Here is a 49,746-nt window from a genome sequence, read left to right on the forward strand (position 1 = left end):
ATTCGGCAATCTGAAACCTCAAATCAGGGGAAATTGTTAAACAGAATCAAAGCATTCCGAGTTCTTCACGGACGACTAGCTATAGAGAGGACTTACGGCACGTAAAGATATCGGTCGTCGACGAGATCGTTGAACAGTTCTTCAATGCATACTTTGCTCCGTCGTCGCCGTAGCCGCAGCCATTCAGCGCTAGCTTGCCTTTACGACAATCGCCTGCCCCGTTGGGAGTTCGATGATGCCTTCAGGGCGGCTTTCGAAGAATTGATCAAAGGCCTTTCGGGCTCCAGGACAAAGCGCAGAGCCGTAGTCGTCACAAATGATCATGCCATTCGCGCACACCCGATCGTAGAAGAAGGCAAGCGCGTCACGTGTCGGCTCGTATAGATCGACGTCAATATGGACCAGGGCGAAACGCCGGTCGGATACGATGGAAAAAGTGTCTGGTATCCATCCCACATGAAAAGTGGTGTTGCTGAAGTCGGAAACATTCTCTCTGGCTACCTTCTCGTCGGTGCTGAGATTGCCGGACTTCCATGGCGTTCGGCCGTTTAGCTTGCGATCCTCTGCGGTTGGTTCGGAGAGGCCAGCGAACGAGTCGAAAAGGTGGTAGTGCCGTGGCCGAAGATCGCTCATCAGCATGAATATCGTCGACCGGCCTTGCCTTACGCCGCATTCGGCCACATCGCCATCGATACGCTCGATCGATCGCAAGCAGCTTTGCAGGACGAAAGCCCGGGGATCAGGAATCCCGCGGATGTTTTTGACCCGCTGCAGCGCCTTTCGGAAAAACGGCTGGTCCTTCCAGACCATATGACTGGAATAAACATAGAAGCCGTATTTGTCGGCCTTCTTCTGAGAGACCTTATACTAAGCCACGCCTCTGCGTTTTTTCGAAATAACAGCAAGCGCCGCGTCTCTCAATTTCATCGGTACCAGCATTTTCGGTATGATCATAAAAACGGGCGGAATCGAAAGCTCTGCCGGCATCAGACGCGGAATGAAGTCGAGTTCCGGCTGAAGGACATGGGCTTCTCGAGCGCCGCAAGAAAGCACTTTCCGGTGCCCGTAATAAGGCAACGTCGAGGTTGGAACTCGCATGGGGTGCGACTCAAGATCACGGGTCACGTGCCTGGGCCTAATCAGGAAATAGTCGATCCCTGCCGGGCTGTCGGAGTTAACTCACTGCCAGGCTCGCGCCGTGCGCGCAGTTGATGGCACCGGCGTCTCGTTATCACATGTTTGCATGCAGCCGGATCAACGCCCTGCGGCAGGTGCGCGTCGAAAAGCAGAGGCTCGTCATCGCGCTTGCGGCGGCGAGAGGTTTAGTCGACCGCACCGACCAGGACGTCGCGGTATTCAAGTATCGCGACCCAGCGCCCGGTATCTGTGGACGATTGCCTTTTTAAAAATCTATATCCAGTTTTCGACCAAAGCTTCACCTCGTCGTTGAGGTTGTCGAGCACATAGTCGCCTTTGTCGGTCTTGACCGTCAGCACTGCGTGCCCCTCGCCGTCCTTCTTTTTGACGACGGTGATCAGAAGGTTCGAGAGCGATATGCCCTCCAAATTGAGCATCCGGCGCTTAAGCAGGACGTAGTCCTCGCAGTCGCCGATCGCGCTGTCAGGATAGGACCAAAATTCCATCGTGCCGTGAACGGCAAAATCGCTCACGGGCTTGATCGATCTATTCACGAGTTTGGTGACGGACGCGAGCTGGTTTTCCATGCCTCTGCTCAAAAGGACTGGAGGGACCCTGCCCGTTCGTATCCTGCATTCTGAGGCATGCCTTCGGCAGAATTCAACGTGGCCGACCGGGATGGAACTCCGCTGCCCGGTGGCCATAGCACCAGACACCGCATCGGCCGAAGCTTTCTCCATCGGCGTCGCGGACATCATCAAGCCCAACAGTAGGCCGGCACATAGCCATGCCCGCGGTATCACCAATCCCATTCGCCCCGCCCAAGGTAACGACCCGAAACAAAATTTAATATCGCGTTACCATCTTTTCACGGGCACATCAACGCATCCGACACACAATTTACAGCTACGGTCGCGAACCATCACCAACGACTGAATGCTGGACGCCGCGCGGTCAGCGCCAGGGAATTTCCATGGCCACTGGAAGACCCTCGCGTGTTCTCGCATGACCGCATCGGCGCACCTGCGCTTATCGACGAGCCCAATCATGGGGGATTGTGCGCCTGTACGTCACCGAGGTTCTTCAGCAGCGCCGCTTACGGGACCAGATGACGACGCCGACACGTATTTGGCTGCCCAAACGTGGACAGACGGCCGAGAAAAAGTTGTAGCCAAATTTGTCGAAGCGACCGAAGGCCAAGAGCTACGGCGCTCTCGCGTAGATTTCGCATACATTCGGATACATTTCGATGGCACCCGGGCAAACCTCTGCGACAGGCGTAGCGTAAGTTCCAATCGTGAGCAGGAAGGCTCGTCATGGTGACGAGACAGAAGGCCGACAGCGGTTTCGCAAGCAGGAGTCGATAGCGCGCAAGGCGCCGATTGGCCGGTCTGCTCATTCGAAGAAAGGAAAATACGATGAACAAGCTTGTAACGGCTATCGCCCTCCTTGCCATGTCGACGGGAGTCTCGCTCGCTGCCAATCAAAACCCGGATCGCGACCCGACCCGCGGATTCGTTACTGGCGTCGACAACAGCGGAATGACCTTAGACACCAGTCACACGGCTTCCTTGCCTCCACCCGTGGTAGCCCCGAAGGAAGGACAGCCACAGCCCGGCAAGGTTCCTAGGGGTCGTGCACCATGGGCGGGCCGTTAATATACCGAGAACTTGCCTTCCCATGCAAAACTGTCCAATCACCCGCAATGCAACGAGGGTGGTTGGACAGGGGCGCAAGAAAATCCTGCCGCCATATCCGACGGGTCAGAACTCCCACGGAGAGAACGACTTGAGACCAGTCGTGCCGAAGACACCCAAATTCCGCGTCGCCAAGCGGCCGCTATTCACCCTTGAGATTGCAGCAATCATGCCGTCGGGCGCCGACATCCCGCGGCCCTGCCGCACGGCAGTATCCATGATTTCCCCATAGGTCATCGCGGCTTCCTCAGTCAGCCCGAAGATCCGATCGGCGAACCCGCGACGCCAATCCCGACAGTCCCTGCTCCAAACGCTCGGCACGCTGATCGGGTCGAATTTCCTGGATGCCGAAGGCGATCTCGGCGATCGTCACGGCTGGAAGCGCAAGTTCAGAGTCGTGGCGGACCAACCATGCGATCACGGCAGGATCGGGCGACTTCTTCAGCGTCTCGGAAATGACGTTGGTATCAAGGAAGATCAAAGCTCAGGTCCAGGATGAACCTGCCGATTACCCCGGATCACTGCTTCTTGCCATCCAACAGCTCCGTGATCGTCGGCCGGCGAAGATCGCGCATGAAGCAACCCCGGCAATAGCGCAGGATGTATAGACAACCGGCCGCAACTGGTGTTCGTTTCCAATCCGACCTTATGCAATTTCGAAAAATACAGGAGCCGTGACAGCATGGACGCCGCTCCCTTGTTCGACCTGACGGGAAAAAAAGCGCTGGTGACGGGCGCCAGCCGCGGCATCGGCCAGGCCATGGCGGAGGCGCTCTCCGCGGCTGGTGCGGACGTCGCTGTGACCGCCCGCGACGAAACATCCCTTCGTGAAACGGCGGAGCGAATTAGCGCTAACGGGCGAAGGTCGCTTTGCCGGTCTCTCGACGTGCTCGACACCGATCGTATCCGCGTGGTGGTCGATGAGGTGGCGGATGTCTTTGGTGGGCTCGACATCCTGGTCAACAACGCCGGCTATGAGCAAGTCCAGCCCTCGCTCGACGTCGACGAAGCAGTGTGGGACCGCATCGTATCGACCAATCTGAAGGGCGCCTTCTTCTGTGCGCAGGCCGCGGCGCGGCGGATGGCTGCCGGCAACAGCGGTGGCGCGATCATCAATCTTTGCTCGCTGACCTCCTATGTCGGCATTCCGACCGCGGTGCCTTACGGTTCATCCAAGTCTGGGCTCCTGGGCATGACGCGCGCGCTCGCCGCGGAATGGGCATCGCTCGGCATCCGCGTCAACGCCATCGCTCCGGGGTATTTCCATACGGCGATGACGGATGCTTTTTATCAGGATCCCGACTGGCAGACGGCGATGCTGGCCAAGATCCCGCAGCGGCGCTTCGGCACGATGCAGGATCTGGCCGGAGCCGTCGTGTTCCTGGCCAGCGGGGCATCCGCCTATGTCACCGGGCATTGCCTCCCAGTCGACGGCGGTTATCTCGCATCCATCTGAGCGACTGAGGTGTGGTGCAACAAGAACCGTGTAGACCCGACGGCTTGTATATGGTTGTATATACCACCTCGCAACGCCGAACGTTCTTGCATGCGGACGGCGACAAACAAGGGGAACCGCAATGCAGGAGCCTTTCCGGGCCGTAGCTTCACGCGAAGCGGAAGGCGGCAGGGAAATCGCAGTCACGGTCCGCAACGTCGGGATGGACTTCGATGGGGTTCATGCCGTCAAGAATGCATCCTTCGATCTGCCGAAGGGCCGGTTCCTCACCATTCTCGGGCCTTCTGGGTCCGGCAAGACAACCCTCCTGCGCATGATCGCCGGGTTCCAGACCCCGAGCAGCGGCGAGATCTTCATCAACGGCGAAGCGGTGAGCGCGGTGCCCCCGCACAAGCGGTCGATCGGCATGGTCTTTCAGAGGCTTGCATTGTTTCCACATATGACGGCGGCCGAGAATGTCGCCTTCCCGCTGAAGATGCGTCGGCGCGACGCACGCACCATTCCCGAACGCGTCGAGCGATATCTCGAGCTGGTCCGGCTCGGGGGCTACGGCGGCAGGCGCATTCACGAACTTTCCGGCGGACAGCAGCAGCGCGTCGCGATCGCGCGCGCGCTGGTGTTCGAGCCCGACCTGCTGCTTCTCGACGAGCCGCTCGCTGCACTCGACCGAAAGCTGCGCGAGGAAATGCAGCTCGAATTCCGCCGCATCCAGCGCGAGCTCGGCGTCACCACGATCAACGTCACCCATGACCAGCGCGAGGCGCTGGTGGTTTCCGACGACATCGTCGTTATGGATCAGGGCGAGATCCAGCAGAAGGCGCAGCCGATCCACACCTACCGCCAGCCCCGCAACGCCTTCGTCGCCAATTTCATCGGCGTCACCAACTTCATTGCCGGCACGGTACGGGCCGTCTCGGAAGCAGGCGACGTCTCCATCCTTCGAGGTGATCTGATGCTTGCCGGAAAGATCGGCGATCCGGTCAATCCACCTGCGGAGGGCGACAAGGCGTCGGGAGCGATCCGCGCCGAACAAATCCGTCTCGCCGGCGATGCTGCGCAGCTGTCGAAGCTCGATTGCATGCTGGCCGGGACTGTGGCCGACACCATCTTCGAAGGCGAGCGCATGGTCTACGAGGTAGCCTGCGCCGCGATTGGCGACGAGGTCATTCGCGTTTTTGACCATGATCCCGCCGCGCACACGCAGTTCGACATAGGCGAAAGCGTGTTCCTAGGGTGGAATGCCAGGGACATGCTTGTTTTTCGATAGAACCGGAAACCGGTCAAACCCAGAGGAGAATGCAGATGAAGCGCTTCAAGCCGACATTATCCCATCTTTCCCGCAGAACCTTCCTTCAGGCCACCGCCGCGCTCGGCGGCGCCTCAGCGCTCGGCCTGCGCGGCGCCTATGCGCAGGAACCGGAAAAGCCGGCGGAGATCATCGTGCGCGCCTGGGGCGGCAGTTGGGTGGATAGTTTGAAGGCCGGCGTGTCCGACAGATTCACCAAAATGACGGGGATTGCTGTTCGTCACGACCTGACCGAAGACAATGAGATCCAGCCCAAGGTCTGGGCGGCCGTAGCGCAGAACCGGGTCCCGCCGATCCACATCAACTGGGACACCACCACCAATGCTACGAAATCGGCACTGCGCGGCGTGACGGAAGACCTCTCCGACCTGCCGAACCTCGCCAATGTGACGGACCTTGCCAAGCCGGCCGGCCTGGAAGGCTTCCCGATCGTCAACACCTACGGCTATGTCTATGTGCTTGCCTATCGGCCTGCGGCATTCCCGGACGGACCGCCGAAGTCGTGGAAAGACCTGCTCGACCCGAAGTTCAAGGGGCGGCTTGCCTTCTACAATGACGGCATCGGCTTCCATTTCCCAGCCCAGGTCGCCGGTGGCGGCAAGCTGGAGGACATACCCGGCAACATGCAGCCGGCTTGGGATTTCATTACCAAGATGAAGGCGCAGCAACCGCTGCTGGGCGAAGATCCCGACTTCACCACCTGGTTCCAGAACGGCGAGATCGACGCCGCCTGCACCATCTCGACCAACGCCCGAGAGGCCCGCAAGAACGGCGTGAAAATCGAATGGGTCGTGCCGGAGGAGGGTGCGAAATTCGACACGGACGGTTTGTGGATTCCCAAGGGCCTGCCGGAAAACGAACTCTACTGGGCCAAGCAGTACATCAACCATGCGCTGACCAAGGAAGCCCAGCAGGTCTGGCTGGACGGCCTCGGCTTGCCGGGCGTGGTGCCGGGCCTCACACCGCCGAAGGATCTGGTGGGCGATCCGTCCTATCCGACCACCGAAGCGGATTTCCAGCGCCTCATCCGTATCTCCTCGAAGGTCCAGGTCGAGAACGAGAGCGAGTGGTTTTCCAAGTTCAAGGCGATCATGCAGGGCTGACGCCGGGTCGGCCGGTGCTGCGCTGGCGGCACCGGCTCCTTCACGACGTCGGATACGGATTTTTCATGCGGGCAGCCAGGACAGCCTATCCCCTGAAATGGCGCATCATGGATGCGCTGGAAGGCATTGCCGCCGCCATCTGGCCGGCTCGGTTAAGGCGCGCCACGCCCTATCTGATGCTGCTTCCGGCGGTGCTGCTGGTCGGACTGCTCGCGCTCGGACTCATCCAGATCGCGGACGCCAGCCTGCGCACGCTCGACACCACCACGTTCCAATTCTCGGACGACTATTCCATCACCAATTTCCGGCGGGCGCTGACAGAGCCACTGTTCCTCGTTGTCGCGCAGCGCAGCCTCATCGCCGCCCTGATCGTCACCACTGTGACACTCGTCTTCGCCTTTCCCTACGCCTATCTGATGGTGCGCACGCGTTCGCCAGGATTGCGCAAATTCCTGCTGATTGCGCTGTTTCTGCCGTTCTTCATCGGCCAGGTTGTGCGTGCCTATGGCTGGCTGATCATCTTAGGCAACCAGGGCATGGTGAACGAGGCACTCGGCCTTGTCGGGGTCGCCCCGATGCGGCTCATCTACAACTATCCCGCCGTGCTGTTCGGCCTCGTCCAGTACATGCTGCCGTTTGCCGTGCTGATGCTGGCGCCGGCACTCACCGCCATTCCCGAAGAGCTGGAGGCGGCCGCTGGATCGCTCGGCGCGAACTGGGTTCGCACGTTCATCCATGTCGTGTTGCCACTCGCTCGTCCGGGCTTCATCGGCGCCGGCGTGGTGGTGCTGACGCTTTCGCTCACCGATTTCGCAGTCCCCGCAATCCTTGGCGGCGGCTCGCAGGACTTTATCGCCAACGCCATCTACGACCAGTTCTTCCGAACGTCCGACCAGGGCCTTGGTGCGACGCTGGCGCTTATGCTGGTCGCGCTCGGGTCAATCCTCGTCGGCTTGGTGTTCGCGCTGTTCGGAGCCGGAACGCTTGCGATGGGGAGGTCACGGGCGTGAGCGGCTCGCGCAGCAAATCCGTTGTCTTGTGGACCCTGGTTACGATCGCCCTAGTGACGCTTTCGGCGCCGACGATCGTCGTGCTCGGCGCTTCCTTCACCGGCGGCAACATCATCACGTTTCCGCCGGACGGGCTGTCGCTGCGGTGGTATGCGCGCATTTCGCAGGCCTCCGACCTGCGCAACGCTTTCCTGCGCACCCTCCAAGTTGCGACGGTCTGTACGATCGTTGCGATTCCCGTGGGCACGCTGGCCGGCATCGCGCTGGCGAAATATGCGGTGCGTTTTGAGAAGACGATCCAGATCTATCTGCTGCTGCCCTTTACCATCCCGCTGATCGGATCGGGCATCGGCCTCATGCTGATTTTCGGCAACGCCGGCATTCTCGGCCAGCTCTGGCCGGTCGGCATCGCCTGCTGCGTCATCAACCTTCCCTTCATGATCTGGGCGGTGACGGCGAGTGCCACCGGGCTTGACCCGGACCTGGAACTGGCCGCCGCCAATTGCGGCGCGCCGCCGCTCCAGGTGTTCTTCTCCGTCACCCTGCCGGCGGTTATGCCGGGGGTGATCACCGGCTCGCTGCTGATGTTCATCCTTGCGCTCAACGAGTTCCTGGTCAGCCTGCTGCTCGTCGATGCCCGCATCGTGACGCTGCCGGTGCTGATCTACAACTCCATCCGCTCGATCATCACGCCGGATCTTGCCGCGATCTCCGTGGTCTTCATCGCCTGCTCGGCTGTCGCCGTCTTCCTGCTCGACAGGCTGGTCGGGCTCGACATCTTCCTGAAATCGAAATGAGGAATGCCGGCCCGCCGGGCCGAAAAGGAAATCCTATGCCAAACGTATCGTTCCACGACTTGAGCCAACTCGACGCCGCCGGTCGAGCGGCACTGATGCGGCGCTCAGAGACCGATCTCTCTGGCTTTATGGAGAAGGCCGCACCGATCATCGAGGCGGTCCGAACAGAAGGCGACGCCGCGCTCGTCCGCTTCGCCCGCGACTTGGACAAGGCAGATCTCGATGCGGCGCGGCTGAAGGTCAGCCCCGCCGAGTTCGATGCCGCCTTCGGCATGGTGGACGAGGACGTGGTCGCCGCCATTCGCTTCGGCATCGACAACATCCGGCATTTCCACGAAGAGCAGAAGCCGGAAGCGATGTGGCTTAAGGAAATGCGGCCCGGCGCCTATGCCGGGGACCGCTTCACGCCGATCCGCTCGGTGGCGCTCTATGTCCCGCGCGGCAAGGGGGCGTTCCCTTCGGTGACAATGATGACCGCAGTGCCCGCCGTCGTGGCGGGCGTCCCGGAGCTTGCTATCATGACGCCGCCAGCGGCCGATGGTTCAGTGGACGCAGCGACACTGGTTGCGGCGCGCCTCGCCGGCGTCGAAACGGTCTACAAATGCGGCGGCGCGCAGGCGGTCGCCGCGGTCGCCTACGGCACAGAGACGATCAGGCCCGCGCTCAAGATCGTCGGTCCAGGCAGCCCTTGGGTCGTTGCGGCCAAGCGGCTGCTTGCGGGAGTCGTCGATCCAGGCCTTCCCGCCGGTCCGTCGGAAGCGATTATCCTCGCCGACGACAGCGTACATGGCGGACTGGCCGCGCTCGACCTCCTCATCGAGGCGGAGCACGGGCCGGACTCGTCGGCCTATCTGGTGACCCACAGCCGCCGCGTGGCGGAGGAGGCACTGGCGGCGCTGCCCGAGCACTGGGCGCGCATGACCGATCAGCGGGTAGCATTCTCCACCGCGGTGCTGACCGGTGCCTGTGGCGGCATCGTGCTGACGGCATCGATCGAGGAGAGCTACCGTTTCATCAATGACTACGCACCTGAGCATCTGGAGATCCTCTCCACCGATCCCTTTGCGCACCTTGGCCACATCACCGAAGCCGCCGAGATCCTGATGGGGCCGCACACGCCGGTTTCGATCGGCAATTTCGGGCTGGGCCCCAACGCCGTGCTGCCGACCAGCCGCTGGGCGCGTACCTGTGGACCGCTCTCGGTCACGGATTTCGTCAAGCGCTCTTCCATCGGCTACGTGACGGCGACGGCCTATCCGGAATTCGCGCGTCATGCCCGCACGCTTGCCCGCTATGAAGGCTTTTCCTCGCACGAACACGCCGTTTCCGATGTGCGCGACCGATATTTGGTGCGGTAGCGGATGATGAAGGCGGCCAGACTCCATGCGGCGGGCGACTTGCGGGTCGAGGATGTGCCGTCTCCCGGCGAACCAGGGCCTGGCTGGGTGCGGCTCAGGGTGACGGCCGCCGGCATCTGCGGCTCCGACCTCCACAATTTCCGCACCGGTCAGTGGATCAGCCGCGCGCCGAGCGTCGTTGGACATGAGTTCGCCGGCGAAGTGACTGCCGTGGGGGCCGGCGTGTCCCAGGTGGCCCTCGGAGACCGGGTCGTCGCCGATTCGCGTTTCTGGTGCGGCGAATGTCCTGCTTGCCGGGCCGGCCTGCATAATGTCTGTGCCACACTGGGCTTTGTAGGCGAGGTCTGCGACGGCGGCTTCGCGGAAGAGACGGAGCTGCCGGCGCGGCTGCTCCTGCGCCATGACCCCGCGCTCGATCCCGCAATCGCCGCCATGGCGGAGCCGCTGGCGGTCACCCTGCACGCAGTGCGGCGGCTGTCGGCGCCGGCCGGGGCGCCAGTGCTTATCGCCGGTTGCGGCCCGATCGGCGGGCTGGCGGCGCTGCTCCTGTCGCGGCGCAGCGAGAGACCGGTCCTCGTCGCCGACCGCAATGCGGCACGTGCGGATCTCGTGGCCGAGGTGAGCGGCGCGACCGTCGTCGACCTGGACATCCTGTCCCACGATCCCAACTTGCGCCATGCCATCGACGCGACGGGAAATGTGACGGTGATGGCGCGGCTGCTCGATCGTTTGGCCGGCGGCGGCACGCTGGCGCTGGTCGGCATTTCGCATGGCCGCCTCGACCTCGACCCCAACTTCCTGGTCGAGCGCGAGATCGCGCTTGTCGGCTGCCACGCCTTCGCCGACGAGCTTGCGCCGGCCGTAGCCATGCTTGGCGATCTCGCCCCCGCGTTGTCGCGTTTCGTGGCCGAGGAGATCGCGATCGGCGAAATTCCCGCCGCCTACCACCGCCTGATCGCAGGTGCGAGCGGCGGCCTGAAGACCATCGTCCGAATGGAGAGAGGGCGATGATCAAGCTTCCCGAAACTGCCGGACCGCTCTACGAAAAGGTCAAGGACTACGTGCTTGGCAACATCGGCAGCGGCAAATGGCCGAAGGACCGCAGGCTGCCTTCCGAAAACGAGCTGGTCAGCACGCTCGGCGTCTCGCGCATGACCGTGCACCGGGCGCTGAGGGAACTGACATCGGAAGGCCACCTCCTGCGCATCCAGGGCGTAGGCACCTTCGTGGCGCCGCCGAAACCGCAATCTGCTCTCATCGAAATCAGGAACATCGCCGGCGAGATCGCCGCGCGCGGCGGACGCCACAGGGCCGAGGTCATCGTGCTCGAGAAGATCCGCGACCCGGCGCTGGACCTCATTGTCGCCTTCGAGTTCATGCGCCGCAGGCCGGTCGCCCATTCGATCATCGTGCATTTCGAGGACGATGTGCCCGTCCAGCTTGAGGAACGCTTCGTCAATTCGGCGCTCGCACCGGACTACCACCGGCAAAATTTTGTTGCGACCACCACCTACGACTATCTGCAGCGGGCGACGCCGCTGACGGAAGTGGAGCACGTGATCTCGGCCGTCGCCGCCGACGAGGTGGCCGCCGGCCGTTTGATGATCCGGCCAGGCGACCCCTGCCTGCTCCTGCATCGGCGGACCTGGTCAGGCGCGGCGGTCGCCACCGTCAACAAGCTCACCTATGTCGGCAGCCGCTATTCGCTGGGCAGCCGCTACGCGCCCTCGCCCGCCTGAGCGGGGTCACGTAGCCAAACCGGGCGGGGCACCCTATCGGCCCAACGGCTGCTTTGATAGGGAATCAGTTCTGCCTGCGCCGGCGTTTTTCTTGTTGACGCCGACCAGATCAGGTTCGGGGTCAAGCCTGGCCGCCGGTCAAATTGCACCGGAGCGGCCAGACTGATTGGGAATGTCCTGGAAGCGGCCGACCGTTCAAACTAACCGGGGACCACGAAAACCAGCCAGGCGATGACAGGGCCGATGATGGCGATAAGCGCGCTGTAGATCAGCAACGTCTTCAGCACGCTCTCGCGCTCTGCTTCCCGGGCATTGGCGACGACCAGCGCGCCGTTGGTCGAAAACGGACTGGTGTCAACGATGGTGGTGGAGATCGCGATCGCGGCAACCACACCTATGGCACTGATCTGTCCCTGCAGGAGGAAGGGCACGGCCAGTGGAATGATGGCTCCCAGCAATGCCGTGGACGAGGCGAATGCCGATACAATGGCGCCGGTGAAGCAGAGGAGGAGTGCAACCAGCAGCGGCATGCCCAGGCTTGAAATGCCGTGGGCGACGTAGTCGATCGTGCCGATCTTCTCCATGACGCCGACATAGGTGATGATGCCGGCGATCAGGAGCACCGTCGACCAGCTGACCTTGTCGATCGCTGCCTTTTGGGTCTTCGGCGAGAGGAGTGCGAGCGCGACCGCAACAGTGATCGCCACCAGGCCGACATTGAACTTGAAGACAAGTGCGCCGACCGCGAGCGCGGTTAGGCCGATTAATGTCGTCAACCTTTCCGTAGTCAGGCCGGAAAGCGCCGACACATTTTTTGTCTGCTCCTCAAAGACGTGATGGCTGATCGGAGTAGCCGGCGTGCCGCCGTGGCCGACGATTGACTGCGTCACGCCCTCGGGGTGGAGGTCAGGCAGCGGTCCCGACGCCATCGAATACTTACGCAGCACCTTCGAGCCGCCGAAGAGGAAGAATACGAGGACGGCGATGGCCAGGTTGAAGAAGAAGCTGGAGAGAAACAGTGATGTCGGCGCGAACGGCAACCCCGCCTTTTCGACGATCTGGTTGGTGATGCCACCATAGACGCTGATCGGCGAAAAGCCGCCCGCCTGTGCACCGTGAATAACCATCAATCCCATCATGACCGGATTGATGCGGTACTGGAACGCAAAACCCAGCGCCACCGGGGCCAGGATGGCGACCGCCGCAGGTCCGAGCGCACCGAAGCCGGTGATGACGGCGGCGACCAGGAACATGACCCAGGGAATCCACGCCACATGTCCGCGCACCAGTTTGACCGCGCCCTCGACCAGCCAATCGATAGTACCGTTGATCTGGGCGATGGCGAACAGGTAGGTAATGCCGACCAGTGTCAGGAAGAGGTCGCTCGGGAAGCCAGCAAATATTTCCGCCGGCTTCATGGCCATGATGAGCGAGCCGACCAGAAAGGCGCATGCGAAGGCGAGTGCGCCCATATTGATCGGCTGGATGGTGGCGATCACGAACATGCCGACCAGCAGCGCGATCGACAGAATCTGGATGTTCATAGCTTCCTCCCTCGGGAAACGCCTTCAGGCGCCCGTTCTCATTTCCATCGGTTAGTAGATCAGCCTGCGTTGGTCTCGCTCCCAAGCACCAACGCAGGGTAGTCAGCGCCTCCTAGGAGGCGGGCATGTAAAGGTTGCTGAACCGGTCGCGCAGAAGATTCTTCTGCACCTTTCCCATGGTGTTGCGCGGAAGGTCCTCGGCGAAAATCACCCGTTTCGGCTGCTTGTAGCGCGCGAGGCGGTCGCGCAGCGCGTTGAGCACGGCCTTTTCGTCCATTGTGGCACCGGGCTTGAGCACCACGATGGCCGTCACCCCCTCCCCGAAATCCGGATGTGCAATGCCGATGACCGCACTCTCGGCGACACCGACGAGTTGATCGATCTCACCCTCGACTTCCTTCGGGTAGATATTATAGCCGCCGGAGATCACCAGGTCCTTGTCGCGGCCGACGATGTGGAGATAGCCCGCCTCATCGATCTTGCCGAGGTCGCCGCTGATGAAATAGCCGTCCTTGGTGAACTCCGCCGCCGTCTTTTCAGGCATCCGCCAATAACCTTTGAAAACGTTCGGGCCCTTGATCTCGATCATGCCGGTTTCGCCTGGTCCGAGCGTCTCGCCCCTGGCCGGATCGGTGACCCTCACCGACACGCCCGGGAGTGGGAAACCTACTGTCCCTGCCCTTCGCTCGCCGTCATAGGGGTTTGAGGTGTTCATGTTGGTCTCGGTCATGCCGTAGCGTTCGAGAATGGCGTGACCGGTGCGCTGCTTGAATGCGGCGTGCGTTTCAGCCAGCAGCGGCGCCGAGCCGGAGATGAAAAGCCGCATATTGGCAACGGCGTCGCGGTTCAGGCCCTCATGCTGAAGCAACCGGACATAAAAGGTCGGCACGCCCATCATCAGCGTCGCCCGCGACATCAGTGGAAGGATTTCGCCAGGCTCGAACTTTGGCAGCAGAAACATCGAGGCGCCGGAAACCAGAGTGACATTGGTCGCCACGAAGAGCCCATGCGTGTGAAAAATCGGCAGCGCGTGGATCAGCCGGTCGGCTGCGGTCACGTGCCAGCATTCGCGCAGTGCTATTGCATTGGACAAAAGATTGTCGTGCGTCAGCATTGCGCCCTTGGAACGGCCGGTGGTCCCAGACGTGTACAGGATCGCGGCGAGATCGTCAGGCGCGCGCGCCGCGTCGAGAAAATCGGCAGACTCGTCCCTGGCCAACTCCATGAGCGACCCGGCGCCGTCCGCATCGAGCGTTTCGACAATCGCGCCGTAGCCGTTCGCGATCCGTTCGACATCAGCTCGCGACTTCGAGGAGACGATGACGAGCCGCGGTTCGGCGTCACCGATAAAATAGTCGAGTTCAGCCAGCGTATAGGCGGTATTCAGCGGCAGATAGATCGCCCCGCAGCGCACGCATGCGAGATAGAGCATCAGAGCCAACGGGCTCTTGTCCACCTGGACCGCGACGCGGTCGCCTGGGCGAACGCCGAGCACATCAATTGCGCTGGCGATCTGTCCGGAGAGCCGCAGCGCATCTCCATAGGTCCAACGCTGACCATCAATAGTCTCGATGAAAATCGACTCGCCTGACTTGGCGGATGCTCGCATGGCGTCGAACAGGTGATTGCTCATTGAACTCCTCCCAATTTGCTTATTAGGTTTTCTGCATTTCGGTGCGGCGTCGACGAACCGGGACGCCGATACTGGTGTCGGCCGAAGCGGTTGCCGCCAGTTTTCTCACCTGCGGCGAAGCAGCGATCTCGCCATGTTGCGCCAAGGCTTCATGGTTCGCCTCGATGTCGTCCAACTTGTAAAAGTAGTTGACCATCAAGCCGTGGGACTGCCGCATCGCCTTGGCGGAGCGATCGGCGAGGAAGTTCAGCCGTTCAAGGCGAGCGCCGTTGCCCAAATGAAAACGCGCTACAGGATCGACCGGCCGTCTGCCGGTGGCACGTTCCTTGACGAAATAGCGTGCGGCGAGCGGGAGGAGCACAGCTTCAACGACCCGTGCCTTCTGCGGATTGTCCGCCCAGCTCGGATCGTCCAGCAGCTCGAGCGTCTTGAGGGCCTGATCATCGAGGCTCGGATCGGTCGCCTTGCGCAGTCTTGCTAGCCAGCCAGCGAAACCCGGAACCGGCGACAGCGTCACGAAGGTCTTCAAGCCCGGCAGGTCGCGGCGCAAATCCTCCACCACCTGCTTGATCAGAAAGTTCCCGAAAGAGATGCCGCGCAGTCCGTCCTGGCAGTTGGAGATCGAATAGAAGACAGCGGTGGTGGCGTCCTGGGCCGTGATCGGCGAACGGTTTACATCGAGCACATCAGCGATGGCAGAGGGAATCGCCTTGGTCAGCGCAACCTCAACGAAGATCAGCGGATCGTCTGCGAGACGCGGGTGGAAGAACGCAAAGCACCTGCGGTCGGCTGGAGCTAGCCTCCGCCGCAGTTCCTCCCAGCCGGCGATTTCATGCACAGCCTCGTATCTGATGATCTTCTCCAGGATGTCGGCTGGCGTCGACCAGTCGATCGGACGCAGGGTCAGAAAACCGCGGTTGAACCATGAGCCGAACAGGTGGGCGAAGTCGGCATCGACGGCGCGAAACGGCTCCGTCGCGTCCTTCATGGCTAATAGGCGCTCGCGCATCTCCACCAGTCTTGCCGTGCCTTTGGGGGCCAGGTTGAGTCTGCGCACCAGTTCCTGGCGACGCGGCTCGGCGGCCTGGTGCAGTTCGATGACGGCGTCCGAACTCCTGTCGCTGCGGTAGCGCTCGATGGCTTTGTCAAGCTTGGCGATGTCTGGGCCGAACTGTTCGTGCAGCATACGCACGAAGTCTTGCTGACCGACCGCGTCCAGTTGGGCCCAGCGCTGAAGGACCTCGGCGGCCAATGCCATGCCCGAGGCTTCGCCCCGGCTCGACAAAAGCATGTCGCAGAGCGTGTCGATATTCGTCTCGGCTTGGATCGGCTCGCTGCGCGCGCCTGCCGCAAGCAGCCTGCGGCCGCGATCGGTGATGCTTTGCACCATATCGCTAAAGAACGAGATACCTGCCATGTCGGAGTCCTCCTGGCAAAGTCGAAATCGGCGCAAAAGACCCTCCGCGCGCTCGCGGTGCTACTGCTCGGTTGAATCCGCCAATTGTGTGCGACTTGCCTATTGTGGTATCGTTATTAAATGCGATTGTGCGCAAAGTCAACTATCTTGCATACAAGAATGCGCGTAATGCATTTTGGAGTCCGAAAATGTCAGGGAATGTTGTTCAACGCCTACGTGACGAGATCGAAAACGGCATCATCTCGAACGACTTCGCCCCCGGTGCACGACTAGACGAGGTGCAATTGGCAACACGCTTCGGCGTGTCGAGAACGCCGGTGCGCGAGGCGCTGATGCAGTTGAACGCGATCGGGCTGGTGGAGATCCGGCCGCGCCGGGGTGCCGTGGTGATCGATCCGGGACCGCACCGCGTTTTCGAAATGTTCGAGGTGATGGCGGAACTTGAAGGTTTGGCCGGTTCGCTGGCCGCGCGACGGTTCACCGATGCCGATCGCACAACCATCCTGGCCGCGCATGCAGATTGCGAGCGTTCGTCCTCGGCCGGCGACAGCGACCTCTACTATTACGATAACGAACGTTTTCACAAGGCTATCTATGCTGCCAGCCACAGCGGTTTCCTGGCCGAGCAGTGCGTCGCACTGCATCGCCGTCTGCAACCCTACAGGCGTCTCCAGCTTCGCGTGCGCAACCGCGTTGCCACCTCGTTCGCCGAGCATGGCGCGATCGTGGAAGCAATCCTAGCCGGCGACGCGGAGCGGGCGCGCACGCTCCTGCGCCAGCATGTCAGCATCCAGGGCGAGCGTTTCAGCGATCTTGTAGCGACGATGGCGAGCAGATAGTGGATCGCCCAGTGGTTCCCGAATACAATGTTACGCGACTTTTGGCGAACAAACATCGATCATTCCTATAGCGGCTTCCCTCACATGCTGCCGATTCGCGTTTCGTGATAGGCTCAGTTGCGCCATGTGTGGACGTCAGCCGGACCCGGTGAAGCACCATGATGCTCTGCTGCTCATCGCTCCTTGATCTCGACGACCGCATCGTCGGCCGGGTGATCGCCTCGGCATCGGCAGCATCGTTCTTCTGGCGCTTCACGTACGGCTTGACATAGCTCGGCGGCATCAGGCGGGCATCATGGACGGTCAATTCGCGGCTCCACGACCATCAGGTCATAGTCATAGTCGGCCTTGCCCTTGATGCGCTCCGGCGGTGACGGCATATCCCATTTCAGCATTGCGAGTTCGCGCTCGCCAAAAACGCGTGCCCGAACGATCTTGAGGGACCGCAGCACAAGCGGTTGCGCGAGCCGCAGACGCGCCTACGGTTGTCCGGCCTTGCCTATCCGCTCCCACACCTTGCCGTTCGACTGTGACTGGCGTGCAAAGTAACGGTAGGACGTTCGCGACCAGTCCCTGATCGCCGACGTTTTGTTGTCGAGCACCAGATCACCCTGGCTGGTGCGCACTGTCAGAACGGTGTGGCCTTCTTTCCCGCTGCGCGCCACAGTCAGCAGCAGGACAGAAGCCGGCCAGCCGAGCTTGAGTAGCTCGCTTTTCTTGAGGATGGCGAAGTCCTCGCAATCGCCCTGGTCTTTCGGCAAGTCCCACTCGTCGGCCTTGCCCGTGGTGCTGACATCGCTTCGTTCAGCAATGCGGTGGTTGACTGCGGCGTTGACTCTTGCGAGCTCCGCCTTGCGAGGTCCCGTCAAGTCCACAACTTTGGTCTTGCCTCTGGTGTCGCAAAGCGTTTTTTCCTTAGCGCAGAAGGTTTTGAAGGCAGGGGGCGCAAACGCATAGCCCTGCGTCTGCATGGTAGTGCCAGCGCCGGAAGCCTGGGTGCAGGCCGAGAGCAGGACAGCGCATGTGTGCAGCGTCAGAATTCGCATCATAAACGAGGGGCCTCTGTGGTCGCCTCGCAATAGTCGACGCTGAACCTAAAGCAATCCCTCGCGACGCCTTAGCGTCCCGTTTTTGGTTAACAAATTGTAACGGTGACGGGAACATTTGAAACAGTATTCGCGTTTTAGTAGCAATTAATATAATGGAGAGCTAATATGTGTACGCTAGAGTCACTACTCAACAGCACCGGTATAGTGTTGATATCAGCCACCTTTTTTGGAGTGGCAGCAACCGTTCCAGCACGAGTCCAAGAGATCGAGCGGCCCGTACTCACGGCTCAGCAATGCAACCCTCTGACGAACGCTAACTATGAGCTTTGCTGCGTGGCGCTGAACCGGACTGACATTCTCACGGCGGCGCAAATCGACCAATGTCCGCCGATGACCACTGCGCAAATCCAAAGTGTCTTGGCTCCCGACGACAGCGGCGGCGATAATGGCGACGGTGGCGACAATGGCGATGGTGGCGATGGCGGCGATAATGGCGATGGGGGCGATGATGGCGGCGATGGCGGCGGCGGCGGCGGCGATGATGGCGATGATGGCGATGACGGCGATGACGGCGATGACGGCGATGACGGCGATGACGGCGATGACGACGGAAACGGCAACTCCGGCCACGTCAACTCAGGTCCAGGCAATGGCGGTGAAGGTGCTGTTGGCGAGCTAGGCGATCGGGATCCCGGCAGGTCTGGGGAGCATAACAGTGCGCCCGACACGCCCGGCGACAGATGAAGAACCAAAGTCGCGCCGGCTCATTGTGGCTGGCGCGACGTTCGGCCAGAAGGAAAGCCCGGCGCATGCGTGGAGGGCAATGAGGACGGTGGGTGCGCGATCGTGGAAGCAATCCTCGCCGGCGACGCGGGCGCGCACGCTCCTGCGCCAGCATGTCAGCATCCAGGGCGACGTTTCAGCGATCTTGTAGCGACGCTGCGAGCAGATAGTCGTCCGGTTTGGCTTGGGCAGGTACCACCGTACAGTCGGTGCGCTGGCGATCGGCGCAGGTATCAGTTGGGCCGTAGTCGTTGATGGCAGAGTCCGTCACGGAGCACATGGGGAGCCGGCCTGCGCTAAGAGCGCACCACCAGAGGCACCAGACCTTCATGGCGATGGTCGAGATAGCACACAACGCGGTCGCCAATGCGCTCGAAGATGAGATCGACTTTCGCCTCGCCGATGGCCAGATGGCGGATAACAATGTTGTCGATACCGATCGGCAGCCGCGGGCGTTCCACAGTGATCTCGCGCTTCCAGCCGTCGACCCGGATACCCAGGCAGGCCTGCAGCATCATGAACGCGGAGCCTGCCGACCATGCTTGCGGCAGACATGCGACCGGGTAGGCCACCGGTGAATCGCTGGCCGCGCGCGTAAAGCCGCAGAACAGCTCCGGCAGGCGCATGTTGAAACGGACCGCCGCCTCGAACATACCGCTCATCAGCTTCACGACGCTGTCGCGCTCGTGATAGCGGGCGAGCCCGGAGGCGCAGAGTGCAGTGTCGTGCGGCCAGATCGACCCATTATGATAGGACATCGGGTTAAATGGGACCTCGTCGTCGGCCAGTGTGCGAACGCCCCAACCGCTATGGAGATGACCAGAGAGCAGCTGGGTGGCAAGGGCCTGCGCCCGTTCCGCTGAAGGCAGCCCGACATAGAGCAGGTGACCGGCATTGGACGCGCGAACCGCGCATTGCTTGCCTTCTCCGTCGATTGCCAAAGCATAGAAATCTCGGTCCGGCATCCAGAAATGCGTTTCCACCGCCTCACGGATCCTCTCTGCCAGGGCGCTCCAGTGCGCCGCCTTTGCATCGTCGCCGCGTCTGGCGGCCAGCGCGGCCATACCTTGATATGCGGCGAAGACATAACCTTGCACCTCGACCAATGCGATCGGCCCTTTGGGGATCGTGCCGTCGGCATGGAAGATGGCATCGGCGCTGTCCTTCCAGCCTTGGTTGAACAGACCCGTGTCGGCCGCCCTGTTGTAGGTTACAAAGCCTTCCCCGTTGCGGGTTCCGACCTCCTCCATCCACGCAGTGGCAGCGCCCAGCGAGTTCCACATGCGATCGACGAATGCCTCGTCTCCGGTGCGATCGGCGTAGGACGAAGCCAGATAGACATAGAGTGGCGTGGTGTCGACGCCGCCATAGTAGCGGCCGAACGGCAGCTCGCGCAGCACGGCCATTTCGCCCTTCCGGGTTTCATGCATGATTTTGCCAGGTTCGGCATCGTCGAACACAGAGATCTCGGTCGACTGATAGTGGGCAAGGAAGGCCAGCACCCCGCGAGCAAGGTCCGGATTGAGCCAGAGCATCTGTAAGGCGGAAATGACGCCATCGCGGCCGAAAGCCGTCGAAAACCAGGGGATGCCGGCATACGGGTATGGCCCGGTTTCCAGATCGGTCGTCAGCAGCGCGATGTCGGCGCGCGTGCGTGTCAGCCAGTCGTTGAACACGCGGCCGGAGCTGAAGACGGTGGCGCCCTGCCGGCGCTTTGAGCGCATGGCAAAGCGGGCTCGCGCAGCGGCCGCGCGAAAGCGGTCGCTGGAGGGGGTCTCTTCGCTGTGGCCGACCTCCAGGTACAATGCTCTGCTGTCACGCCTTGCCACGAGAATAAGGAAGTCGGCGTGGTTGGGGTGCACCTGATCGGGCTTGATCGAGAATGCGATGACCGATTGACGAGCCACATTGTCGAGGCCTTCATATTGGAACGTTACGCTCGCCTCGCCGACCAGCGCGTCATGCGCGCGGCCGCGGCGGCTACGCGTAGTGCCGCGCACCTCGAACATGTCACGGAAATCGGCGTCGAAGTCGAGCCGAACCGGCAGATCCACCTCGCGCGCGGAATAGTTGGTGAAGGTGATGCGTTCGAACATGCGGTCCTGCCAGATGAACCGCGTCCGGTCGATATGGACGACGCCCGGCAATGCTTCGCTGCCATTCGGCCCGATAGTGGCCAGGTTGGTGAGATTGGCGGTGAACAGGATGTTGTCCTGCGACAGCGAGGCGCCGAGCAGCGACGGCATCCTGCCGCCGATGAACAGGCGGAAGCGCGACAGTACACGCGTGTCGTCGCGGAAAAGCCCGTCGCCGGTGCCGCGTATGTCGCCGTAGCTGTCTGCGACGACGAAGCAATCCTCGTGTTTCAGCGCAAATTGCCGATGCGGCTCGCGCGGTGCCGTTTCGTCGATTGCCGGGAGCGCTACGGCTGGATCAATCTTGCGGTCTTCGAGTTGAGTGGTCATGGTCAACCCCTCCCGTTCAGAAGCGACCAAGGCGGCTCAGGCGCTGATCCGGGCCGGCCGTACGGGCAGCCGAGCCCTCTCCTTGCTCTGTCAGGTAGCCATAGTCATCATTGCGGTATTTTTAGCGCGCTTGTTTTGAGAACCAAGTGCATTCGTTGTGCCCTCCATGAGCGAGCGATAGATCGCCAAGTAATCGCTGCACACGCGCTCGATCGTGAATCGCACGTCAAAAGCTTGTCGCACCCGTGCACGATCAAGGCCGCTTATCCGCGGTGCCGCGTCCACAGCTTCGTCTGGTGTGTCCACGATCAATCCTGACAACTTCTCAAAAGCGAAGGTCATCCTTCAAAAAGCTTCGACGGCAATCCCCTTCCTCGCGTTCATTGCGGTCCTATAGCGCGAACTCTCGAAAGGCCGATATGTTCCCCGCGGGAACAATCGCCGCGTCGAGCAACCGCGGCAATCAGGACAAGAAGGACAAGCCCAACAGAGCAGCCAGGCTGCCGGCAAGGATCCAAACCGCGGCAAGGACAACCCCAACTCGAACTAACGCAGCTAAGCTTTTCGCATTCATCTAGTCGGGCGGCGAGGGATTTCGCACTGCTCGGCCAGGGATGGGGTTCATCGAAGGCCCCGTGCCACAGCGCCGGCAGTCAAAGACCGCAACAGATCCCTGTAAATGCCGCTCGATCGGATGTGATGCCAACCGCACGCCAGCTTCTCGAGGCGAGCCTGTGCCAAGGGCAGTTGACTCAGCGCTTCGTGAAGTTCGAGGCTTCTGAAAATTGCGGCCTTGACGCGATGTGCATTAGGTCGTTTGTTGCGGGCAGGAGTGCCACGGGAGGAAACCATGGAAGTCACCCTGGGGGCGGACAGCCTCGCAGCGCGGTTCCACGTTTTCACGCCGATGACGGGCGAAGGTTCCCGCGCATGAATTCCGGAGCGATCCTCGAAGCAGCGGGATTGACTAAGGAATTTAAGGGTTTCGTCGCTGTCAACAATGTCAACCTGACGGTGGAGCGAGGATCGATCCACGCGCTGATCGGCCCCAACGGCGCAGGCAAGACGACCCTCTTCAACTTGCTGACCAAATTCCTGCAGCCGACGCGCGGCGCGATCCGCTACCAGGGCCGGGACATCACCAGGATGCAGCCGGCCGACATCGCGCGGCTGGGCCTTGTGCGCTCCTTCCAGATATCGGCGGTGTTTCCGCACATGACCGCACTCGAGAATGTCCGCATCGCGCTGCAGCGCCGGCGCGGCGACAGTTTCGATTTCTGGCGCTCCGAGAAAGTGCTCTCCAATTTCAATAGCGAGGCTGCGGCTCTTCTCGCCGATGTCGGTTTGACCGAGTTTTCGGACATCCGCGCCAGCGATCTGTCCTACGGCCGCAAGCGCGCGCTTGAAATCGCGACGACACTGGCGCTGAACCCTGAAATGCTGCTCCTCGATGAGCCTATGGCAGGCATGGCACAAGAAGACATTGAGCGCATCTCGGCGCTGATCCGGCGCATCTCCAAGAACCGCACCATTTTGATGGTTGAGCACAATCTGTCGGTCGTAGCCTCGCTGTCGAACCGCATCACCGTGCTCGCGCGCGGCAAAGTCCTCGCCGAAGGCGACTATGCTGCGGTATCCAAAGATCCGCGCGTTATCGAAGCCTATATCGGGGCCGGCCATGGTTGAAGCTGAACTGACGAGCAGGCCGGCTGTTGCCTCCTCGGCGAGACCCCTCCTCCGCGTCGATGGCCTGCAGGGCTGGTACGGCGAGAGCCATGTGCTTCACGGCGTGAGCTTCGAGGTTGGCGAAGGCGAAGTGGTGACGCTGCTCGGCCGCAATGGCGCCGGCAAGACGACGACGCTGAAGGCCGTCATGGGCATCCTTTCCAGGCGCTCGGGCTCGGTCACCTATGACGGCCGTGAGACGATCAAGCTGCCGTCGCGGTCGATCGCACAGATGGGCATCGCCTACTGCCCAGAGGAGCGCGCGATCTTTTCCAGCCTCTCGGTCGAGGAGAATTTGATGCTGCCGCCGAAGGTGCGCCCCGGTGGGCTCAGCGTCGAGCAGATTTTCGAGCTTTTCCCGAACCTGAAGGAGCGGCTTTCGAGCCAAGGCACCAAGCTTTCGGGCGGCGAACAGCAGATGCTTGCCATCGGCCGGATTTTGCGGACCGGCGCGAAGCTCTTGCTGCTCGACGAGCCGACCGAAGGGCTTGCACCCGTCATTGTGCAGCAGATCGGCCGCACCATTGCCCGGCTCAAGGAGGAGGGATTCACGATCGTGCTCGTCGAACAGAATTTTCATTTTGCCGCGTTGGTCGCGGACCGGCACTACGTGGTGGAACAGGGGCGCGTGATCGACACGATCCCCAACGACGAACTCGACGCCAACATTGACAAGCTGCACGCCTATCTCGGTGTCTGAGGCAATCATCAACGGCGCATTGCGCCGCAATCGGAGGGAAGTAGCGATGAAAAAAATGGGATTTATTCTGGCTTCAACGGCGAGCCTGCTGATGGCAGGCGCGGCCTACGCCACGGATGTCAAGATCGGCGTTCTGAATGACCGTTCCGGCATCTATGCAGACATCGCCGGCGAAGGCTCGGTCATCGCCGCCCAGATGGCGGCGGAAGACTTCAAGGCGGCGGACAAGGGCATCAATGTGTCGATCGTCTCCGCCGACCACCAGAACAAGCCGGACGTCGGCTCGAACATCGCCCGCCAGTGGTACGACACCGAAAATGTCGATGTGATCGCCGACGTGCCAACCTCGTCGGTGGCGCTCGCCGTCAACGAGATTACCAAGGAGAAGAACAAGATCTTCCTCGCCTCGGGTCCGGCCTCGTCGGACCTCACCGGCAAAGCCTGTTCGCCCAACACCGTCCACTGGACCTACGACACCTGGGCGCTTGCCAACGGCACCGGCTCGGCCATGGTCGCACAAGGCGGCGATAGCTGGTTCTTCGTCACGGCGGACTACGCCTTCGGCCACGCGCTCGAGCGCGATACGTCGAAGGTCGTCGAAGCATCGGGCGGCAAGGTTCTCGGCGCCGTCCGTCATCCTTTCCCCGGCCAGGATTTCTCGTCCTTCCTGCTGCAGGCGCAAGGGTCGGGTGCCAAGGTCGTCGGCCTCGCCAATGCCGGCGGCGACACGATTAACGCGGTCAAGCAGGCGTCGGAATTCGGCATCACACAGGGTGGCCAGGCGCTCGCCGCCCTGCTGATGTTCATCAATGACGTGCATGCGCTTGGCCTCGAAGTGGCGCAGGGCCTCGTGCTCACCGGCGCGTTCTACTGGGACAAGAACGATCAAACGCGGGAATTCTCTGCCCGCTTCCAGGAGCGGAATGCCGGACAGAAGCCTTCGATGATCGAGGCCGGAGTCTACGCTTCGGTCCTGCATTACCTTAAAGCCGTCGAGGCCGTCGGCGACAAGGACGCGGCCAAGGTGATGGCCAAGATGAAGGAAATGCCGACCGATGATCCGCTGTTCGGCAAGGGCACGATCCGCGCGGACGGGCGCAAGCTGCACGACATGTATCTGTTCCGCGTCAAGAAGCCGGACCAATCGAAGGGGCCATGGGATTATTTCGAGACGGTGGCCACCATTCCGGCCGACAAAGCGTTCCGCCCGCTCGCCGACGGCGGCTGTCCGCTCGTCAAGTAAGCGAGCCTCGCCAACGAACGCGCCGAGCCGCTCGGCGCGTCCTTTCGTCGACAAGTCAGCCGGAGCGACCATGTTCGAACTGCTTGGAATTCCGCCGCAGGTCCTGTTCGGCCAGTTGCTGCTCGGGCTGATCAATGGGTCCTTTTACGCGGTTCTGAGCCTCGGGCTGGCGGTCATCTTCGGTCTCTTGAACATCATCAATTTCACGCATGGCGCGCAGTACATGCTGGGCGCCTTCGGCACCTGGATGCTGCTCAACTATCTCGGCGTCGGCTACTGGTGGGCCGCGTTCATCGTGCCGCCGATCGTCGGCGTCACCGGCATTGTGCTCGAGCGCGTGCTGATCCGACGACTCTATCACCTCGACCATCTCTACGGTCTGCTTCTCACTTTCGGCCTGGCGCTGATCATCGTCGGCTTCTTCCGCCAGTTTTTCGGCGTATCCGGCCTGCCTTACCCGCCGCCGCCGCTTCTGACCGGCGGGCATAATCTCGGTTTCATGTACCTGCCAAATTCGCGCGCCTGGGTGATCGTGGCTTCACTCATCGTGTGTCTCGCGACCTGGTTCATTATCGAAAAGACCCGCCTTGGCGCCTATCTCAGGGCAGCGACCGAGAACCCGACCATGGTCGGCGCGTTCGGCATCAACGTGCCGCTGCTGGTCACGCTCACATATGGTTTCGGCGTCGCACTGGCGGGTTTCGCCGGCGTGCTCGCCGCGCCGATATACGCAGTCAATCCGAACATGGGGGCAGACCTGATCATTGTCGTCTTCGCCGTCGTCGTCATCGGCGGCATGGGCTCGATTCTGGGCTCGATCCTCACCGGCTTCGGGCTTGGGCTGATCGAGGGTCTGACCCGCGTGTTCTATCCGGAAGGCTCGGCCGTGGTGATCTTTGTCATCATGGCGCTCGTGCTACTCGTCAAGCCCGCGGGTCTGTTTGGGCGGAGTGTGTGATGACAACCGACACCAACCCGATCGCGATGGTGGCCATCACGTCGGTTGGCGCCGCGGGCATGCCACGTCATCACTTTGCGATCTTCGCCGCGCTCTTCGTCTTCCTCATCGCCGCGCCATTTCTGCTCTATCCGATCTTCGTCATGAAGGTGCTGTGCTTCGCGCTGTTTGCCTGCGCCTTCAACCTGTTGCTCGGCTATGGCGGGCTCTTGTCGTTCGGCCACGCTGCCTATTTCGGCATGGCGAGCTACGTCTCGGCCCATGCGGCAAAGGTGTGGGGTTTGACGCCCGAACTCGCCATCATCGCGGGCGCGCTGGTGGCTGCCGTGCTCGGTCTCGCCATTGGCTCCCTCGCCATTCGCCGCCACGGCATCTATTTCGCCATGGTGACGCTGGCTTTTGCGCAGATGATCTATTTCTTCTCGCTGCAGGCGGCGTTTACCGGTGGCGAGGACGGCATCCAGGCCGTGCCGCGCGGGCATCTGTTCGGGCTGATCGACCTGCGCTCGAGCGAAGTGCTCTATTTCTTCGTGCTCGCCATCTTCTTCGCCGGCATATTGTTGATCTATCGGATCATCCATTCGCCGTTTGGACAGGTGTTGAAGGCGATCCGCGAGAACGAGCCTCGCGCGATCTCGCTGGGCTATCGGGTCAACCGCTACAAGCTCGCCGTATTCGTGCTGTCGGCCACGCTCGCCGGCGTCGCCGGCGCAACCAAGGCAATCGTGTTCCAATTGGCGTCGCTTACCGACGTCTACTGGACCATGTCCGGCGAGGTCGTGCTGATGACGCTCTTAGGCGGCATGGGCACGGTGTTCGGACCGATCGTCGGCGCGGCAGTCATCGTCACGATGCAGAATTACCTCGCGACATTTGGCGACTGGGTCACGATCGGCCAAGGCATCATCTTCGTTGTCGCGGTGCTGTTGTTCCGGGAGGGCATCGTTGGCGTCCTGGCAAAATGGATCCGGAAACCGCTCTGAACAGGTGATGAACCGAAATTTCGGATTGATTGACCGTCGAGATTGAGAAATCGACCAATAAAGGACCTTTGAGCGCCAGATTCGGCCAAGTTGGCCGCAGCGGATACTGGCGCACAGCGTCCCAACTGCGCAGACTCCTCATCGGATGTGACAACCAGCAATTCGGGCTGTTACGAAAATTCAACTCTGGGTCTTGCCAGGCGCGCCTGTTGGACGTCGTAATCCGCAGGCAAGCACCCTATCTACGCCGCATGAACGACATCACGACCAGACGCGCCCTTCTGCTCGTCAATCCAAAGGCGCGACGCGGGCAGGAATCTATCGCACCGATCGTCGAACGGCTGGAGGCCGGCGGGCTCCGCGTCAGCGTCGAGACGTTTGAGGCGCTGCCCGAGATAGCACGCGATATCGTACGCCTTCGCCATAGGGCCGACCTTGTGATCGTGTGCGGCGGCGATGGCTCGGTGTCCTCAGCGGCGGTCGCGGCCATGGAAAGCGGGCTGCCGATGGGCATCATTCCAATGGGGACGGCGAACGATCTGGCACGAACGCTCGAAATACCGTTGGATCTGCGGAAGGCCGCCGACGTGATCGTAGAGGGCGGAAGGCGTCTGATCGATGTCGGGACCGTCAATGGTCACGCTTTCTTCAATGTTGCGAGCATCGGCCTCAGCACCGACCTTGCCCAGGGTCTTGACCCGGCACTGAAGAAACGTTTCGGCCGGTTTGGCTATGCCGTGGCGGCCATGAAAGTGTTGACCAAGGCCCGCCACTTCGAAGCAAGGATTACCGAAAAGGGCGTAGCGACCGAAGTCGAGACTTACCAGATAGCAGTCGGCAACGGCCGGCACTATGGCGGCGGCAACGTCGTTGAGGAGACGGCAGAGATCGATGACGGCCATCTCGACCTGTACAGCCTGGAAATGACGAATCTCTGGAAGATGGCGCTCTTGCTGCGCTCGTTCCGCTCAGGCACACACGGCGCCTGGAGCGAGGTTCGGACGGCCAGATGCGTCGAGTTCGACATCGAGACGAAAAGGCCGATGCCGGTGAACACCGATGGTGAGATCGTCACCTCGACGCCGGCGCATTTCAAGGTCCACCCGAAGGCGATTTCGGTCTTCGCGCCTGCGGCCGCGCGCATGCAGCCCCGCACAAAGGTGCTTGGTGACGCGGTCAGCGCAAACAGCGGGTAGACTGGCGATCAAGCGCGCGTCGAATAAACTCAACCGCCCCGCGGTCATCTTCGGATGGAGTGCCTGCTTGATTCCCCTCGGCTCGTCAGAGCCTGGCGAAGGTGATTTGCGACACCGTGGCACGACCGGCCTCAACGTCAGCTCAAAGCTGACCGAATGCCTCCCAAAGTGGCTGCAGGCTTGCAGATTGACGAGAACGACAGCTATCCACCAAAGTTCCAGACATTCTCCCGCTAGGTTTGCGCTGTGCGCGTCGTGTTGGCCAGGAGCTATCGTGTTCCTGATTGCAATCGTCGTGGTTGCATAAGCACAAAAAATTAACGCGCCCAACGGTAATTAGGCTTTGGGAATAATTACGCAACTTGTTCTTTCTAGGTCGATAAAGGCCAGAAGCAACACGTTGGTCACGTGCCCGACTCTCGATGCAGCTGACGATTCGACTGGATCAGGTGGAATGATAAATAGCCGGTCTGACGTCGCGACGGGCCAAACTGACCAAGGCTTCCTTGAGTTGGAGGCTCCCTTGGTATCGGCGATCATACCTTGCCTGAACGAAGAGCGCACGCTCGGCATCTGCATTCGAAAGGCGCTTGATGCGTTCGCAAAGCGGGGGATCAGAGGTGAGGTGGTCGTCGGGGATAACGGATCGAGCGATCGCTCGGTGGAGATTGCCCAGTCGCTTGGTGCGCGCGTCGCGCACCAGCCGGTCAAGGGCTACGGCGCCGCGATTAGTGCAGCGGCTGGGTCTGCGCACGGCAAGTACCTGATCATGGCCGATGCAGACGATTCCTACGACTGGAGCAAACTCGACGACTTCATCGACGCGCTGGAGGATGGCGCGGAGTTGGTCATGGGCAATCGCTTTGCTGGCGGGATAGAGCCTGGCGCCATGCCTCCTCTGCACCGATACCTTGGCAATCCTGTGCTTTCGACGATTGCGCGCTGGCTTCACCACTCTCCTATAGGCGATTTTCATTGCGGCATGCGGGGTTTCACTCGTGACGCGTTCCAAAGAATGGGCGCACGCTCGCCCGGTATGGAATTCGCTTCCGAAATGGTCATCAACGCGCATCGCGCCGGATTGATCATCCGTGAGGTGCCAATCAAGCTCTATCCAGACAAACGTGACCGCCCCCCTCACCTGCGCTCTTTCCGTGACGGGTGGCGACACCTGCGGCTGATCGTGGCTCATGCACCGGACACGATGTATCTTTTACCCGGACTAATCCTGCTGATCGCCGGTGTCATCGGGCTTGCCATCCTCGCTGCTGGGCCTGTCACCATAGGTGGGCAGTATTTCGGGATCCACTTCGTCGCGCTCTCGTCGATGGCAACATTGATCGGTCTTTCGGCCATTCTCTTCGGGACGCTGGCCAAGGTAGCGATCGCAATCTATCACCCTATGCCCGCAGGACTGATGATCGCCTGGCTGACGCGCAGTCGCCCGCTGGAATGGCTAGTCCTCTCCGGAGGTGTGCTCGCGACGGTTGGTTTCCTCGGGGACATACTGCTGGCGCTGCGATGGATCTTCGTTGGCGGATCAATGGAGCAATCCGTGCATCTGACCTTTGTGATTACCACGACCTGCGTGGCAGGCGTTTCCATGGTGCTTTCCGGATTTGTTCTCAAATTGCTCCTGGATAACCTGGACAATCGACGTGTCTGCTAACCATTCGGTTTCGGGGATTCCGGACCTGCTTGCCCCCCTTGCGGGCCTAGCTATGGATGGCGACGCCGCGGGGCAGATAGTGCGTGTTCTTGGGGACTGGACCGCATGAGACAAAGCAGGGCTGTTCCACGCGTCTGGGATACGGACTGGCTGATCCTACGCGCGCTTGCGCGACTGTTGCGGGAAGAAGCAAGTGCGCATGTCAGACAAGGCTCGCTGATGGTAGACCTTGGCTGCGGCGACATGCCGTATGCTGACATGATGCGTCAGATGAATATCGATTATTGCGGTGCAGACATCGGCGGTGATGGTTTCTTGCAAATAGACGAGCAGGGCCGTGTGCCGCTTGCCGATGGTGCCGCAGGTGCAGTGCTTTCGGTGCAGGTACTTGAGCACGTGCGCGACCTCGACGCCTATTGTGGCGAAATACGGAGGCTGTTGCGCGATGATGGCGTGCTGCTGCTATCTACTCACGGCACTTGGCTCTATCATCCTCACCCCGAAGATCATCGCCGCTGGACGCGCACCGGGCTTATCGTGGACCTCGCCAATCGAGGCCTCGAAGTGGAGGATGTGCACGCAATCGTCGGTCCGCTGGCAACTACCACACTGATCCGATCGACGGGATTTTCCTTCATCCTCAGGCGTGTGCCTATCATCGGTGGCATTTTGGCGTCCTCGTTGGCCGTGTTGATGAACCTGCGCGCTCAGTTGGAAGACCGGATCACGCCCGCTCACATACGCGATGACAACGCTTGTGTCTTCCTGGTACGAGCTCGCAAGGCTGCTGCATGACTGTGCGGCCCCCTCTCGCTTACGTTGCTGTCGCCGGCCTGTGCATAGTGCTACACAACGCCGTTATCATCTTGGCAGATAGTGTCGGTATGCCGCTGTGGTTCGCCGTGCTGCTGTCCTTCGGTATCGTTGCTTGCGCCGGGTATGTTCTGCATGGGTTGTTCACTTTTCGTCAGCCGCTAGCCCCGATTGGCCTGGTGCGTTACTTCATCGCAATGTCGGCAAATATACCGTTCGCTTTCGTTGCCACCTGGTTCTGGCATGAGCAGGTCGACCTGCCGATGACATTCGCCGCACCGATCGCTTCGGTCTGCATGCTAGCTCTGAATTTCCTGCTCGGTCGCTGGGCCATCGTCACGCCGACCCGCTGGACGGAGCTCAGGTGATTGACGATGAACACAACGATGTCGCCGATAGACCCGCGGCTCCTGCAAGTCATCCTATCGCGTCATCTCGCGGTGTATCGGACCAGGGCCCCAATTTATCAAGCGACGATGCTCGATAGTTTGCGTGAGGTATGGGCCGCGCGCCATCGGAACCTGCTCGACGTCGGCGGCGGCACAGGCGTGATTGCCCAGGCCATGGCGGAACTTTTCCCAGTCGACGAGGTCCAGGCAGTTGATCTAATCGATCGCTTCTGCTCCTCGCTCAGCGTACCAACCCGGCAATATGACGGCAAAACACTACCTTTCGCTGACGCAACTTTTGAAGCAGCGACGCTCAACAACGTGGTGCACCACGTTCCGGTCACTGCCCGTTCGGATCTCTTGCGCGAAATACGGCGGGTAGTAACCGGTCCACTTTATATCAAGGATCACGAAAGATGCGGCACGCTGGACACCCTGCGGCTCATGGCCTTGGATGCCATAGGGAATATCCCCTTTGGGGGCATGATCTGGGCGCGTTACCTCACTCGAGCAGAATGGGAGATGCTGGCCGCCAACAGTGGCTACCGCATCGCTTGTCGCGCTACACCAGCGCGGTATCGAAAAAGCGTCGGTGCACTGCTGTTTCCCAATCGGCTTGAAGTAACAATGCGCTTCGAGCCAGTATGACTGAATAACCCGTTGCGCATTCTCACGATCAGCCATTTCTATGAGGCCCATGGCGGCGGCATAGAGCGTGTCGCCGGACAACTGTGCCGCCAATTCGCACGCTTAGGTGCTGAGGCAGTCTGGGCGGCTAGTAATGCCGATCCAGCGCCGTATACCGAAGTTGAGGCGCACCCGCTTGCCTGCGCCAACCCAATAGAGAAGATCACTGGCCTGCCGATGCCCCTACCGGGTGCGCGCGCGATCCGAACCCTGGCTCGCGAAGTACGCCGCTGCGACGCGGTGGTGGTGCATGACGCATTGTACGTCACCTCGATACTCGCATTGTTGATGGCGAAAGCGCACCGCAAGCGCGTTGTCTTGATCCAGCATATTGCTGGCGTTGCTTTTTCATCGCGCGTGCTCCGCTCGGCAGTTGCACTGGCCAACATCCTCGTCACACGCCCCATGCTGAGGGCAGCCGACGCACTCGTTTTCATTAGCGATACCGTGCGACACGACCTTGTCGGTACGCCAGCCCGCATGCCGTGTTCTCTACTGTTCAATGGTGTCGACAGTGCAGTTTTTCATCCCGGCGAAGGTTTGGCTCCCGAGCCGGACGCTCTGGCCGGGGTGCCAATTGCGCCGGGTGCGCGCCGCATTCTCTTCGTTGGTCGCTATGTCGAGAAGAAGGGACTCAGGGTGCTACGCGCCCTGGCTGCGTCCAGGGAAGACCTGGCCTTTCTGATGGTCGGCAGCGGACCGATCTGCCCCGCCATGTGGGGACTAGCCAACGTCCATGACCTTGGGACTCAGAGCCCGCAGGCTCTAGCCGCTCTCTATCGCAGCGTTGACCTCTTGCTGTTGCCGAGTGTGGGCGAAGGCTTTCCGCTCGTAATCCAGGAGGCGATGGCTTCTGGGCTGCCGGTCGTCTGCGGTGAACCCAGCAACCGAGCCGACCCTAACGCAACCGACTGGCTCCGTGGCGTGACCATCGATCTCCGCGACACGGAAGGCTCGGCCGGACGTTGCGCCCAAGCCATTAATTCCCTTGCACCCACATCTAAAGAACGGGCCGCCATGGCTCGCTACGCGTTAGCACATTATGACTGGAGGTCTATGGCGGAGCGTCTACTTGCGTTGGCACGAGGAGAGAAGCCCAATTCTCCTGAAAATCAGGGCGATGTTTGAATGCGAGCCTACGGTGGAGACCGATACCAGATAGGCACAATCGTACTCGGTCTTATCATGGTGAAGATTATTCTGCTTTTCGTCCTTGCGTGGAATAGCCTCTTCGTCATGGACGAGTTCGGGCAGCTCGGATACGCCAAATATCTGTTCAGGGAACTTTTCGATACAATTCAGCCGAGTAAAGCGGCGGGATCGACAGCGTTCTTTAAGCTGGCGCACCTGGTAGGCTGGGATGCCACGTCTATTCTGCTTGTCGGGCGCATACAAACCGCGCTCCTGGGCTGCGCGATCGTTGCCATGGTATACGCCTGCGCCCGTGCGCTCGGGGAGGATCGCGTGCGTGCCTTAAGCATCGTTCTCGTCCTACTGTGCTTTTCGAATTTCATGGAGCGTGTTTTCCGAACAATCGCCGAACCGCTGGCGGTGTTCTTCGCGGTGGCTGCGCTCCTGGTCGTGGTGCGTGCACATGCGTTGAGTGCACGGCATATACTTGCTGCCGGCGTCCTAAGCGGACTGGCTTTCCTGGCCACTCAAAAATCGGTCTACTTCAATGTTGCGCTGGGGCTCGGCTTGGTCACTGACGCAGCCATGATGAGACGCTATTCAACTGGGCTGGCTCGCGGGGCATGCCTGGTGTTGGGGTGGGCTCTTTCGATCCTTGCGTACTGCTTCGTTTTCGGCGGCAGCAACCCGGTCCCCATCGCCGAGACCCTAGTATTCGGTCCGATTGAAGTTGCGACCCGCGGGGGTGTTGAGTACGGCGGACTGAGGCACCTCGTGTTGCAGACGCTTTTGCGGAACGTAGTACTCTACGTCTTCTGTTTCTCTGGCATGGCTTTGTCACTGATGCGGTTCAGGCAGCTTGAGGAAAGAAATCGCATCGCGCTTGTCTTCTCGATCGTGATCACCGTTCTGGTCTTCATTCACGATCAGCCTTGGCCTTACGTATTCATCATGGCGTTGCCGTTCATGTCATTGTGGTCACTGGCACCATTGGATCGGATCGTGGCCAACACACGCCACTTTCGAATTGCATCGGTGGCGCTGGTGACCGCCGTGGTCCTAAGTTTCGTCAGCAATATTGTTTACCTCCGTTTCAACAACGCGGCGCAACTTGAACTGGTCGCGCGTGCAGAATCATTGCTCGCTCCGGGTGACCGGTACTTCGACGGCATCGGGATGCTGCCCAACAGGAGCGAACCGTCGACGTTATGGCTTGATAGACACTATGTCCTCGCGACTTTGCGACAGGGCGACAGATCCGAGGCCTATGAAGTATTCAGTAAGTCTCCGCCTAAAATGATCCTGTGGTCTTACCGCACGGAATATATCTATCCAGTGATCGCACCTCTGATCCGGAACAGCTATGTCACCGTCGCGCCAAACTTGAGGATTGCCGGCCGTCGACTTTACCTCGGTGAGCAGGAGGTCTTCGATGTCCCAATCCCTGGCGTATATGGCCTGTACAGCGCAACCGGAACGCCATTACGGGGCGCGGTTGACATTGACGGCACCGTCTTTGATCCGCCAGTCCACCTCTCAAGCGGGCCGAAGGCTGTAACTTTGCGGATGGGTTCAGGCGAGGCATTGCTCTTGCCACAAGGTTCGTACGCCGGGCGCTTCAAACACGGCAGTGACAATTTGAGCATGTTTGCCAATGCCTACGACTGAGTGTTCGGGTGCATCCTGGGCGTGGTGGTATCAGAACGCATGCCAAGCTTTATCGGCCTTCACAGACCCAACCTGGCAGATCATCATCCACTTCCAGCAATTTCCGCCTTCTGGCAGTCGCCTGGCCCCTACGTAGCCTTCAGACACGCCTTTGATCATTGCTTGAGGAACGCGCCCGTGTAGGTCTGGCCGGCAAGCCTGACGGTTCCGGCCAGGGTTCTGTCGGGCCGCATGACAAAACTGACGTCTGCGCCATTCGGAAGGCGCTCAAGCTTCAACGTAGTCCCCACAATTCTTCCAACGCCGGCGGCCTCGCCCGGATGGTTGTCACCCAGAGTTCCCCACGCATAGGTAACCGTCACCTTCCCATTGGAAGAAATCGTCTGAACAGCAAGTTTGGCGTCATACATCCCATCCAGACGTCCGGCCCATAGACCCGAAAAAACAGCATATTTTGTCGGAACGGCCTTGTCAGGGGGAGTGACCGCCACGGATTGATCCATAATTGCTGAGCCGGAGGGAACAGCGGCAGGATCCGAGGCAGTTTGGGCGGGAATGGTACCAGGTCCTAACGCGGGTTCGAGGGTGGGTCGCGGCGTTTCAGGAGCCGATTGGCACGCGGTTATGGCAAGCGCCGCGAAGCCAAGCATTGCGTTGCACATTCGGCGTGCCATCTTCTGGTGCCCCGGCCATCTCTAGATCTAGCGCAGGCTAACCTTATCGCGCGTTTTCACGACCTCTGTCTACCCAAGGTGTCTCGTACAAAAGCGGCTCGTCGAAGGACGTGCAGCGGTCGTGAGTGAACGCCTCATTCGTCGCCAAAGTAGCCGCCTTGGCGATGCCTTAAGCTGCTATCGACGCAGCGGCTGCCGATTCGTCCGCGATGCCATCCACCATTATATGGCCGATGCCCCGCGAGCATCGCTCGACCCGCGCCTCGACGCGATAAACGTCACGCAAGAGTGCCGGCGTGACGACCTCTTCCGGCGTACCGCAGGCGACCATCCGGCCGTCGGCGATGACGATGCATTTGTCAGCGAAGCGCAGGGCCTGATTGAGGTCGTGAATTGCGATCAGCACTGCAATCCCGTGTTTGCGCGCGAGCCCGCGCACGAAGCTCAGCACCTCGACTTGCCGGTGCAAGTCAAGCGCTGACGTCGGCTCGTCCATCAGCAGGATTTCAGGTTCGCGGGCGAGGATCTGGGCGATGCTTACCATCTGCCTTTGTCCCCCGCTCAGTTCGCCGACATTGCGAAAGGCAATATCCGAAATGCTGAGCGCGGCCAGGATGCCGTCTATGAGTGCGAGGTCGCCATCGCCGACCGACCAGGCCGAGCCCTGCTTGCGGGCGAGCAGGATCGATTCATAGACGGTCAGCACCGCGTTGGCTGCCGTATCCTGCGGCATATAGCAGATGCCCTCCGGTCCCTTCGCCGCTCCGTCGAGGCAGACGCGTCCCGGGCCCTTCAAAAGTCCGGCGATGCGCTTGAACAGCGTCGACTTGCCCGCTGCGTTGGGCCCGATGACGGCAACCACCTCGCCACCCCGAAAAATGGGAGTTGAAACGTCCGAAAGGACGAGCCGCGTCCCGTGGAAGGCTCCGAGACCATCGAGCCTGATCGTTACCATGAGCGCCTCACGTTCGAGAGGATCAGCGAGATGAAGAAGGGAATGCCGACAAGCGAGGTGACGATGCCGATCGGGAAGATCGTGCCTGGAATGAGCGACTTGCTGGCAACCGAGCTCGCCGAAAGGATGAGTGCGCCCGAAAGAGCCGAGGCAGGCAGGAAGAAGCGCTGGTCTTCTCCGATCAGCATGCGGGCGATGTGCGGACCGACCAGCCCGATGAAGCCGATCGTGCCGACGAAGGCGACGGGAATGGCGGCGAGCAGGCTCACCATCATCATGGTTTCGAGCCTGAGCCGTGCGACCGTGACCCCAAAGCTCGCGGCCTTGTCTTCGCCCAGCCGCAGCGCCGTCAGCGCCCACGCGCGGCGTGCGAATATCGGAAGCGTTGCGAGAAGGATGAGGCTGGTGATGATGAGCTTGGGCCAGGTGGCCTTGGTGAGGCTTCCCATCGTCCAGAACACGACCGCTGCGAGCGCTTGCTCTGAGGAAAGATACTGGACGAGCGACAGCAGCGCATTGAAGGTGAATACGAGCGCGATGCCGAGAAGCACGATGGTTTCGACCGTCACCCCGCGCTTGAGACTCAGCAGGTGGATGACGAGCGCGGTCAGCATCGCCACCACGAAGGCGTTGAGCGGTACGACATATTCGATTGCCGCGGGGATGAGCGTGACGCCGAAGGCGAGCGCGAGCGCGGCGCCGAAGCTGGCCGCCGCCGAAATGCCGAGCGTGAACGGGCTGGCGAGCGGATTGTTGAGGATAGTCTGCATCTGTGCACCGGCGACCGACAGTGCCGCGCCGACGACCACGGCCATAAGCGCGATGGGAAGCCGGATCTCCCACAGCACGACACGCACCTGAAGCGGGACGCTGCTGGGAGAAACGAGCGCGAGCACAACCTGGTCCAGGCTGTAGCTGGCCGGGCCGAGCGCGAGGTCGATGCAAAGGCTCAGGAGCAGCGCCAGGGCGAGCCCTGCGAGGATGAGTTGCTTGCGCAGGACGAGGGCGCGGTAGAGGCCGCGCCCTTCTTTGGCTGACAGCGCCGCGGGTTCACTGCTCATCGGAGAGCGAGACCCAATGGCCAGGCCCGTATTCGACCGGCAGGAACTTCTCGTGCAACTCCTTGAAGGTGGCCTCAGCGTCCAGATCGGCGAACAGGTCGGGGTGCAGCCACTTGGCCATCTGCTGGATGGCGACGAACTGATAGGGGCTGTTGTAGAACTGGTGCCAGATGGCGTGCACCTGCCCGCTTTCCACCGCTTTGATGCCCGTGAGGGCAGGCCGTTCCGTCAGGCCCTTGAGCTTCTTCATTGCTGCCGCTTCGTCCGCGCCTGGACCGACGCCGACCCATTTGCCGCCCGGCACATAGGCCTCCCAATTACCGCCCGTGACAATCACCTGGTCAGGATCGCTTGCGATGATCTGTTCGGGATTGAGCGCGCCAAAAGTGCCCGGGATCAGATCCGCCGCGATATTCCGGCCGCCGGCCATCTCGACGAACTTGCCGAAATTGTCATTGCCGAAGCTCATGCAGCAATCGTCGGAATAGCCCCCGGCGCGCTCGACGAAGACGGTCGGGCGCTTTGGATCCTTCTCTGCGATCACCTCGGTGACGCGCGCGATCTGGGCGGCGCGGTAGGCGATGAACGCCTCGGCCCGTTTTTCCTGGCCAAAAAGCTTGCCGATGAGGCGCATGCTCGGCTCGGTATTGGTGAAGGGATGCTCGCGGAAATCGACATAGACCACCGGGATGCCAACGGCGGCGAGCTTTTCGATATATTGCGCGTCCTCGGTCGCCTGCTTGGACTCGATGTTCATGATCATCACGTCCGGCTGAAGCGCGATCGCCTGCTCGATGTCGAAGGTGCCGTCCTTGAAACCGCCAAAGGTCGGGATCGTGGCCATCGAGGGGAATTTTCCCAGATAGACGGCGTAATTGTCGGGATCAGCCTGGGAGAAATCCTCGCGCCAGCCAACGATTCGCTTGAAGGGGTTGTCGGTATCGAGCGCGGCGATCAGGTAAATTTGCCGGCCTTCGCCGAGGATGACCTTCTCGACCGGCGTCTTCACCTCGACCTTGCGGCCGCTAATGTCGGTGACGGTTTCGGCGCGCGTGCCGTGGGTTAGCGGCATCAAGGCCGCGAGGGCGACCGCGGCCGCAAATATCGATTTCAAAATCATTGTGCTCTCGCAATTCAGTTTACCGGCCCGGCTTTAGAAAACATGAATTGTGTAATCAAGAATTATCTTTTAGAGCAATTCCAATGTACCGCTTTTGGGGAGAGCGTTTCGGGCAATGACGGCTCACGCAAACTATTCGCTGCGCGACGAAATTCGGGACTATTGGTCTGACCGCGCCGAAACGTTCGACCTGCAGGTCGGCCACGAGATTTTTTCCGAGCGCGAGCGCGCTGCCTGGCATGCGCTCATAAGCAGGCACCTTGGGCCAGGCGCCGGGCGGGCGGCTCTGGATCTCGCCTGTGGGACAGGCGTTATTTCGCATCTGATGCACGATCTAGGCTTTGGGGTGACAGGCCTCGACTGGTCGGAAGCCATGCTCGCCAAGGCGCGCGCCAAGACACAAAACCGCGGCGCCGATATCCGCTTCATCGTGAGGGATGCCGAACGGACGCTCGAGGACAAGGCGAGCTACGATGTCATCGTCACCCGTCACCTGGTCTGGACGCTGCTGGATCCGAAGGCGGCCTTTGCCGAATGGTTCTCGCTGCTGAAGCCCGGCGGCAAGCTGCTGGTCATCGACGGCGATTTTGTCAGCCGCAACTGGGCGATGGGTTTGCGGGAACTCTGGGAGAAGCTCACGGCCGGCAAGTCCCGGGTCTCCGACAGTGACGGCGCCATGGCCAGACGCCACCAGAACATTCTTACTCGTGTCTATTTCTCGGGCGGCGCACGGGCGGAAGAGATAGTGCGCTTGCTGGCCGAAGCTGGATTCGAGCAGCCTGTCGTCGACTGGAAACTGGGCGCGATCCATCGCGCTCAGGCTCGACAGATGAGTTGGCCCAAGGCGCTCGAACGCGCCACTCAACAACGCTTCGCGATCTGCGCGACAAAGCCGCAGTAAACGCCTCGGCGTTGCATGGAGCGGGGCCGACGGCACGACAGCGAATAGCTGCCGGTCTGCGTCAGCTCAGATGCGCCACCCAGGATTATTTCTCCTGGCTGGCGTCCTGCAAGATCATTTCCGATGCCTTCTCTGCGATCATGACCACTGGAGAGTTGGTGTTGCCGGAAACGATCGTCGGCATAATCGAAGCGTCGACGACGCGCAGGCCAGAAATGCCGTGCACCCGCAGCCGGCCGTCGACCACTGCCGTCGAGCCTGCGCCCATCTTGCAGGTGCCGACCGGGTGGAAAATCGTAGTGCCGATATCGCCGGCCTTGCGGACGAGATCTTCGTCGCTTTCATAGTGTGCACCGGGCAGCATTTCCTCAGGCGCGAAACGGGCAACGGCGCGCGCCTTCATCAAACGGCGGACGTGGCGGAGCGATGCTACAGCCACGGCCCTGTCTCCCTCGGTAGACAAATAGTTCGGCCGGATCTTCGGAGCCGCCTGCGGATCGGGCGTCCCTATGTGGACGGTGCCGCGGCTTTCCGGTCTGAGGTTGCAGACCGAAACCGTGACCGCGGGGAAGCGATGCAGCGGCTCGCCCAGCCGGTCAGTGCTCAACGGCTGGACATGATATTCGAGATCGGGCGTCTCCAGGCGTGGGTCGCTTCTGGCGAAGATACCCAACTGGCTCGGCGCCATCGATAGCGGTCCGCTGCGACGGATAGCGTATTCGACGCCCATGGCCGCGCGGCTGAACAGATTGTGGTAGCGCTGGTTTAGCGTCGAGGCATTGGCGACCTTGAAGACCGTGCGGATCTGCAGGTGATCCTGCAGGTTCTCGCCGACGCCTTCCAGCGCGTGGCGAACCGGGATTCCTGCTGCGCCAAGCACGGCAGGTCGGCCGACGCCGGAAAGCTCGAGCAGCTTCGGCGAATTGATCGCGCCGGCGGCAAGTATCGTCTCGCCTGCCCGCGCACGATGCAACTGGCCGCCCATGCGGAAGACAACGCCGGTGACGCAAGCTCCATCGAAATCCAGGTTCTCGGTCTCGGCGCCGGTTACGACGCGCAAATTCGGCCGCCGGAGCACGCCCCGCAGGAACGCCTTCGAGGTATTCCAGCGCACGCCCTTCCTCTGGTTGACCTCGAAATAGCCCGACCCCTCGTTGGTCCCGCCGTTGAAATCCTCGGTCCGGGGAATGCCGAGTTCCTCGGCAGCATCGCGGAAAGCATCCAGGATTGGCCACGACAGACGCTGGCGCTCGACGCGCCATTCGCCACCGGCGCCATGAAGGTCGTTGGCGCCACCAAAATGGTCCTCGGACCTGCGGAAATATGGAAGCACGTCATCCCAGCCCCAACCAAGATTTCCGGCTTGCCGCCAGCCATCATAGTCGGCCGTCTGGCCGCGCATGTAGATCATGCCGTTGATCGACGAGCAGCCGCCCAGAAGCTTGCCGCGCGGATAGTTGAGCGCACGACCGTTCAGCCCGGGCTCCGGCTCGGTCTTCATCAGCCAATCGGTGCGCGGGTTGCCCATGCAGTAGAGATAGCCGATGGGAATGTTGACCCAGTGATAGCGGTCGCTGCCGCCGGCTTCCAGAAGCAGCACGCGCATGGCTGGATCGGCCGACAGTCTGTTGGCCAGCACGCAGCCGGCTGAACCTGCGCCGACGATGATGAAGTCGTAGTGTCCAAAATCGGCAGCGGTCTGTGTCAATTGGACGTCCGTTCGCTTGCCATCCTGTCCCATAGCGGACCCATGGCCTGGTTGATCTCGTCATACAGACGATAGCGCTGCTCATAGACCGGTGCGATCTCGCTATTGGGCTGGTAGCAGCGGTCGGGCGCGGTCATCGCGGCGGCGCCCGCGGAGAAATCGGTAAACAGGCCGACGCCTGTCCCGGCTGCAATTGCAGCTCCCAGCGCCCCCGTCTCGCGGCTGCGCGCCACGGTCACGGGCACGTCCAGCACATCCGCGAATATCTGCGGCCAGATGGCGCTGCGCGAGCCGCCGCCCGAAAGAACCGCCTGGCTGACAGGCGCTCCCGCTCGGCGCAGCGTCTCGACATGCCGCCGGTGTTCGAAGACGACGCCCTCGAACAGTGCGCGCAGCATATGCGCCCGTGTATGCCAGCCGGCGATGCCGTAGAAACCTGCACGCGCCTTGCCATTCTGCTGCGAACCGTAAAGGAAGGGGTGGTAGATCGGCATGTCTCCCGCGGGATCGACGGACGCAACAAGCTCGCTGCAGATTTCGAATGGCGATGCGCCTGCCGGCGGCGCATGCTCGAAGAACTCACGCACGATCCATTCGAGATTTGCGGCCGAAGTGGCGCTCGATTCGATGGCGAGGTAGCGCACCGGATCGAAGGTCGACAGCATGAAGATCGACGGATCGCGGATCGGCTCTTCGGTGATGACCTGGTTGATGCTCCAGGTGCCGGCAATGATCGAGGCGGCGCCGGTGCTGGTGACGCCCGAACCGATGGCGCTGGCGACGACATCGAACAGGCCCGCCACCACAGGCGTGCCCGCAGGAAGGCCGGTAGCAGCGGCGACATCCCGCGTGACATGGCCGGCGATGTCGGAAGCCTCCAGCACGTTCGGCAGCAGTTCCATGCAATCGTCGAGCCCGTAGGCGGCCAGCAACTCTCGCTCGTAGCGTCGATCAGGCATGTGCAAAAGCCCGCAGCCCGACATATCCGAGGTCTCGGTCGAGCGCGCGCCGGTGAGGCGGTTGACGATAAAATCCTTGCACAGGAAGACGGTGCCTATTTTGGCAAAGAGCGCCGGGTCATGGCGCCTGAGCCACGCCAGCAGAGTCGGCGTCTGCGCCGCCCAGGGCCGTTGCAGGCAGTGGGCATAGGTCCGGTCGCCAACGCCCGCGGCCGCCCATTCGCTGACGATGCCGACACCGCGCGTGTCGAGCGACTGGATGCCGAGCAGCGGGTCACCGCCGCGGTCCAGCGCGTAGAGCCCGTTGCCGTGGCCGGCGCAACCGATTACCGCGATGTCGCGGGGATCGATGCCCGACTGGTCGAGGCATTGGCGGATGACCTCGACGGCGTTGCGCCATAATTCGCCGAGATCCCGCTCGACATGGCCGGGTTCTGGCATGCAGGAACGGCCGTCCCGGGCGGCAAGTGCGAGTTCGCGACCTGCGGTGTCGAAGATGATGGCCTTGATGACGGTATTGCCCGCATCAAGACCCAGAATGTATTGCTGCATTGAAGCTCCTCCCAAGCCGCCAAAATTTATCCTTGTTGGTAGAGCTCCCAGGCCGCCGCGCCGTCCGCATTCTCATGGATGATCGCCATCAATCCTCTCACGACGGCGCGAGGGTTGGAATGCTGGTATATGTTGCGGCCATAGACCATGCCTGCCGCGCCTTGTGCCATCAGCGCCTCCGACTTGTCGAAGACGGCGCGCAAATCCTCCCTGCCCCCACCGCGCACAAGGACAGGACAGCGCGCCGCCGCCACCACCCGGTGGAAGTCGTTCGGATCGGTGGTCGGGTCCGCCTTGATGATGTCGGCGCCCATCTCGCTGGCGAGCCGGGTCAGGGTGACGATCTTTTCGGGGTCGCCGTCGACCATGTAGCCTCCGCGCTCCGAGTTGGGCAGCATCGCCAGCGGCTCGATCATCAGCGGCAGCCCGTATCTTTCGCAGTCGGCGCGAACGCGGGCAATGTTGTGGACGCATTGCCGGAACAGGTCCGGCTCATCGGGCAGCATGAATAGATTGACGACCACGCAGGCCGCGTCCATCTCCAGCGCGCCGATCAGTGGTTTGGCTTCGTTCTGCAGGATGGCCCACATCGAGCGATGGCGGGTTTTGTTATATGGATTGCCCATGTCTATGCGCATGACCAATGCCGGCTTTTCCTTGCCGGACAAGGACTGCAGCAGATCGGCCTGGCCATAATTCATCTGAATGGCGTCCGGTCCCGCGGCAACCAGCTGGGCGACGACGCCGGCCATATCCTCGAGCCCTTCCAGAAACGACGGCTCGTTGCACACGCCATGGTCGACTGCGACGTCGAGACAGCGCGCCCGGCCAAACAACCGGTTCATGCGGACTTTCTTGTTGATGCGCATTCGGCGCTCCTTCCTTCGTCTTCTTGGGATAGCTGGTCGAGATCGACGCCGTGCCGGCGTTGCAACAGGGCGAGGAAATCGGTTCGCTCGAATGCCTTGCGCGCGGCGTCCCAGCTCTTTTCGACAGCCAGAATATCGAGAACCGCATCGAGAAGATCGGCCGAGAGAGCGCCGGTGATGGCGATTGTCGTGCGGCGAAGCAGCAGGTCCTCCAGCTGTTCGACATATTCATTGGCGATGAGATATTGGATCTCCCGGGCCGAGTAGTCGTTGCCGGGCAAGAGCTCGTCATGTCCCGCTGCCATATGGGCGGCGACGGCATCCGCTGCGGTACCGTAGCGCTCGAAGAGGCTACGCATGCGGTCAAGCGGCAGGCCGTTTGCGGCCGCGCGTTCTGCGCACCATTTTGCCGGGGCAATGGGAAAATGCCGGCCGCCGCCGATCGGCTTGTTTTGGGTGCCGACGATGCGCTGTCGGCACAATCGCTCGAGCACCATATCCGCTGCCAGTTCGCCGAACGACCGGAAGGTTGTCCATTTCCCGCCGATCATGCAGAGCGTCGGCGGCACTATACCGGCGCCCTCGATGAGCTCGCAGAAATGATCGCGGGGAATGCGCCCGGTAAAACTGTCTTGGCTTATCGGCAGCGGCCTCACCCCGGTAAACTGAAAGACGATGTCGGTATCGGCGATCTCGATTCCAGGAAACACGAAGGACAGGGACTGCAGGATGTATTGCCGCTCGTCATCCACGCAGCACGTCTGGTCGGGATCGTCGACACGGATATCCGTCGAGCCGACCAGCACGTTGCCGAGATAGGGGAACAGGATGCAGATCCGGCCGTCCTCGTTCTCGTAGTAGATCATGTGACCGTCGAGCGCGTCATGAAGCTCGCGATTGTCGACGATCAGATGCGAACCTTTGGTGCCGCCCATAAGCTTCGGCGCAACGGCTCCGATCGCCGAATTGGTCAGGTCGACCCAGCCGCCTGTGGCATTGACCACGAGCCGCGGCTTCACGGCCACGGTTTCGCCAGACAGTCCGTCGTTAAGCACCAGGCTCGCGTCACCGAGCGATACCCGTGCATAGTTGAGCGCCCGGGCGGACGGCTTTTCATTCATGGTGTCGCGCAGCATCTCGGTACCCAGCCGCTCGGGGTGGCTGACCCAGGCGTCAAAGTATGTCGCCGAATTGCGGATAGCAGGATTGATTGCAGGCCAGACCTTGAGTGTTTCAGCGCGGCTCCTGAATTTGTGCGGCGGGACGATACGCCGCGCGGCGGTGAAGAAATCATACATCGCCAGACCGGTCTTGATGACCAATGCGCCACGCCGGCCCGGACGACGGCTTAGCCCAAGGAAGCGGAATGCGCCATTTGCTATGCCTGAGAACAGGTCGAAGATAGGCACCGTGGTTGGCAGTGGCGCAACGTAATGCGGCGCGTTCTTCAACAGCCGATCGCGTTCGAGCAGAGATTCGCGGACCAGCTTGAACTCGCCGTTTTCAAGATAGCGCAAGCCGCCATGAACCATGCGCGAGAGGGCTGCGCTGGCGCCGGAACAATAATCGTTTTTTTCCGCGAGCAGCACATTGACGCCCTGCAAAGCGAGTTCGCGAAACACGCTGATGCCGTTAATGCCGCCGCCTATGACGAGGACGTCAATATCGGGGTTCTCGTGCAAGCCGGCGATCGTCTGGATGCGATTCATCTCAGGACGCGCTTTCGATCACGCATCTATCGCCACGAGATGCCCGGCCACCGCCGCATCGATGGCGATCAGTTCCGCGGCGCTCAGTAAAATCTCCCCTGCCCTGGCGTTGTCGAGCGCCTGCGTCGCGTTTCGCGCTCCACACAACGCGAAGGTGATGCCGGGCTGCGCCAGCGTCCAGGCGATGACGATCTGCGCCATGCTTGCCTGGTGGACCTCCGCGACCGGGGCCAGGGCTTGCTTCAAAGCGGCTACCTTGCGCCGGTTGGCCTGAGAGAAGCGCGGGTTGTCTTTGCGCTGGTCGTCGCCGCTGAACTCACGCGCCGGATCAATCGCGCCCGAAAGCAGGCCGAGCGCGAGCGACGAATAACTGAGCGCAGCGACCTGATGCTGGCGCGCGATCGGCAGCAATGTCTGCTCAATCTCGCGATCCAGCATCGAATATCTTTCCTGGATCGCATCGAGCTGGCCAGCGGTCACGTAGTGCTGCAGCTCGGCGGGGCTGAGATTGCTTGCGCCGATGGCGCGGATCTTGCCAGCTGATTTGAGGCGTTCGAGCGCTTGCATTGTTTCGGCAATGGGGGTCGTCGGGTCCTGCCAATGGGTGATGTAGAGATCGATATAATCGGTGCCGAGCCGCCTCAGGCTCTGTTCCACTTCATAAGCGATGCCCTCGGCGCCGAGATATCGGTTGACCGGCGTTCCGTCCTGATCGAAGAAGTGATTGCCCTTTTTCGAATGCCAGTTCAGGCCACATTTGGTGGCGATGACCGCGCGGTCGCGCCGGCCCTTGATGGCCTTGCCGACGATCTCCTCGCTGCGGCCGAGACCGTAAGCCGGCGCGGTGTCGATCAGCGAGACGCCGGCATCGATGGACGCCTGGATCGCAGCGATCGATTCTGCTTCATCCGTGCCACCCCACATCCAGCCGCCGATGGCCCAGGTGCCGAGTCCCACCGCCGAAGCGACAACGCCGGACTTGCCGATTGAGCGGGTGATTTGTCGAGAATTCATGCTGCATTTCCTTCGGCGAGCTCGAGGATCTTCAAGCCGGTAGTTTCGTCGGTGACGAGAGTATCGAGGTGAGAGCCGCGCATGGCACTGAGGATCGGGACCACCTTGCTTGCGCCGCTGGCGACCCCTATCGACTGCGGAATGGTGGCGAATTCCTCGAGCGTCAGCGAAACCAGTGAGTGGTTGAGGCGGTAGTCGGCGAGCTTACCGTTGCTGTCTATGAGATGGGCGAGCAGTTCGCCCGCCGCGCCCGAGCGTTCGATGGCCAGCCGGTCGGCGCTCGAGGACGGGTGCAGATCGTAGTAGCTCGAATCGTCGGTCAGGATGGAGCCGATGCCGACGACCGCAAGTGTTGCTTCCCGCGCCTTGCTGAAGACATCCGAAACCGCCCGCACGCCCATCAGCATGTCGCGTTGGGCCGGGCTGTCGGCAAACAGCGGCGCGTGAACCTGATAGGCGCGCCCGCCGAGTTTGTCGGCCATCAGAGACGCGACATGATTGACGTCGGTGTAATGCTTACCCTGAACCAGGCCGGTCGCGGGAACGACCTCGACGTCGTAGCTTCGGTTCGGCTTGAGGCCGGCGACGACGGCACTCACTCCTTTGCCCCCGGTAATGGAAATCGTGTCGCCGTCCTTGATCGTCTCGAGCACCAGCCTCGCCGCGGCCTCGCCGACGCGCTGAAGGGCAGTCTGCGGATTGTCCGAAACGGAAGGAACGACGACGGCCCTTTGGAGTCCCCCTATCGCGACAAGTCGCGCCTCGATGTCGACCAGTTGCTCGATCGGCGACTTAATCTTGATCTCGACAAGCCCGAGTTGGTGACCGCGCTTGATCAGCCGGTTGACGGTCGCATGCGAGATGCCGAGCTCCTTGGCGATTTCCGCCTGCGTCTTGGCTTCCATGTAATGAAGCACCAGCGCCTGATACATCTGGCGGACGATCGTGACGTCGTCCCGCGAATTGGTTGGTGACATGATGGATGCTCAACTCTCGCCGCTGCTGCTCAGGATTTCCTGCGGTGCAGGAAGTGATCGATCGATACCGCCGCGAGCAGGATGCATCCCTTGATCATGTCCTGCCAATAGACGGAAACGTCGAGCAGGATCAGCGAACTTGTGACGACCGAGAGCAGCGCCATGCCCAGTATGGCGCCGAAGATGGTGCCCGAGCCGCCATTGAGCGATGCTCCGCCAATCACCGCCGCGGCGATGATGTTGAGCTCCATGCCAGCGCCGAAGGTCGGGGTCGCAGCGCCAAAGCGTGACATATAGATGACGCCGGCAAAGCCCGCGAGGGTGGAGCAGAGAACCGTTACCCAGAATTTGACCTGCTTGGTCTTGATGCCCGAAAATTGGGCCGCCTTCTCGTTGCTGCCGGTATAGAAGACCTTGCGGAAGGCGGTGGCACGCCGAAGCAGAAAATCGAAGATGGCCACGACCACAACAAAGATGACGATGACATAAGGCACATTGCCGAAGCTGCCCTGGCCGATCGCCTTGAATCCGGGCGGCAGGGTGAATAGCGACAGCGGGGTTCCCTTGGTGATGACAAGGCAGAGACCGCGCACGATCACCATCGCCGCCAGCGATGTGATGAAGTGATTGAGCCCGATAACGGTCACGAAGAAGCCCATCACCGCGCCGATCAGCGCGCTGGCGCCTATGCCGATGAGACTCGCGGTCCACGGGTCCAGACCCATCAGGAAGAGAGCGCCTGACACGACCATGGAGAAGCAGACCACCGACCCGACGGAAAGGTCGATGCCGCCGACAATGAGGAGTATCGTCATGCCGACCACGACGATGCCTTCAATGGAGAAGCTCATCAGCATCGCGCGGAAATTCCCCCAAGTCAGGAAATGCGGCGAGGCGAATGTCATGGCGAGGCACAGCGCCAGCATGATTGCGATCAGCCCCGCCTCGCGCATTGACCCCAGACGCAGCCAGTTGCGCCCGCCAAGCCCGGGGGCGCTCGCCTTGATTTCGGCGTCCATGAGGGTTCCTCCGGTCTGTCTAAGCGACATTCTGAACCTGCCTTGCGTTTGATCGTTGCTGGCGGACACCCGAAGCCAGCAGCATGATCGCTTCTTCGGTCAATTCGTCCGCCTCAAGTTCGCCGACGAGGGCACCTTCGCGTATGACAAGCACCCGGTCGCTGAGCCCGATCAATTCCGGAAGCTCGGATGAAATCACGATGACGCCGACGCCCCGCTCGGCGAGGTCGCGAAGCAGGCGATGAATTTCCACTTTGGCGCCGACATCAACCCCGCGTGTGGGCTCGTCCAGAATGACCACCTTGGGGCCGACCGAAAGAAGCCTGGCGATGGCGACTTTCTGCTGATTGCCACCACTAAGCGTCGACACCTGTGTCTCGATGCCGCCCATGCGCACACCGTGGCGCTCGACCAGGTCGGTGGCTTGCTTTGCCTCGGCGCGGCGATCGAGCAGCCCAAGTGGTGTGGTCAGTTTCCGAAGGTCCAGCGCGGAGATGTTCGAGGCAACCGATAGGTCGAGGAACAGGCCAGACGCCTTGCGGTCCTCGGAGAGGTAGACCAGGCCGGCGCGCACTGCATCGCTGTAGGTCCTGATGCTGACCGGCTCGCCATTGAGTTCGACCGATCCCGACAGCTTCGCGCGCAAGCCGCAAACGGTCTGAGCCATCTCGCTGCGGCCAGCGCCAATCAATCCGCCGATGCCAAGAATTTCGCCTGCACGAAGCGTGAAGCTGACGCCGTCGGAACCCGCTCGATAGGAGAGATTCCCGACCGACAGCACGGGGCGGTCGGTGCGCCGTTCAGGCGAGAGCTTTTGCGGATAGAGCTGCGTAATTTCGCGCCCGACCATCTTGCGCACGACATCATTGGGAGTGACCGAAGCGATAGGATCGGTCGCTACATATCTGCCGTCACGAAACACCGTGACGCGGTCGCACAGGCTGAAGATCTCGGCCATGCGGTGGCTGATGTAGATGATTGAAATTCCGCGCGCCTTGAGATCGCGGACGATTGCGAAAAGACGCCGCGCCTCGGTCTTGGTCAGGGCGGCCGTCGGCTCGTCGAGCATCAGCACCCGGCATTCGAGCGTCAGCGCCTTGGCGATTTCCACAAGCTGCGGGTTGGAAATCGAAAGCTCGGCGACCGGCGTCTCGACCGAGATCGGCGCCAGCAGGTCCATTATCTTCTGCGCATCGGCGTAGAGCCGGCGAAAATTCATCAGCGGCGCACGCCGATTGTTGATCGCCGCCATGAGAATATTCTCGGCGACCGTGGCATCCTGGCAGAGCGCGATTTCCTGATGGACGAGGCCTATGCCAAGCCGCTGCGCGGCGGATGGCGATGCGATGGTGACGTCCCTGCCTTCGAGACGAATGGTGCCTTCATCGGGTTGCACAATGCCGGCGATGATATTCATCAGCGTGGACTTGCCCGCGCCATTCTCGCCGCACAGCGCGTGAATTTCGCCTCGCTGCAGCGTGAAATCGACCCCGGTCAGCGCTTTGATGGCACCGAAGGATTTCGATATGTCGCGGATTTCAAGAATGGCGGCGGCAGTCACTCCGTCCCCCTGCAGCGTTGAAGTTGACGGTAATGGCCCGGGTCGAGGGGGGGGGCGCCCCCCCCCCCCCCCCCGGGCGCGGGGCCCCCCCCCCCCAAACAAAAAAAAAAAGGTATTAATATATAGACAGGGGGGGGGGGCGCCGGGGGGGGGGGGGGCCAAAAAAAAAAAA

General features: G+C 61.3%; 43 protein-coding genes and 2 pseudogenes. 22 read left to right on the forward strand and 23 right to left on the reverse strand.

Annotated elements, in window-relative coordinates; translation table 11 throughout:
* Window positions 1–189: 189 nt before the first annotated feature.
* From AC0L3L_RS06555 to AC0L3L_RS06565, 3 genes and pseudogenes are all read right to left on the reverse strand, one after another.
* The gene (locus AC0L3L_RS06555) at window positions 190–810 is read right to left on the reverse strand and encodes a TylF/MycF/NovP-related O-methyltransferase (RefSeq protein WP_473636981.1); all 621 of its coding nucleotides are present in this window, start codon (window positions 808–810) and stop codon (window positions 190–192) included.
* 512 nt (window positions 811–1,322) lie between these two features.
* A complete protein-coding gene (locus AC0L3L_RS06560; protein WP_473636982.1) occupies window positions 1,323–1,949 on the reverse strand; it encodes a transglutaminase-like cysteine peptidase in 627 nt (208 codons plus the stop codon).
* Window positions 1,950–2,900: 951 nt separating this feature from the next.
* Window positions 2,901–3,315: pseudogene (locus tag AC0L3L_RS06565) on the reverse strand (PIN domain-containing protein).
* Between the two features lie 201 nt (window positions 3,316–3,516).
* On the opposite strand from AC0L3L_RS06565, the gene AC0L3L_RS06570 reads away from it, so the two are divergent.
* The 8 genes from AC0L3L_RS06570 (at window position 3,517) to hutC (ending at window position 11,603) form a co-directional block, all read left to right on the forward strand.
* On the forward strand, window positions 3,517–4,290 hold the full coding sequence (locus tag AC0L3L_RS06570) for an SDR family NAD(P)-dependent oxidoreductase (RefSeq protein ID WP_473636983.1): 774 nt from the start codon (window positions 3,517–3,519) through the stop codon (window positions 4,288–4,290).
* A gap of 121 nt (window positions 4,291–4,411) precedes the next feature.
* Complete coding sequence (locus AC0L3L_RS06575) at window positions 4,412–5,557, forward strand: ABC transporter ATP-binding protein (protein ID WP_473636984.1); 1,146 nt, start codon at window positions 4,412–4,414, stop codon at window positions 5,555–5,557.
* A gap of 35 nt (window positions 5,558–5,592) precedes the next feature.
* On the forward strand, window positions 5,593–6,699 hold the full coding sequence (locus AC0L3L_RS06580) for an ABC transporter substrate-binding protein (RefSeq protein WP_473636985.1): 1,107 nt from the start codon (window positions 5,593–5,595) through the stop codon (window positions 6,697–6,699).
* 65 nt (window positions 6,700–6,764) lie between these two features.
* On the forward strand, window positions 6,765–7,709 hold the full coding sequence (locus AC0L3L_RS06585; protein WP_473636986.1) for an ABC transporter permease: 945 nt from the start codon (window positions 6,765–6,767) through the stop codon (window positions 7,707–7,709).
* Complete coding sequence (locus tag AC0L3L_RS06590; RefSeq protein WP_287217312.1) at window positions 7,706–8,506, forward strand: ABC transporter permease; 801 nt, start codon at window positions 7,706–7,708, stop codon at window positions 8,504–8,506. Before AC0L3L_RS06585 ends, AC0L3L_RS06590 begins: the two co-directional genes overlap by 4 nt.
* 35 nt (window positions 8,507–8,541) lie before the next feature.
* On the forward strand, window positions 8,542–9,864 hold the full coding sequence (gene hisD, locus AC0L3L_RS06595) for a histidinol dehydrogenase (protein ID WP_473636987.1): 1,323 nt from the start codon (window positions 8,542–8,544) through the stop codon (window positions 9,862–9,864).
* Window positions 9,865–9,870: 6 nt separating this feature from the next.
* Entirely contained in the window at window positions 9,871–10,875 is a 1,005-nt protein-coding gene (locus tag AC0L3L_RS06600) for a zinc-dependent alcohol dehydrogenase (RefSeq protein WP_473485134.1), read from the forward strand.
* Window positions 10,872–11,603 carry a histidine utilization repressor gene (hutC, locus tag AC0L3L_RS06605; protein WP_473636988.1) on the forward strand — a complete coding sequence of 244 codons (732 nt, stop codon included), beginning with the start codon at window positions 10,872–10,874 and terminating at the stop codon, window positions 11,601–11,603. The genes AC0L3L_RS06600 and hutC overlap by 4 nt, the downstream gene beginning before the upstream one ends.
* A gap of 200 nt (window positions 11,604–11,803) precedes the next feature.
* Here the strand turns inward: hutC and AC0L3L_RS06610 are convergent, their stop codons facing one another.
* The 3 genes from AC0L3L_RS06610 to AC0L3L_RS06620 all read right to left on the reverse strand — a co-directional run bounded on the left by AC0L3L_RS06610 (window position 11,804) and on the right by AC0L3L_RS06620 (window position 16,197).
* Window positions 11,804–13,147, reverse strand: coding sequence for an SLC13 family permease (locus AC0L3L_RS06610; protein ID WP_473636989.1), 1,344 nt, complete (start codon window positions 13,145–13,147; stop codon window positions 11,804–11,806).
* A 112-nt stretch (window positions 13,148–13,259) separates the two neighbouring features.
* Window positions 13,260–14,780, reverse strand: coding sequence for a malonate--CoA ligase (locus AC0L3L_RS06615; RefSeq protein ID WP_473636990.1), 1,521 nt, complete (start codon window positions 14,778–14,780; stop codon window positions 13,260–13,262).
* Window positions 14,781–14,802: 22 nt separating this feature from the next.
* Window positions 14,803–16,197 carry a malonyl-CoA decarboxylase gene (locus tag AC0L3L_RS06620; RefSeq protein ID WP_473636991.1) on the reverse strand — a complete coding sequence of 465 codons (1,395 nt, stop codon included), beginning with the start codon at window positions 16,195–16,197 and terminating at the stop codon, window positions 14,803–14,805.
* A 188-nt stretch (window positions 16,198–16,385) separates the two neighbouring features.
* Between AC0L3L_RS06620 and AC0L3L_RS06625 the strand changes: the two genes are divergently transcribed.
* Window positions 16,386–17,036: a GntR family transcriptional regulator gene (locus AC0L3L_RS06625; RefSeq protein WP_473485133.1), complete on the forward strand. Its 651-nt coding sequence runs from the start codon at window positions 16,386–16,388 to the stop codon at window positions 17,034–17,036.
* Between the two features lie 139 nt (window positions 17,037–17,175).
* Here AC0L3L_RS06625 and AC0L3L_RS06630 read toward each other — a convergent pair.
* The 5 genes and pseudogenes from AC0L3L_RS06630 to AC0L3L_RS06650 form a co-directional block, all read right to left on the reverse strand.
* A pseudogene (locus tag AC0L3L_RS06630) lies at window positions 17,176–17,355 on the reverse strand (IS110 family transposase); the annotation flags it as partial.
* 160 nt (window positions 17,356–17,515) lie between these two features.
* On the reverse strand, window positions 17,516–18,082 hold the full coding sequence (locus tag AC0L3L_RS06635) for a transglutaminase-like cysteine peptidase (protein ID WP_473485132.1): 567 nt from the start codon (window positions 18,080–18,082) through the stop codon (window positions 17,516–17,518).
* A 216-nt stretch (window positions 18,083–18,298) separates the two neighbouring features.
* Window positions 18,299–18,715, reverse strand: a complete 417-nt coding sequence (locus AC0L3L_RS06640; protein WP_473636992.1) for a hypothetical protein — start codon at window positions 18,713–18,715, stop codon at window positions 18,299–18,301.
* Between the two features lie 449 nt (window positions 18,716–19,164).
* Window positions 19,165–21,333, reverse strand: coding sequence for an amylo-alpha-1,6-glucosidase (locus tag AC0L3L_RS06645; protein ID WP_473636993.1), 2,169 nt, complete (start codon window positions 21,331–21,333; stop codon window positions 19,165–19,167).
* Between the two features lie 90 nt (window positions 21,334–21,423).
* Complete coding sequence (locus AC0L3L_RS06650; RefSeq protein WP_473636994.1) at window positions 21,424–21,675, reverse strand: hypothetical protein; 252 nt, start codon at window positions 21,673–21,675, stop codon at window positions 21,424–21,426.
* Between the two features lie 588 nt (window positions 21,676–22,263).
* Here AC0L3L_RS06650 and AC0L3L_RS06655 point away from each other — a divergent pair.
* The 12 genes from AC0L3L_RS06655 (at window position 22,264) to AC0L3L_RS06710 (ending at window position 34,495) form a co-directional block, all read left to right on the forward strand.
* Window positions 22,264–23,019 (forward strand): ABC transporter ATP-binding protein, encoded by a 756-nt coding sequence (locus AC0L3L_RS06655; protein ID WP_473484783.1) that lies wholly within the window; start codon window positions 22,264–22,266, stop codon window positions 23,017–23,019.
* Window positions 23,012–23,758 carry an ABC transporter ATP-binding protein gene (locus AC0L3L_RS06660; protein ID WP_473526386.1) on the forward strand — a complete coding sequence of 249 codons (747 nt, stop codon included), beginning with the start codon at window positions 23,012–23,014 and terminating at the stop codon, window positions 23,756–23,758. The genes AC0L3L_RS06655 and AC0L3L_RS06660 overlap by 8 nt, the downstream gene beginning before the upstream one ends.
* 46 nt (window positions 23,759–23,804) lie before the next feature.
* Window positions 23,805–25,001: an ABC transporter substrate-binding protein gene (locus tag AC0L3L_RS06665; RefSeq protein ID WP_473526387.1), complete on the forward strand. Its 1,197-nt coding sequence runs from the start codon at window positions 23,805–23,807 to the stop codon at window positions 24,999–25,001.
* Between the two features lie 70 nt (window positions 25,002–25,071).
* Window positions 25,072–25,959, forward strand: a complete 888-nt coding sequence (locus tag AC0L3L_RS06670) for a branched-chain amino acid ABC transporter permease (protein ID WP_473484777.1) — start codon at window positions 25,072–25,074, stop codon at window positions 25,957–25,959.
* Between the two features lie 59 nt (window positions 25,960–26,018).
* Entirely contained in the window at window positions 26,019–26,942 is a 924-nt protein-coding gene (locus AC0L3L_RS06675; protein ID WP_473485131.1) for a branched-chain amino acid ABC transporter permease, read from the forward strand.
* A 251-nt stretch (window positions 26,943–27,193) separates the two neighbouring features.
* Window positions 27,194–28,138, forward strand: a complete 945-nt coding sequence (locus AC0L3L_RS06680; protein ID WP_473637151.1) for a lipid kinase — start codon at window positions 27,194–27,196, stop codon at window positions 28,136–28,138.
* A gap of 523 nt (window positions 28,139–28,661) precedes the next feature.
* Window positions 28,662–29,807: a glycosyltransferase family 2 protein gene (locus AC0L3L_RS06685; protein ID WP_473636995.1), complete on the forward strand. Its 1,146-nt coding sequence runs from the start codon at window positions 28,662–28,664 to the stop codon at window positions 29,805–29,807.
* Window positions 29,808–29,912: 105 nt separating this feature from the next.
* Window positions 29,913–30,602 (forward strand): class I SAM-dependent methyltransferase, encoded by a 690-nt coding sequence (locus AC0L3L_RS06690; RefSeq protein WP_473636996.1) that lies wholly within the window; start codon window positions 29,913–29,915, stop codon window positions 30,600–30,602.
* The gene (locus AC0L3L_RS06695; RefSeq protein ID WP_473636997.1) at window positions 30,599–30,988 is read left to right on the forward strand and encodes a GtrA family protein; all 390 of its coding nucleotides are present in this window, start codon (window positions 30,599–30,601) and stop codon (window positions 30,986–30,988) included. Before AC0L3L_RS06690 ends, AC0L3L_RS06695 begins: the two co-directional genes overlap by 4 nt.
* 6 nt (window positions 30,989–30,994) lie before the next feature.
* On the forward strand, window positions 30,995–31,657 hold the full coding sequence (locus AC0L3L_RS06700) for a class I SAM-dependent methyltransferase (RefSeq protein ID WP_473636998.1): 663 nt from the start codon (window positions 30,995–30,997) through the stop codon (window positions 31,655–31,657).
* Window positions 31,658–31,669: 12 nt separating this feature from the next.
* Window positions 31,670–32,824, forward strand: a complete 1,155-nt coding sequence (locus AC0L3L_RS06705) for a glycosyltransferase family 4 protein (protein WP_473636999.1) — start codon at window positions 31,670–31,672, stop codon at window positions 32,822–32,824.
* A 57-nt stretch (window positions 32,825–32,881) separates the two neighbouring features.
* Complete coding sequence (locus AC0L3L_RS06710; RefSeq protein WP_473637000.1) at window positions 32,882–34,495, forward strand: DUF7055 domain-containing protein; 1,614 nt, start codon at window positions 32,882–32,884, stop codon at window positions 34,493–34,495.
* 155 nt (window positions 34,496–34,650) lie between these two features.
* Here AC0L3L_RS06710 and AC0L3L_RS06715 read toward each other — a convergent pair whose 3' ends face one another.
* From AC0L3L_RS06715 to AC0L3L_RS06730, 4 genes are all read right to left on the reverse strand, one after another.
* Complete coding sequence (locus tag AC0L3L_RS06715) at window positions 34,651–34,986, reverse strand: hypothetical protein (protein ID WP_473637001.1); 336 nt, start codon at window positions 34,984–34,986, stop codon at window positions 34,651–34,653.
* A gap of 352 nt (window positions 34,987–35,338) precedes the next feature.
* Window positions 35,339–36,124: an ABC transporter ATP-binding protein gene (locus tag AC0L3L_RS06720; RefSeq protein ID WP_473637002.1), complete on the reverse strand. Its 786-nt coding sequence runs from the start codon at window positions 36,122–36,124 to the stop codon at window positions 35,339–35,341.
* Complete coding sequence (locus AC0L3L_RS06725) at window positions 36,118–37,185, reverse strand: FecCD family ABC transporter permease (RefSeq protein ID WP_473637004.1); 1,068 nt, start codon at window positions 37,183–37,185, stop codon at window positions 36,118–36,120. The genes AC0L3L_RS06720 and AC0L3L_RS06725 overlap by 7 nt, the downstream gene beginning before the upstream one ends.
* Window positions 37,175–38,305, reverse strand: a complete 1,131-nt coding sequence (locus tag AC0L3L_RS06730; RefSeq protein ID WP_473637005.1) for an ABC transporter substrate-binding protein — start codon at window positions 38,303–38,305, stop codon at window positions 37,175–37,177. Before AC0L3L_RS06730 ends, AC0L3L_RS06725 begins: the two co-directional genes overlap by 11 nt.
* A gap of 115 nt (window positions 38,306–38,420) precedes the next feature.
* Between AC0L3L_RS06730 and AC0L3L_RS06735 the strand changes: the two genes are divergently transcribed.
* Window positions 38,421–39,206 carry a class I SAM-dependent methyltransferase gene (locus AC0L3L_RS06735; RefSeq protein WP_473637006.1) on the forward strand — a complete coding sequence of 262 codons (786 nt, stop codon included), beginning with the start codon at window positions 38,421–38,423 and terminating at the stop codon, window positions 39,204–39,206.
* An 85-nt stretch (window positions 39,207–39,291) separates the two neighbouring features.
* Here AC0L3L_RS06735 and AC0L3L_RS06740 read toward each other — a convergent pair whose 3' ends face one another.
* From AC0L3L_RS06740 to AC0L3L_RS06775, 8 genes are read right to left on the reverse strand one after another with little or no spacing between them, the layout of a single operon-like run.
* Window positions 39,292–40,914, reverse strand: coding sequence for a GMC family oxidoreductase (locus AC0L3L_RS06740; protein ID WP_473637007.1), 1,623 nt, complete (start codon window positions 40,912–40,914; stop codon window positions 39,292–39,294).
* The gene (locus AC0L3L_RS06745; protein ID WP_473637008.1) at window positions 40,911–42,425 is read right to left on the reverse strand and encodes an FGGY-family carbohydrate kinase; all 1,515 of its coding nucleotides are present in this window, start codon (window positions 42,423–42,425) and stop codon (window positions 40,911–40,913) included. The genes AC0L3L_RS06740 and AC0L3L_RS06745 overlap by 4 nt, the downstream gene beginning before the upstream one ends.
* A gap of 26 nt (window positions 42,426–42,451) precedes the next feature.
* Entirely contained in the window at window positions 42,452–43,294 is an 843-nt protein-coding gene (locus AC0L3L_RS06750) for a class I fructose-bisphosphate aldolase (RefSeq protein WP_473637009.1), read from the reverse strand.
* On the reverse strand, window positions 43,267–45,003 hold the full coding sequence (locus AC0L3L_RS06755) for a glycerol-3-phosphate dehydrogenase/oxidase (protein ID WP_473637010.1): 1,737 nt from the start codon (window positions 45,001–45,003) through the stop codon (window positions 43,267–43,269). Before AC0L3L_RS06755 ends, AC0L3L_RS06750 begins: the two co-directional genes overlap by 28 nt.
* Window positions 45,004–45,021: 18 nt before the next feature.
* Window positions 45,022–46,017, reverse strand: coding sequence for an aldo/keto reductase (locus tag AC0L3L_RS06760; RefSeq protein ID WP_473637011.1), 996 nt, complete (start codon window positions 46,015–46,017; stop codon window positions 45,022–45,024).
* The gene (locus AC0L3L_RS06765) at window positions 46,014–46,994 is read right to left on the reverse strand and encodes a sugar-binding transcriptional regulator (RefSeq protein ID WP_473526402.1); all 981 of its coding nucleotides are present in this window, start codon (window positions 46,992–46,994) and stop codon (window positions 46,014–46,016) included. Before AC0L3L_RS06765 ends, AC0L3L_RS06760 begins: the two co-directional genes overlap by 4 nt.
* A 29-nt stretch (window positions 46,995–47,023) precedes the next feature.
* Complete coding sequence (locus AC0L3L_RS06770; protein ID WP_123147198.1) at window positions 47,024–48,013, reverse strand: ABC transporter permease; 990 nt, start codon at window positions 48,011–48,013, stop codon at window positions 47,024–47,026.
* Window positions 48,014–48,032: 19 nt separating this feature from the next.
* Entirely contained in the window at window positions 48,033–49,574 is a 1,542-nt protein-coding gene (locus AC0L3L_RS06775; RefSeq protein WP_473637013.1) for a sugar ABC transporter ATP-binding protein, read from the reverse strand.
* Between the last annotated feature and the right edge of the window lie 172 nt (window positions 49,575–49,746).

This window comes from Mesorhizobium sp. WSM4849, from assembly GCF_055811385.1.

Coding starts and splice junctions, on each gene's coding strand:
- AC0L3L_RS06735 (WP_473637006.1), top strand. CDS start 38,421: ATGACGGCTCACGCAAACTATTCGCTGCGCGACGAAATTCGGGACTAT.
- AC0L3L_RS06675 (WP_473485131.1), top strand. CDS start 26,019: ATGCCACGTCATCACTTTGCGATCTTCGCCGCGCTCTTCGTCTTCCTC.
- AC0L3L_RS06635 (WP_473485132.1), bottom strand. CDS start 18,082: ATGCGAATTCTGACGCTGCACACATGCGCTGTCCTGCTCTCGGCCTGC.
- AC0L3L_RS06555 (WP_473636981.1), bottom strand. CDS start 810: ATGGTCTGGAAGGACCAGCCGTTTTTCCGAAAGGCGCTGCAGCGGGTC.
- AC0L3L_RS06600 (WP_473485134.1), top strand. CDS start 9,871: ATGAAGGCGGCCAGACTCCATGCGGCGGGCGACTTGCGGGTCGAGGAT.
- AC0L3L_RS06660 (WP_473526386.1), top strand. CDS start 23,012: ATGGTTGAAGCTGAACTGACGAGCAGGCCGGCTGTTGCCTCCTCGGCG.
- AC0L3L_RS06615 (WP_473636990.1), bottom strand. CDS start 14,780: ATGAGCAATCACCTGTTCGACGCCATGCGAGCATCCGCCAAGTCAGGC.
- AC0L3L_RS06760 (WP_473637011.1), bottom strand. CDS start 46,017: ATGAATTCTCGACAAATCACCCGCTCAATCGGCAAGTCCGGCGTTGTC.
- AC0L3L_RS06700 (WP_473636998.1), top strand. CDS start 30,995: ATGAACACAACGATGTCGCCGATAGACCCGCGGCTCCTGCAAGTCATC.
- hisD (WP_473636987.1), top strand. CDS start 8,542: ATGCCAAACGTATCGTTCCACGACTTGAGCCAACTCGACGCCGCCGGT.
- hutC (WP_473636988.1), top strand. CDS start 10,872: ATGATCAAGCTTCCCGAAACTGCCGGACCGCTCTACGAAAAGGTCAAG.
- AC0L3L_RS06610 (WP_473636989.1), bottom strand. CDS start 13,147: ATGAACATCCAGATTCTGTCGATCGCGCTGCTGGTCGGCATGTTCGTG.
- AC0L3L_RS06680 (WP_473637151.1), top strand. CDS start 27,194: ATGAACGACATCACGACCAGACGCGCCCTTCTGCTCGTCAATCCAAAG.
- AC0L3L_RS06665 (WP_473526387.1), top strand. CDS start 23,805: ATGAAAAAAATGGGATTTATTCTGGCTTCAACGGCGAGCCTGCTGATG.
- AC0L3L_RS06650 (WP_473636994.1), bottom strand. CDS start 21,675: ATGACCTTCGCTTTTGAGAAGTTGTCAGGATTGATCGTGGACACACCA.
- AC0L3L_RS06570 (WP_473636983.1), top strand. CDS start 3,517: ATGGACGCCGCTCCCTTGTTCGACCTGACGGGAAAAAAAGCGCTGGTG.
- AC0L3L_RS06750 (WP_473637009.1), bottom strand. CDS start 43,294: ATGCGCATCAACAAGAAAGTCCGCATGAACCGGTTGTTTGGCCGGGCG.
- AC0L3L_RS06720 (WP_473637002.1), bottom strand. CDS start 36,124: ATGGTAACGATCAGGCTCGATGGTCTCGGAGCCTTCCACGGGACGCGG.
- AC0L3L_RS06645 (WP_473636993.1), bottom strand. CDS start 21,333: ATGACCACTCAACTCGAAGACCGCAAGATTGATCCAGCCGTAGCGCTC.
- AC0L3L_RS06695 (WP_473636997.1), top strand. CDS start 30,599: ATGACTGTGCGGCCCCCTCTCGCTTACGTTGCTGTCGCCGGCCTGTGC.
- AC0L3L_RS06575 (WP_473636984.1), top strand. CDS start 4,412: ATGCAGGAGCCTTTCCGGGCCGTAGCTTCACGCGAAGCGGAAGGCGGC.
- AC0L3L_RS06730 (WP_473637005.1), bottom strand. CDS start 38,305: ATGATTTTGAAATCGATATTTGCGGCCGCGGTCGCCCTCGCGGCCTTG.
- AC0L3L_RS06670 (WP_473484777.1), top strand. CDS start 25,072: ATGTTCGAACTGCTTGGAATTCCGCCGCAGGTCCTGTTCGGCCAGTTG.
- AC0L3L_RS06625 (WP_473485133.1), top strand. CDS start 16,386: ATGTCAGGGAATGTTGTTCAACGCCTACGTGACGAGATCGAAAACGGC.
- AC0L3L_RS06580 (WP_473636985.1), top strand. CDS start 5,593: ATGAAGCGCTTCAAGCCGACATTATCCCATCTTTCCCGCAGAACCTTC.
- AC0L3L_RS06690 (WP_473636996.1), top strand. CDS start 29,913: ATGAGACAAAGCAGGGCTGTTCCACGCGTCTGGGATACGGACTGGCTG.
- AC0L3L_RS06620 (WP_473636991.1), bottom strand. CDS start 16,197: ATGGCAGGTATCTCGTTCTTTAGCGATATGGTGCAAAGCATCACCGAT.
- AC0L3L_RS06755 (WP_473637010.1), bottom strand. CDS start 45,003: ATGAATCGCATCCAGACGATCGCCGGCTTGCACGAGAACCCCGATATT.
- AC0L3L_RS06765 (WP_473526402.1), bottom strand. CDS start 46,994: ATGTCACCAACCAATTCGCGGGACGACGTCACGATCGTCCGCCAGATG.
- AC0L3L_RS06710 (WP_473637000.1), top strand. CDS start 32,882: ATGGTGAAGATTATTCTGCTTTTCGTCCTTGCGTGGAATAGCCTCTTC.
- AC0L3L_RS06585 (WP_473636986.1), top strand. CDS start 6,765: ATGCGGGCAGCCAGGACAGCCTATCCCCTGAAATGGCGCATCATGGAT.
- AC0L3L_RS06770 (WP_123147198.1), bottom strand. CDS start 48,013: ATGGACGCCGAAATCAAGGCGAGCGCCCCCGGGCTTGGCGGGCGCAAC.
- AC0L3L_RS06725 (WP_473637004.1), bottom strand. CDS start 37,185: ATGAGCAGTGAACCCGCGGCGCTGTCAGCCAAAGAAGGGCGCGGCCTC.
- AC0L3L_RS06560 (WP_473636982.1), bottom strand. CDS start 1,949: ATGGGATTGGTGATACCGCGGGCATGGCTATGTGCCGGCCTACTGTTG.
- AC0L3L_RS06655 (WP_473484783.1), top strand. CDS start 22,264: ATGAATTCCGGAGCGATCCTCGAAGCAGCGGGATTGACTAAGGAATTT.
- AC0L3L_RS06745 (WP_473637008.1), bottom strand. CDS start 42,425: ATGCAGCAATACATTCTGGGTCTTGATGCGGGCAATACCGTCATCAAG.